The following is a 44,487-nucleotide window of genomic DNA, read 5'->3' as shown; positions in this document are numbered from 1 at the left end:
CTCTCACTTGCTTAAATCAGTTCCATTCGTTTCGATAACTTTTTTATACCAAAAAAACGAATCTTTTCTTGAGCGGTTTAGCGTTCCGTTTCCTTCATCATCTTGATCAACATAGACGTAGCCATATCGCTTAGACATTTCAGAAGTAGATGCACTAACTAAATCAATCGCTCCCCAGCTGGTGTATCCCATTAAATCTACACCATCATTAACAGCTTCTCTCATTTGTTCAATGTGCTTTTGCAGATAATCGATACGATAGTGATCATGAATGCTGCCATCTTCTTCTACTTTGTCGTATGCTCCTAGTCCATTTTCTACGATGAATAGCGGCAACTGGTAACGATCATAAAAGTCATTCAAGGTCCATCTCAATCCAATTGGATCAATCTGCCAGCCCCAATCTGAAGTTTCCAAGTAGTCGTTTTTTACGCCCTCAATAAAATTACCGCCAACTTGCTCTTTCTTAGGATCTGAACTAGCAGAAATGGACATGTAGTAGCTAAACGAGATGAAATCGACAAGATAAGATTTTAAGATTTCATCATCTCCGCGCTCCTTGTGAATAGAAATATTATTTTCTTGGAAATAGCGATTCATAAAGGCGGGGTATTCCCCGCGAGCTTGAACATCTGTAAAGAATAAATTTTGTTGATTTTTTTCTTGTGCTTTGATGATATCGGTCGGATTGTTTGTTTCTGGATAAGTAGTCATACGTGCTAGCATACATCCAATTTTAAATTCGGGATTAATTTCATGTCCTATTTTTATAGCTAATGCACTGGCTACAAATTGATGGTGCCCAGCTTGATAAGACAACTCCACCGGATTTTCTGCATCATCTACTAGAACTCCACCACCAGTATAAGGACTTAATGTGATAATATTGATTTCGTTAAATGTTAACCAGTATTTCACTTTACTCTTATATCGTGTAAAAACGGTCTCCGCATAGTTAACAAAGAAATCGATGACTTGGCGATCTGCCCACCCATTGTATTTTAATGTTAAATTTAATGGTGTTTCATAGTGAGACAATGTCACTAATGGCTCTATACCATATTTCAAACATTCATCAAACACGTCATCATAGAAAGCCAATCCTTCTTCATTTGGTGTTGTATCATCTCCATTCGGGAAAATCCTAGCCCAATTAATGGATAAGCGGAAAACTTTAAATCCCATTTCAGCTAACAACGCAATATCCTCTTTGTAATGATGATAAAAATCAACTCCAAAACGTTTAGGAAAAACAGCTTGTGTTTCGTCAGCTAAAATCGCTTCGATTTCTTTACGTGACACGTCAAGTGAAAAATCTTCTCCACGTTCTTCTTTTGGAACAAACCTTACCATGTCAGCTGTAGAAAGTCCTTTTCCTCCTTCATTATATGCGCCCTCAAATTGGTTGGCTGCCGTTGCGCCTCCCCATAAAAATCCTTTTGGAAAACCATTACTATTTTTCATCTGATTACCTCATTTTCTTATTTTTTAAATTACTACAGTCATTAACTGCTCGTTAGAAGAAACTGTTGCTTTCTCTGTTGTGATGACATCTAAATAATTTTGTGAATTGGTAATAACAATTGGTGTAATAACGCTATAACCTGCATTTATAATTTTTTCAACATCAAATTCAATTAATAATTGACCTTTTATTACTTGATCTCCTTGTTTAACATGTGGAGTAAAACCTTCGCCATCCAATTGAACCGTATCCATACCAATATGAATCAATATTTCTGTACCTTCAGTTGATGTGATACCAATCGCATGAGATGTTGGAAAAAGCATTGTGACAATTCCATTGACTGGCGAAACTAACTTTCCTTCAGTAGGATCAATGGCGAGTCCTTTTCCCATAGCTCCTGAAGAGAAAGCTTCATCTTGAACATCAGAGAGTGGAACAACCGAACCTTTTAATGGACTTACAATACTATCTCTTCCAATATAAACTTCATTTCCAGATTCAATTACTCCATCATTAGTTGTTTCAGCTACAACTATATCATCTTCATATAATTTGCCAAAACCAGCAATATAAGTTAACAAAAACCCTAATACTAGTGACCCAAATAAAATAGCGATAACGCCCAGTACAGTTCCAGTATTTCCACCAGCTGGATTCAAGAAGTTAGTAATACCAAATACTCCTAGCCCACCTACAAGATAAAAGCTTCCTCCAATCAACCCAATTGCTGCTCCACCAATTCCACCAGCAATACAACTCATAATAAATGGTTTTTTTAGAGGCAAAGTGATTCCATAAATAGCTGGTTCAGTAACACCAAATAATCCTGAAATAGCTGCTGGAATACTTAATGATTTGACTTTTTTCTCTTTTGTTTTTATCAAAACTGCAATAATAGCACCGGTTTGTGCAAATGATGCAGCAAAAGACATAGCTAATATCGGATCAAATCCATATAAGGCCAAGTTGTTAAGTGCAATAGGAACAAGTCCCCAATGTAATCCGAAAATAACAAACACTTGCCAAAATCCACCTATCACTAAACCAGCAACAATTGGACTAATATTATAAATCGCTAAGGTACCTGCTCCTACCAAACTTCCAGCCCATGTTGCAATTGGTCCAATGATAATAAAAGTCAAAGGTACAACAACTAGAAGCGTAAAGAAAGGAACTAGGAAAGCTTTTACTACATCTGGAATAAATTTTTTCAAACCTTTTTCTACTTTTGAGGCAAGTAAAATCGATAAAATAATCGGAATAACCGAAGAAGAATAAGTCATCAGAATAACAGGTATTCCCAAAAACTCAATAAATACTGGTGACTCGATAAGTGTTCCAGCAAATAATGTATACAAAGGTTCGCCTATAGTTAGGCCAGTTAATGTTGGATAAACTAGTGATGCCCCAATAGCCATTGCTGTAAATTGGTTTACTTTTAATTTTTTACTAGCTGTAAGAGCTAAAAAAATAGGGAAGAAATAAAACAATGAATCTCCTATAGCATTTAATATTTGATAAGTCCCAGATTCGATTGATAGCAATCCTACAGCTACAAATAAAGCATTAAAACCTTTAATCATACCTGTAGCAGCCAGAGTTCCGAGAGTGGGTGCAAAAATACCTGAAATTAAGTCAACAAATTTATTGAAAACGTTCGTATCATTTGTATCTTCTTCGTTGTCATCTAAATTATTTAAATTTCCAACCGCCATAACATCTTGATACACATCTGGCACATGGTTTCCAATAACGACTTGGTATTGCCCACCGCTTTGGATTACAGTAACGATTCCATCCATTTTCTTTAGTACATCCGTATTTGCTTTATTCTCATCTTTTAATTTAAACCTTAATCTTGTTACACAGTGAGTAAGATTATTTATATTTTCAGTACCACCAATATTTTCAATTATTGATTTAGCTAATGCTTCGTATTTCATTCTAATTCCTTCTCCCATTTAATTTTTTTAAAAAGAAAAACCTAAATCAATAGCATAATGTATCATCATTCGATACATATTAGCTATCAATTTAGGTTTTGCCTGCTTATGCAGTAACAATCCATCATTGATTAGTTTATTTAATTATTTTTCACTCGTTACTCGTTGGATATGAATAGCTAGATAAACTTGTTCATCTTTCGATAATGATGTCTGATGTTTATTTTCAAGATAACTATTGATCTTATTTGTACATCCAAAAGCTTTTGGATACTTTATTTTAACTTGCTCGAATAAAAAATCATCATTAGAATTTTTGCTATCGTGTTCTAGCATTCTACGAGCAAAATATTGTAGGTGAGTAACAAAACGAGAATAGTTAAAAGAATCTTCATCAAAAGTGATTCCAAATTGCAAGCGTACAATTGTTAAAATATCTTGCACAACTTCAGTCATTTTAACTGTAATTCCTATTTCTTGTCCTTCTTGCTTAGCATTCACAATATGCAAAGCAATGGATGCGGCTTCGTCTTCATTCATTATCACACCGAGTTTAGTTTTAATCTTTTCTAAAGCTTTTAATCCAATCTCATATTCTTTTTTATAGAACTTTTTTATTTCCCAAGTTAAAGGATTTTTAATTTCGATTCCTTCACTCGTTCGACTTATCGCGTAGTTCAAATGATCCGTTAAAGTTAAATAAATATTATTGCTTAATTTAGTTTTTAAAATAGACTGCGCGTATTTGATTGTATCAGTGGCTATTTCTATAATTTCTGGATTGATTTCTTTAAACAAAGTAGAAAAAGTTTCAATACCTTCATTTCCTTCTGGCACAAAAGTTTTTTCTATTTTTTCGACTTCAATTGCATCGCCAACTTTACGTTGAAAAGCAATCCCTCTTCCCATTACTACCATTTCTTCATTAGTATCAGTCAAGGTGATTACAACATTATTATTCAATACTTTTTCAATTCTCATTTTATCGCTTTGCTCACCAACTTTCATCTTATAGAAAACAAAAAACCTAAACTCATTCCAAATGCTCTGTCTCCAATAAGATAGAACAATTCGAATCAATTTAGGTTTTGCCTGCCAATGCAGTAACAATCCTTCGTTACAAATAATATAACATGTTTGAATTGGTTGTGCAAGCGTTTTATAAATTGATTTGTCACTCTTTTTATTCTAAACAAAATGACTATTTAAAAAAGAGCAAAAAAAGACACCATCCGGAGATGATGTCTTTTTTGGTTGCGTGGCAACGTCCTACTCTCACAAAGGGAAACCCTTCACTACCATCGGCGCTAAGAAGCTTAACTTCTGTGTTCGGCATGGGAACAGGTGTGACCTTCTTGCCATCATCACCACACAATTTCAATCGAAAGTCCGTTGGACTCTCAAAACTGGATAAAGTTTAAAGTGTATTTCGTTTGCTTACCTTCGTACACCGGGTATTGCTTTGGTTAAGTCCTCGACCGATTAGTATTGGTCCGCTCCGTATATCGCTATACTTCCACTTCCAACCTATCTACCTGATCATCTCTCAGGGGTCTTACTCACTTACGTGATGGGAAATCTCATCTTGAGGGGGGCTTCACGCTTAGATGCTTTCAGCGTTTATCCCGTCCACACATAGCTACCCAGCAATGCCCTTGGCAGAACAACTGGTACACCAGAGGTGTGTCCATCCCGGTCCTCTCGTACTAAGGACAGCTCCTCTCAAATTTCCTACGCCCGCGACGGATAGGGACCGAACTGTCTCACGACGTTCTGAACCCAGCTCGCGTACCGCTTTAATGGGCGAACAGCCCAACCCTTGGGACCGACTACAGCCCCAGGATGCGATGAGCCGACATCGAGGTGCCAAACCTCCCCGTCGATGTGGACTCTTGGGGGAGATAAGCCTGTTATCCCCAGGGTAGCTTTTATCCGTTGAGCGATGGCCCTTCCATGCGGAACCACCGGATCACTAAGCCCGACTTTCGTCCCTGCTCGACTTGTAGGTCTCGCAGTCAAGCTCCCTTATGCCTTTACACTCTGCGAATGATTTCCAACCATTCTGAGGGAACCTTTGGGCGCCTCCGTTACTCTTTAGGAGGCGACCGCCCCAGTCAAACTGCCCGTCAGACACTGTCTCCCAGCCCGATAAGGGCTGTGGGTTAGAGTGGTCATACAGCAAGGGTAGTATCCCACCAACGCCTCCACCAAGACTGGCGTCCTGGCTTCAATGGCTCCTACCTATCCTGTACAAGCTGTACAAACACTCAATATCAAACTGCAGTAAAGCTCCATGGGGTCTTTCCGTCCTGTCGCGGGTAACCTGCATCTTCACAGGTACTATAATTTCACCGAGTCTCTCGTTGAGACAGTGCCCAGATCGTTACGCCTTTCGTGCGGGTCGGAACTTACCCGACAAGGAATTTCGCTACCTTAGGACCGTTATAGTTACGGCCGCCGTTTACTGGGGCTTCAATTCTGAGCTTCGCCCGAGAGCTAACCCATCCTCTTAACCTTCCAGCACCGGGCAGGCGTCAGCCCCTATACGTCATCTTACGATTTTGCAGAGACCTGTGTTTTTGATAAACAGTCGCCTGGGCCTATTCACTGCGGCTGACCAATTGGTCAGCACCCCTTCTCCCGAAGTTACGGGGTCATTTTGCCGAGTTCCTTAACGAGAGTTCTCTCGCACACCTTAGGATTCTCTCCTCGACTACCTGTGTCGGTTTGCGGTACGGGCAGTTTGTTTCTAACTAGAAGCTTTTCTTGACAGTGTGACATCGGGAACTTCGGTACTTAATTTCCCTCCCCATCACAACTTGTTCTTATAGAAGCAAGCATTTGACTCACTTCAAAACTTGTTGCTTGGACGCGCATATCCAACAGCGCGTATTCCTTAGCCTACTGTGTCCCTCCATTGTTCAAACAAAACAAACTGGTACAGGAATCTCAACCTGTTGTCCATCGTCTACGCCATTCGGCCTCGACTTAGGTCCCGACTAACCCTGGGAGGACGAGCCTTCCCCAGGAAACCTTAGTCATTCGGTGGACGGGATTCTCACCCGTCTTTCGCTACTCATACCGGCATTCTCACTTCTAAGCGCTCCACTAGTCCTCACGATCTAGCTTCAACGCCCTTAGAACGCTCTCCTACCATAGAACCAATGGTTCTATCCACAGCTTCGGTGTTATGTTTAGCCCCGGTAAATTTTCGGCGCAGGGTCACTCGACTAGTGAGCTATTACGCACTCTTTAAATGATGGCTGCTTCTGAGCCAACATCCTAGTTGTCTAAGCAACTCCACATCCTTTTCCACTTAACATAAACTTTGGGACCTTAGCTGGTGGTCTGGGCTGTTTCCCTTTCGACTACGGATCTTATCACTCGCAGTCTGACTCCCGGATATAAATCAATGGCATTCGGAGTTTATCTGAATTCGGTAACCCGAGAAGGGCCCCTAGTCCAAACAGTTGCTCTACCTCCATGATTCTAATTCCGAGGCTAGCCCTAAAGCTATTTCGGAGAGAACCAGCTATCTCCAAGTTCGATTGGAATTTCTCCGCTACCCACACCTCATCCCCGCATTTTTCAACATACGTGGGTTCGGTCCTCCAGTGCGTATTACCGCACCTTCAACCTGGACATGGGTAGATCACTTGGTTTCGGGTCTACGACCACATACTCATTCGCCCTATTCAGACTCGCTTTCGCTGCGGCTCCGTCTCATCAACTTAACCTCGCATGGGATCGTAACTCGCCGGTTCATTCTACAAAAGGCACGCTATCACCCATTAACGGGCTTTAACTATTTGTAGGCACACGGTTTCAGGGGCTATTTCACTCCTCTTCCGAGGTTCTTTTCACCTTTCCCTCACGGTACTGGTTCACTATCGGTCACTAGGGAGTATTTAGCCTTGGGAGATGGTCCTCCCGGATTCCGACGGAATTTCTCGTGTTCCGCCGTACTCAGGATACTGATCAGAGTGAAATGGGTTTCGATTACAGGGCTTTTACCTTCTTCGGCGGACCTTTCCAGGTCGCTTCTTCTACCAATCTCATTTATGACTCTATGTGTTCAGTCCTACAACCCCAGAAAGCAAGCTTTCTGGTTTGGGCTATTCCCGTTTCGCTCGCCGCTACTCAGGGAATCGATTTTTCTTTCTCTTCCTGCAGGTACTTAGATGTTTCAGTTCTCTGCGTCTACCTCTACTGACCTATGTATTCAGTCAGTAGTAACATCCTATCAAAGATGCTGGGTTCCCCCATTCGGAAATCTTTGGATCAAAGCTCACTTACAGCTCCCCAAAGCATATCGGCGTTAGTCCCGTCCTTCATCGGCTCCTAGTGCCAAGGCATTCACCGTGCGCCCTTATTAACTTAACCTATGGTTAACAGTTAATTTTTAAACCTCATCTTTCGATGAGAACCTTAAAAAAACTCATTTTTAAAACTTTTCGGTGTGTTTCTGGTTTGTTACTTGAATTACACTTTTTAACTTTATCCAGTTTTCAAAGAACAACGTCTTGCCGCAACCAAAGTTGCGTTTTTTGAGAAGATTAGACCTCTCAAAACTAAACAAAGTAAGTACGAATGTGTGGGTTTCCGTTATATTCCTTAGAAAGGAGGTGATCCAGCCGCACCTTCCGATACGGCTACCTTGTTACGACTTCACCCCAATTATCTGTCCCACCTTAGGCGGCTGGCTCCCAAAAGGGTTACCTCACCGACTTCGGGTGTTACAAACTCTCGTGGTGTGACGGGCGGTGTGTACAAGACCCGGGAACGTATTCACCGCGGCGTGCTGATCCGCGATTACTAGCGATTCCGGCTTCATGTAGGCGAGTTGCAGCCTACAATCCGAACTGAGAATGGCTTTAAGAGATTAGCTTGGCCTCGCGACCTTGCGACTCGTTGTACCATCCATTGTAGCACGTGTGTAGCCCAGGTCATAAGGGGCATGATGATTTGACGTCATCCCCACCTTCCTCCGGTTTATCACCGGCAGTCTCACTAGAGTGCCCAACTGAATGCTGGCAACTAATAATAGGGGTTGCGCTCGTTGCGGGACTTAACCCAACATCTCACGACACGAGCTGACGACAACCATGCACCACCTGTCACTTTGTCCCCGAAGGGAAAGCCCTATCTCTAGGGTGATCAAAGGATGTCAAGACCTGGTAAGGTTCTTCGCGTTGCTTCGAATTAAACCACATGCTCCACCGCTTGTGCGGGTCCCCGTCAATTCCTTTGAGTTTCAACCTTGCGGTCGTACTCCCCAGGCGGAGTGCTTAATGCGTTAGCTGCAGCACTGAAGGGCGGAAACCCTCCAACACTTAGCACTCATCGTTTACGGCGTGGACTACCAGGGTATCTAATCCTGTTTGCTCCCCACGCTTTCGAGCCTCAGCGTCAGTTACAGACCAGAGAGTCGCCTTCGCCACTGGTGTTCCTCCACATATCTACGCATTTCACCGCTACACGTGGAATTCCACTCTCCTCTTCTGCACTCAAGTTCTCCAGTTTCCAATGACCTTCCCCGGTTGAGCCGGGGGCTTTCACATCAGACTTAAAGAACCGCCTGCGCTCGCTTTACGCCCAATAAATCCGGACAACGCTTGCCACCTACGTATTACCGCGGCTGCTGGCACGTAGTTAGCCGTGGCTTTCTGGTTAGATACCGTCAGGGGATGAGCAGTTACTCTCATCCTTGTTCTTCTCTAACAACAGAGTTTTACGATCCGAAAACCTTCTTCACTCACGCGGCATTGCTCCGTCAGACTTTCGTCCATTGCGGAAGATTCCCTACTGCTGCCTCCCGTAGGAGTCTGGGCCGTGTCTCAGTCCCAGTGTGGCCGATCACCCTCTCAGGTCGGCTACGTATCATCGCCTTGGTGAGCCATTACCTCACCAACTAGCTAATACGCCGCGGGTCCATCCATAAGCGGTAGCCGAAGCCACCTTTTTTCCATTCGCCAGGAGGCGATTAGAAGTATGCGGTATTAGCATCCGTTTCCGAATGTTATCCCCCACTTATGGGCAGGTTACCCACGTGTTACTCACCCGTCCGCCACTCTTTGACTTCGGTGGGTGCAAGCACCCGGTGAAATCAAAGCGTTCGACTTGCATGTATTAGGCATGCCGCCAGCGTTCGTCCTGAGCCAGGATCAAACTCTCATATAAAATGATGCTTGAAGCTCATATTGATTGCTAGCGAATAATTATTCACTAATTTTGTTACTGTTGACTTAGCACTGCTAAGTCACCCTCACATTTGGTTCGTCTTACTTTGTTTAGTTTTCAAAGGTCTAAAGTGTGTTGTTTCGTTTGTGACAACTCATTAATAATATCATCTAGCGAATCATCTGTCAACAACTTTTTAAATTTTCTTTTTCGCTGTGTCGGTTTGTTTCAACCTGTCTCAGCGACATGTATTAATATAACAGGGATTCAGAGTATCGTCAACATCTTTCGTCTAAAATTTAAAAAGAATTTTTAGAAGCGAACTTTTAAAATTACCACATTTGTTAGAAAGCGTTATTTTCATTCAAATAACGAATGAATATACTACATTTTTTAATAACGTTCAATTTGAATGAATTTTCATTTTTTTACATATTTATCCTTTTTATTCAAAACGCACTTGCCTTATTATAAAAAATACTCTGAAACACTTGTATAGCTATTAAATTAAGAAAGGATCTTTCAACCATATTACGTAATATGGTTGAAAGATCCTTTCTTACATATAAATTGAGTACTTTTAATCTCATTAGCTCTCTTAAAGTCTCTGTGTTTATTTTTTTTCTTGATATTTATCTGGAGTAAACTCTGTATTTTCGTAATTTCCTGCTTCATCGCCATAATATTTATTGTAGCGTTGTTTAAATTTCCGGAATACAAATGTTACCAATACTCTTGAAATAGCATAAATCGGTACTCCTAAAATCAAGCCAACAAAACCAAGCAGATCTCCTAAAACAAGTAAGACAATAATTATCGTTAATGGATGGACATTTAAATTCTTACCCATAATGTTTGGCTCAATTAAGTTTCCGTCTACGAACTGCACGACTACCCAAACAATGATCAATTTAAGAACCATAAACCATGAAATAGTAAATGCTACGATTACAGCTGGTATCATCGCTAGTGCTGCTCCTATATATGGAACAATACTTGTAAAGGTCGCTACTATTGCCAATATCCCTGAGTACTCTAAACCAATAACTGTAAAACCAATAAACATCATAATCCCTAAGGAAAGCGAGATCAACAATTGTCCTTTAATATAAGATCCTACTTGCTCGTTGATTGTTGCAAAAATATTCTTTGTATCTTTTCTAAATTTTGGCGGAATAATTTTAAGCACGTAATTAAAAAACTTTTCATCATCTTTCAATAAGAAAAAGACAATTATCGGAAATGTCACGATTACTACTACTACATTTGAAACCGTAGAAAAAACACTTGTTAATCCACTTACTGCTGTATCAAAATAACTTACAACGACACTTGGTATATTGCTTACCCACCCATTCAGCCATTCTATAAATTCACTTACCGCACTTTCTAATGGCGTATTCGCTACCCAACTTAGGATAGTTATTCCCATTGAATCTACATAGGAAGGAAAATTATTAACCAAGCTTGTTATTTGTTCTTGTATTGGAGGAAATGCTAATGCCACCAACCCAGCTAAAATACCAATGATAGCAATAAATAAAATGAGTACTCCCCAAATTCGCTTTATTTTATGCCTTTCCATCCAGTCAACAATAGGATTTAGTAGATAATAAAAAATGAACGCTAAGATCAATGGAGCTACTAAAGTTGAAAAGATAACTTTTAACGGTTCAAAAACAAAAGAAATAGCGCTATATATATAAATGATTATTCCTAACATGAAAAGAATCAGTAGGGTGAAAAGAATATTAGTGCCACCCAGGTAATTCATAAATTTTGTTTTCTCTTTCATAAGATACCTCCTTGTTTGAGTTGCTGTATTACACATTTATGTAACGTAATCTGTTATCCCTTTATTTTAAACTACTTTATATCTAAAGTAAAAAAATCAACCTCTTTAAAGAGATTGATTTACTTTTTCATTTTATTGATTACGCATTGTTGGAAACAGCAGTACATCTCGAATAGATTGAGCATCAGTTAATAGCATCACTAAACGGTCGATACCAATTCCTAATCCACCCGTTGGAGGCATACCATACTCTAAAGATTCAATAAAATCTTCATCGATCATATGAGCTTCGTCATTTCCTAGTGCACGTTCTTTCATTTGTGATTCAAAACGTTCTCTTTGATCTATCGGATCATTTAATTCACTAAAGGCATTTCCATATTCATGTCCTACAATAAATGCTTCAAAACGATCTGTAAAGCGAGGATCTTCTGTGTTTTTCTTAGCTAATGGTGAAATTTCTAAAGGATGTCCGTAGATAAATGTTGGTTGAATCAGTTTATCTTCTACAAATTTTTCGAAAAATTCATTTACTACATGGCCAAATTGGCTATGTTCAGTTACAGGAACATCATGTTCTTTAGCTAATGCACGGGCTTCTTCATTTGTCATGTGTTGCCAAAAATCTACCCCTGAATGTTCTTTTATGGCATCAACCATATGTTGTCTCTTCCAAGAAGACTCTAAATCAATCGCTTGTCCATTGTACGTGATTTGCCCTGTACCTAATACACGTTGTGCTACGGTACGGATCAATCCCTCAACTAAGTCCATTACATCTTCAAAATCAGTATAAGCAGTATAAGCTTCCAACATAGTAAATTCTGGGTTATGAGTTGTATCTACTCCTTCATTACGGAATACTCGACCAATTTCATAAACCTTTTCCATTCCACCAACGATTAATCGTTTCAAATGCAATTCAAGAGCTATACGCAAGTAAAGTTCCATATCTAAAGCATTGTGGTGTGTAATGAATGGACGTGCAGCAGCTCCACCGGCTAAATTGTGAAGCGTTGGAGTTTCTACTTCTAAGTAATCTTGTTCATTCAAATAGTTACGAACTTCGCGAATGATTTGGCTGCGTTTTGTAAAACGGTCAAAACTTTCACGATTGCTGATCAAGTCCAAGTAACGTTGACGATAACGTTGCTCGACATTTGTCAATCCATGATATTTATCTGGCAAAGGACGTAACGCTTTTGATAATTGAGTGATAGAAGTTGGCTTGATAGTCACTTCACCCGTATCAGTTTTCATAATTGTTCCAGTAACACCAATAAAGTCCCCTAAATCTGCATTCTTAAAAGTCTCATAGTCTTCTTCACCAACAGTATCTTTACGAACATAGATTTGAATTTGTCCTTTACGATCTTGTAAGTGAGCAAACCCAACTTTACCTTTACCGCGTTTAGTCATAATACGGCCTGCAACAGTTGCTGTTTCTTCTTTTCCAGCTATTTCTTCTTTAGTAAATTCATCATACGCTTCATGTAGTTCATTAGATAGATGCGTTCTTTCGAAACGTCCGCCAAAAGGATCCACATTACGCTCACGTAAGGTATCAAGCTTTTCACGGCGAACAATCAATTGATCATTTAATTCTTCATGGTTTAATTCTTCGTGGCTCATTATTTCCGCTCCATTTCTGTTATAAATTCGTTCGTACTTAAATCATCACTCTTAATAATGCCAACATAACGAAAAAAAAGCAAGGAAATTACAAATGTTCTCATGTATTTCCCAACTTTTTTATTTCACTTTCTTATTTAGCAACTAAACTTAAGTGGTTTTCAGTTCATATTCTTCTAATCTTATGATTTAGATTTCCTATAAGAATTTCATAAGTTGTATATTAACATATTTCATAAACTAGTTAAAGAAGAAACAAAAAAAGGTTGAGACTTTAGCGACTCAACCTTTTACTTGTTTCTTATTAGTCTACGTATGGAAAAACAGCCGTTGACAGGTAACGTTCCCCATTGTCTGGTGCCACAGTAACGACTTTTTTACCTCGACCTAATTTTATTGCCACATCAATCGCCCCTTTAATAGCAGCACCTGAAGAAATACCGACTAACAAACCTTCTTCAGCAGCTAAACGACGTGTCATTTCAAATGCTTCATCACTTGAAACTTGTAAAACTTCGTCATAGATAACCGTATCTAATACGCTAGGCACAAATCCTGTACCGATACCTTGTATTTTATGTGGTCCTTTAGGTCCTCCGCTTAGAACAGGCGATTCTGTCGGCTCTAAAGCATAGATTTTAACAGCAGGATCCGCTTTTTTTAATACTTGGCCAACACCTGTTAATGTTCCCCCAGTACCAACTGCTGAAACAAATGCGTCTGGCGCAACTCCACCAAATGCTTCTAGAATTTCTGGACCAGTAGTAGCAGCATGCACTGCAGGATTAGCAATATTTTCAAATTGCATAGGCATAAAATAACCTTTTGATTCTGCAAGCTCTTTTGCTTTGTTAATTGATCCTGTTATTCCATCCGCTCCTGGCGTTAGTATGAGTTCTGCACCATAAGCTTTCAATAACTTTCTACGTTCTATACTCATTGTATCCGGCATAACAAAAATAGCTTTGTAGCCTTTTGCAGCTGCAATCATCGCTAAACCAACTCCAGTATTTCCACTTGTTGGTTCTATAATTGTAGTGCCCGGTTTTAATTTGCCTTCTTGTTCCGCTACTTCGATCATGTTTAATGCGATACGATCTTTCACACTCCCACCAACGTTAAATGATTCGAGTTTTACGTAAACCTCCGCTGCATCTGCAGGAACGACTTTTGTTAAACGAATAATAGGCGTTTCTCCAATTAAATCCGTTACAGAATGAACTACTTTTACCATATGATGTTACCTCCTAAAATTAAGTTCTTTATCTTTTTAGTTTAAAGTTTATCGCTTACAATATCAAGCACAATGGTTTATTTGTCAAATGTGCATAAAAAAAAGCCTCAGACAGTAGATAGTTCCCTACCGTCTGAGGCCCATTGCATTAACTTCTTGAACTTTCTTTTAATTCTTCTAATTCTTCAACAGTATATTGATAATGTTTGCCACAGAAGTGACAACTAGCTTCTGCACCTTGATCTTCGGTGATCATATCATCAATCTCTTTTCCACCTAGAGCAATGATTGCTCTAGCAAAACGATCTTTTGAACAGTCACACTTAAAGGCTACAGGAGATTTTTCTAAAATCTTAGCATTGCCTTCGCCTACCAAACGTTCCAGAATCTCTTCAGGTTTTTCTCCACTATCCATTAATTGAGATACCATAGGAATAGATGCAATACTTTCTTCTAGTTTAACAATGGTTTCCTCAGTTGCACCTGGCATAACTTGAATCATGAATCCGCCAGCTGTTTTTATCGATTCATCCGTATCTACAAGAACACTTAATCCAAATGCTGAAGGTGTTTGTTCAGAATTCGCCATATAATAAGTGAAATCTTCTCCTAATTCTCCACTAACAAGAGGAACTTGACCTGCAAAAGTATCTTTCATTCCGAGATCCTTCGTTACAGTCAAAGTACCTTGAGTACCCACTGCTCCACGGACATCAATTTTCCCAGCATCATTCAATTCCAAACTTACTTTCGGATTAGCAATGTATCCTTTTACTTCACCTTTTCCGTTACTATCTACTATGATGTGTCCAGCTGGACCATCACCTTCAACTTTAACCGTGATTTTTTCATTTCCTTTTAAAGTAGCACCCAACAATAATGCTCCGATCATTGTACGACCTAAAGCCGCTGATGATGCGCTCCATGTATCATGTCTTTGTTGTGCTTCTCTTACTGTTTCGGTTGCATCGATTGTATACACACGTACTTGTCCATCAAAACATATACTTTTTAATAAATAATCCGACATTCTTTTATCCCCTTTTGTATTTTAGTAAGTGAAAATCCAGTACAAAAGAGGGACGCAACAAGGTCGCATCCCTCTTTTAATTTTCGTTTGTTACATTAAGAACGTTTTGAAGAATCATCTTCTGATTTGTCTTCTGAATCTTTATCAAAATCAAGATCATCATCTGTGCCTAGTTCTTTTTTAACTTCTTCAACAATGTCTTTGTCATCATCTTGAACAGAACGTCTAGCTTCTTCTTCCTCTTCTTCCTCTTTTTTCAAACGAGCGGCTTCTTTAGCTTCACGAGCTTTTTTAACTTCTTCAAAAGAAGCACCTTCTGATTCGTGTGGAAACTCTTCTTTCGAACCCTTAGCAGCTGGAGGCATTTCGCCAGTTTCAAACAAACTCTTAATTGTACGTTCATCTAATGTTTCAATCTCAAGAAGTTTTTCAGCAATTAATTTGTGCTCTGCTTTATATTGTTCCAAGATTCTACGAGCTTCAGTATGAGCTTCAACAATAATACGACGAACTTCTTGATCAATTTCATAAGCAATTTGTTCAGAATAAGCTTTAGTTTGACCATAATCGCGTCCTACAAATACTTGATGATTTCCTTCGTATTGAACAGGACCTAATTTTTCACTCATACCATATTCGGTAACCATACTACGAGCTAACTGAGTCGCTTGTTGGAAGTCATTGCTTGCTCCAGATGATTGAGAATTGAATACCATCTCTTCAGCTACACGCCCACCTAACAAACCAACGATTTGTTCAAACATTTCTTTTTTAGTCATTAAGAAACGATCTTCTTTAGGAAGCATGATTGCGTATCCGCCAGCTTTCCCACGAGGAACAATCGTAACTTTATGAACGATACGAGCATCGTTTAGAACCATTCCGACAATTGTATGTCCAGATTCATGATAAGCAACCATTGCACGTTCTGTTTTACTAATGACACGATCTTTTTTAGCTGGACCAGCAATAACGCGGTCTTGAGCTTCATCTAAATCAAGTGCATCAATTTCTTTTTTGTTCCGACGAGCTGCTACTAGAGCAGCTTCATTTAATACGTTTTCTAAATCTGCTCCAGAGAACCCTGGAGTTTGTCTTGCTACAACTGCTAAGTCAACATCAGAGGCTAAAGGTTTATTTTTAGAATGCACTTTTAAGATGGCTTCACGGCCCTTAACATCAGGGTGTCCTACTAAAATCTGACGGTCAAAACGACCTGGACGTAACAAAGCCGGATCTAAGACGTCGGAACGGTTTGTAGCAGCAATGACGATAACTCCTTCATTTCCTGAAAAACCATCCATTTCAACTAGTAATTGATTTAATGTTTGCTCACGTTCGTCATGTCCGCCACCCATTCCGGCTCCACGTTGACGACCAACTGCATCGATTTCATCAATAAAGATAATTGCTGGCGCTGTTTTTTTAGCATTTTCGAACAAGTCACGTACACGACTGGCCCCTACCCCAACAAACATTTCAACGAATTCCGAACCTGAAATTGAGAAGAATGGCACTCCTGCTTCACCGGCTACAGCTTTCGCAAGTAACGTTTTACCCGTTCCTGGAGGTCCTTCTAACAAGACACCTGCTGGGATACGAGCTCCTAAAGCGGCAAAACGTCTAGGATCTTTCAAGAATTCAACCACTTCAACAAGTTCTTCTTTCTCTTCGTCTGCTCCTGCTACATCAGAGAATCGAACTTTACTGGCTTTGCTGTCTGCTTCTTTAGCTTTTGATTTACCGAAGTTCATCACGCCTCGTCCGCCTTGACCGCCTCCACCTTGACCACTTTGTCCCATCATCATGTAGATGAAGAAAACAAAAATAACTAAAGGTAATACCGAAATCAGTAATGTAACCCATATACCGGTTGTTTCTTCTTGTTGCGGTGTGTATTCAATATTATTTTCATCTGCTAATGCTGTAATCTCTTGTACAGAGGTATCATTTTGCAAAATAGCTGTCGTAAATGTTGTATTTGCTGTTTCTGTTGTTCCAAAAATATCAACACCTTGACTAGAACTTTCCTCTGCAGGTTGTTCTTCTCGGTACTCACCAGTAACTTGGTACACTCCAGCGTTAGGCTGAATCGTAAATGATTTTATTTTATTCTCTTCTAATTGCGTAACGAATTCGCTAGCTGAAAGGGTTGTACTATTCTCTCCTGAGTTTCCACCGGTTGCCCAAGTTACAATTCCTATTATGACTAAGAAAACGATCGCGTAGAAGAACCCATTTTTAAAGAGTCCTTTTTTCATTGTGCCCTCCTTCTACAAACAAACTTTTTAAGTTCAATTCTGTATTTTATTGTAAATGATTCTTAATTATATTAATTGTAACATATTTGACCAACATTGACCATTTATTTCTCTTCGTAAATTTCAGGTTTTAAAACTCCAATATACGGTAAGTTCCGATATCTTTCAGCATAATCCAATCCATAACCGACCACAAACTCATTTGGTACTAAGAACCCAACATAATCCGCCTTAATATCTACAACGCGGCCTTCTGGTTTATCTAATAATGTGACGATTTTTACTGACCGAGCTTTACGATATTTAAACATATCTATCAGATAGTTTAGTGTACGTCCGCTATCAATAATGTCTTCTACTAACAATAGATCGCGACCTTCAACAGTTGTATTTAAGTCTTTCACGATTTTCACTTCACCTGATGAAACTGTTCCGTTTCCGTAACTTGAAACATCCATAAAATCCATTTCTAAATAAATATCCATTTCTTTTACAAGATCAGATAGAAAAGGCATAGCTCCCTTTAGGATGCCGACTACTAATGGGTTCTTATCTTGGTAGTCTCCTGTCAATTGCTTACCTAGTTCTCTTGTCTTTTCAGCTAATTCATCCTGCGAAAAAAGCACGCTTTCAATATCATTTTTCATTGTTTAAGTTCTCCTTTTCATCACATCTACTCTTATTTACTTTCATAAATGAGTATGTAATGTATTTTATCAGTTTCTGGCTCAATAGACAATCTTGATTCCTTATATTCTACTAACCAAATGATTTCTTCTTTGTTATCTGTTACTAAAATGGCTTCTTCTCGTTTATTTCGGGGGATTTTTTGATCAATAAACAGATCCTTAATTTTTTTGCTCCCGGTCTCTAATCCTTTTAATGTTATGCGGTCTCCTGGTTTTCGATTCCTAACCTGTAAGGGCAATTGAATACTTTCAGGATTTAACCAAATAACTTTTTTTGTTTGGTCTGTAAATACGGATTCTTTCGTAGCTTCAAATAGTCCTATTCTTGCCCCATTGGGTAGAGGTAACCATTTCCCTAAATTTAATGAATAAATACTCTGTAATTTTTTGGCAGTAACTTCTTGTTCATTTTCCTTAAAAAAGTAAAACTTATGATACGTTTTTTGACCAATCCAATTTCCAGGTAAATTCAATTGACTATTCGGCTTATCTTTTTCGATTAAATCAATTATCTGCACTTGATGCTTTCTGCCAACTTTACTAACTTCTTTATGAAATATTTTATTAAATAAAATTTGCATCACTTGACGTTTCATTGCAGGCTCAAAGGTTAAAAATAAGGGGACATCAAGTTCCCAACAAAAGGGTCCTTTTTGAAAGCAGACATTTGCTGCTTGTTTTTCAATTTCTTGTTTAGCTACTGTGATCACATCTTGCAAATCAGATGAAAAATCCGCAAAATGAGTCAATACTTGTGTGTTTTCTTTTTTTAACAATGGAATGATTTGGTGTCTGTAACGATTTCTTGTATACTCCAAACTGTTATTTGACTCATCTTCATAAAAAGATAATGAACGTTCTTGACTATACTGGTAGAGTGTTTCTTTACTATAATCTAACAACGGTCGAGTCAGTTGTTTTCCGTAAAAGGTTCGGTGCTTTTTTATTCCTGCAATGCTTTCTAGTTGACCACCACGAACCAACCTCATTAAAATAGTTTCCATTTGATCATCTCCATGATGTCCAGTAAGCAGATGTGTGGCTTGCTGTTCTTTCAATACCTCATGAAAAAAAGCATATCTAAACTCTCTAGCTGCTGCCTCTACTCCTTCAACCTGATGTTCCTCCACAGGCCATCTTTTAAAAAAAAATGGAATTCTATTGCTCGCACAGTACTGAGAAAGAAATTTTTCTTCTTCCATAGAAGCCTGTCTTAATTGGTGGTTTACATGGACCACTCCAAACCAAGGTCTGATGGCATTTGGTAATCGCTGAATCAAATCTACTAACACCATAGAATCCACGCCACCAGATACAGCTAGCAGCAAACGATCCGTTGACTTCCAATAGAGATCGTTTTGACAATGCTCTAAAAAATCAAAATGTATATTCATTTTAACTGCTCCTTTACGTTCAATCTGGTCATTCTCGTTATTACTAGATAGACTCAACTCCCTTGAGTACAACATAAAAAAGGATAAGTTTCCTTATCCTTCAGCATTATTTTTTAGTTACGACGCCCGCCGCGTCCGCCGCGTTTGCCTTCTGTATTACGTTTAAGAGAAGTTAAGCGATCATCACTGTCTTTTAAGAATGAACTCATTAATGAATCAAAATCTTCTTTCTTCGGACCCGCATTTCTTGATCCTCGGTCTGTTTTTTGGTAACCAGTACTACTGCGACTCGGGCTACTGCTTTCGCGGCGACCTTGGTAACTGCTACTGCTAGTTCTTTCGCGAGATGGAGCAACTGTTTCAACCGGTTTATCTACAGCACGTCTAATAGAAAGGCCAATTTTACCGTCATCTCCAATGGACATTACTTTAACAGTAACTTGTTCTCCTACTTTTAACACTTCTTTGATATCCTTAATAAAGCTATCTGAAACTTCACTAATGTGAACTAACCCTGTTTTTCTATCACCTAAATCGATGAACGCACCAAAATTCGTAATCCCTGAAACAGTACCTGTAACTTTTTCTCCAACTTCAATCGACATATAAAATTGCTTCCTCCTTAAAACTTGTACGGTTATTATACCATGTTATCTTGCGACATAAAACGATTATTTAATTTATTAAACTTAAACCCACTCTATTAAACTATTCCAGTTTAATAATTTAATTATTCTTCAGCATTCGGTGTTTTTTCAATTTCATTAGCTGCATTATCTTCTGGCAAACTAAAAATAATTTCATTCTCTTCAGATAAATAATACTGACTACGCGCTACTTTGGCAACATAATCTTCATCTTCTAACTTTTTAATTTGATTATTTAAATTTTCTTGTTCTTTTTCAACTAGCTTTAATTCGTTTTGAGCTTCTTTTTTTTCGTGCTCCATTTGAGAGATTGTTTGAGTATTTGTCCATATATTGATGGCAAATCCTGAAACAAAGAAACAGCTAACAGCAAGAATACCCGCGATTCTTCTGCGCATGTGACGTTTGTGTTTGCGCTCTCGAAGAGCTTGAAGTGTCTTGTTATGTGTATACTCATTAGTTAATTTAGCCACATTTGTTTGATTTTCTTTCTTCATAATAACGATTCACCTTCTATTCTCACTTTATGAAATGATTATAGCAAGAAAGCAGTTACTTTGTCTATCTATCAGCTAGAATACAAGAATTTTTTTTCGCTATACCGCCTAGAAGGGAAACCAATCATTTTTTTGTAAATTTAGTTAGTCGGTTCTTCTCTATACGTTTCGCTAACAATGCTAAACATTTCTTTTGATTCATCCTTTTTAGTTGTCTCAACGATTTTATCAATTTTAACGACTAATGTTTTATTTCCAAATGCGATCGTTAATTCATCGCCTACTTTTACATCTGAAGAAGATTTAGCCGGTATACCATTAATTTGAATACGGCCTTTATCTGCTACTTCTTTTGCAATAGTACGGCGTTTAATAATTCGAGATACTTTCAAAAATTTGTCTAGTCTCATTACATGTTCCTCTTTTCTTCTGCTTTTATTTTTTGCCAAATTGCGTCGACTTCTTCTAGCGTTTCTGCTTTAACGCCATCAAAAACATGTGGGTGACGGCGGCGAAGTTTCTTATTTAAGGTTTCAACCACTTCTTCAAATGAAAAGTACCCTGACTGCTCGCCAAAATTTGTATGGTAGAGCACTTGCATCAAGACGTCACCTAACTCTTCCACCATATTATCAATATCCTCATTTTCAACTGCTGCTTTAAATTCCAGTACTTCTTCTTCCATATAAGCAACTAAAGTCTCATGGTTTTGTTCTTTTATCCATGCATCGCCGTTTTCGCCTGTAATAGCATCCATATAGTACTGGACGGTCTGAAATGATTTTGTTCGATCATCTACTGCTAACGGAGGAACGTATAACGATGTTAAATTATGAACACCTTCCATGCGATCCAGTTCAAACAAAGGCAACCATTCTATTTTTTCATTCTTGCCCCCTGCTTCATGAACTAAAGCCACTACATGTTCATCAGGGTATTTCTCCATTAAGGTTAATTTTACTTCACTTGCAATATATTCATTGAAAACTTGCATAACAATGATATGCTGACTAACTTCCAATTGGTCTTGATCCAAACTTAATGCATCAACCAATTGAAACCCTTCCACTGGATCAATTTTTACTGCTTGAAAAAGATCATCTAAGAAACTTTTTCCGCCTTTGATCTCAATTGAAATACCTGCTTCATTTTCCAGTAACAATTGAACAGACTTTTCAGCTACCATTGGATGTCCTGGAACAGCATAAATAATATCCTCTTTTTGAGCTGCTGTTAACAATTCTTTAACAATGGTCTTATAGACATCCTCAAATTGATCATTTCCTTCATAAATGGCATCAAATGATTGAAAAACCAGCCCTTCTTGCTCTAAATCTTTCACTACTGGATGTAATTTAGTCCGTAAATACAACGGCTTTTCTTTCTTCAACAATTGATACACCCCAAAAGGAAGCTGTTCAATATCTCCCGGGCCAAGTCCAACCACTTTAATTTTCCCCATTCAGTTCTGCCTACTTTCTTAAAATTTTTTTACCAAACGGAAGAGACAACCATTCACGAATCGTTAACACTTTACATTTTATCATTAGCCATAAAAAGACTCCAATACCTGTGACGGCACCTAGTACCGTGTAACCAAAAGCTGCTAACCGATACTCTCCTATTAAGGCACTATTTCCAAACCATTTCATCTCGAACCACACTATAATAGCCATTACACCACAACTGAACAGCAATTTCCATCCAAAACTTTTTTCCGTTAAACTTTCTTTTATCTCTTTAGGTAAATCCCACCACATAATGATTAAGATAACTAATAAACCGATTATAGTTGCTCCACTTGAGCCAAGTGTTCCAAATTGCTCAACAAGCCACTCATTCAACACTATTTTTATGCCTAATCCAATCAGCAAGCCGATTAAGGCTACTCGATGTTTATTTTGACTTTGAAAAATAGCATTGTATGCTCCAATTAATGATGTTAAAAAAATGGATACACTGTATACGCTCAACACCAAACTTCCATCTGTATCGCCAAATAACACCAAATTTAAATATGGCATCAATATAACGATACCTGTAGTAGCAGCCATAGCAAAGGTTGTCGTTATCCGCATTAAAGATTTTGCTGTGCGAATAAAAGTTTTTCTATTGTGTTGGGCAAATGATTGACTCAATAAAGGAATCAAACTTGCAGAAAAAGCGGTAGCGACTACCATCCCTAATTGGACGAGCGGTTGACCCCGGTCGTAGATTCCTTTTAAGTTCTTTGCTTCAAAAGAACTCAAACCATTTTCTACTAATCCATTATAAAGAGTAAAAGAATCGATTAACTGCATAAGAATGAGTAATGCACTCAGTAAACACATCGTGACACCTTCTGTAGCAAATCGTTTTGCAATATTCGCGTAATTAACTGTTTCAGTAATTGAACCTACTTCTGTATTTCGCTCTGACTTAAAAGATTGTTGTTTAAATAATGCTGCACCTAAAATAATGCAAGCGACTAGACCTGCTACCCAAGAACTACTCATAGCAATGGTCCCCATTTGGTACTCATCCCATTGACTGCGCGTATACACATATGCAGCGACCAAGATCACAGCCACCCGTACAAATTGTTCTCCCACTTGAGAGACAGCTGTTGGTAGCATACGAAAGGTTCCTTGGAAATAACCCCGACTGACCGCTAAAAATGGAATTAGTAAGAATAACCACGAAACCGTTTGAATAATCGGTTCTAAATTAGCATCGCCCATCCAATTCGCAATCAGCTCCGCCGAAAAATAAATACCTATAAAGAAGAGTCCGGAAAGAATGCTTAATAAAACAAACGATTTTTTCAAGAGATTTTTCCGTTCATCCACCGTAGACGTTTCAGCGACTAACTTGGATAAGAATATAGGAAATCCACTTAAAGCTACAGTCATTGCAATACCATATATCGGATAGATTTGTTGATAAACATAAAACCCTGAATTCCCAACCATATTTTGAAAAGGAACACGGTAAACAGCACTTAATATTTTTGCAATAAAGGCAGCTACCGATAGAATGATTGCCCCATTCATCATTTTTTTCATTTGTTGATTTCCCAATTTTCTGCCCTCACTTATATGACCTAGGTCAGCAATTTGTGATTCTTTTTTATGACCAAAAATTAGTTGGCCTCTTTTGAACGGTAGTTAACAATATTTTGAGCAAATTTTTCAATGTATCCCAACCATTGATAGGTTGGTTCTTTTTTCAGTTGTAGCGTAACCATTAACCGGTCTTTCTTGACCGCTACATTTGCTCTTAAAGGCACTTCACTTAACGATCTAAACACTTCTTCTGCCGGCAACGTCTGAGTACCTACAACAGAAAATGTTAACGCTACTTCATCGCCTGTTCGTTTGATTGTTTCTATCAGTGCACGTTCACCATACATTTTGATTAATCCAATCGTTAATAAGTCTGCGACTTCATCCGCATACTCACCAAAACGATCAATTAAATCATCTTGTAGTTCTACATATTGTTCATGTGATCTCAATTCTCGGATACGTTTGTAGATTTCAATTTTTTGACGTTCATCTTCTATATACGTACCTGGTAGATAAGCGTTGATTCCTAAATCAATTTCAACTTGCGTTTTTTCTTCTTTCGCGTCTATCCCTCGTTTACGAGCTACTGCTTCACTTAACATCTCAGAATACAGATCAAACCCAACTGAATCAATAAACCCATGTTGCTGTGCCCCCAATAGGTTTCCAGCACCACGAATCGATAAGTCACGCATGGCGATCTTAAATCCTGAGCCTAGTTCAGTAAAATCTTTAATCGCTTGTAGCCTTTTTTCACTGACTTCATTTAAAACTTTATTTGGTTGATACAAGAAATAGGCATACGCAACACGGTTACTTCTACCTACGCGACCGCGCAGTTGATACAATTGCGATAATCCCATATGATCTGCATTCTCTACAAACAACGTATTTACATTGGGCATATCAACACCAGTCTCAATGATCGTAGTGGTCACTAACATGTCGTATTCCCCTTCAATAAATTGCAATAAAGTGTTCTCAAGTTGTCCTTCTGTCATTTGCCCATGGGCATAGCCGATTCTCGCGTCTGGGATCAACTGTTGTAGTTCATCTACTTTTTTCTCAATCGTGGCTACTCGATTATATAAATAAAAGACTTGTCCACCACGTGCCATTTCTCGTTCAACAGCTTCACGTATTGCTCCTAGATTTTGTTCCATTACGTATGTTTGAACAGGATAACGGTTCGCAGGTGGAGTTTCGATAACAGATAAGTCTCTTACACCTAGCATCGACATATGAAGCGTTCGCGGAATAGGTGTTGCAGTCAAGGTTAGGACATCCACTTGCGCTTTTAACTGTTTTAGTTTCTCTTTATGCTTCACACCAAATCGTTGTTCTTCATCTACTATCAGTAAACCGATATCTTGGAATTCAATATCTTTTGATAAAATGCGGTGTGTTCCAACTACAATATCAACTTGTCCTTTTTTTAGACCTGCAATGGTTTCATTTTGCTGTTTTTTTGTTCGGAAACGGCTCAGCAAACCAATCTCAATCGGAAAATCAGCAAAGCGTTGCAGCATCGTTTCATAATGTTGTTGCGCTAAAATAGTTGTTGGCACTAAAAAGGCTGCTTGTTTGCCTTCTTGAACAGCTTTAAAGATTGCCCGCATTGCTACTTCTGTTTTACCATACCCAACATCGCCAACAAGTAATCGGTCCATTGGTTTTTTCTGTTCCATATCATGTTTGATCTCAGCAGTACTACTCAATTGATCTTCTGTTTCTGTATATGGGAAGGCATTCTCAAATTCCTCTTGATAGGCATCATCTGGAGAAAATGCATACCCTACCTCTTGTTCCCTGGCAGCATATAACTCAATGAGTTCATCCGCTATGTCTTCTATTTTAGTAGCAACTTTTTTCTTTGTTTTAGCCCACTCTGTTCCGCCTAATTTATTGACTCTTGGCGTTTTCGCTTCGGAAGAAACATATTTTTGCAATAAATTAAGTTGCGTTACAGGAATAAATAATTTCGCGTCATCTTTATAAATGATTGACATATAATCTTGATGAATGCCATCAATTTCAAGAGTTTCCATTCCCGTATATTTTCCGATTCCGTGATTAACATGGACAACGTAATCCCCTGGATTCAGTTCGCTGTAACTTTTCAACCGTTCTGCATTGGATAATGTTTGGCGCCTAGCTGTTTTCTTAGTAACTTTATTGAATAGCTCTCGTTCGGTGATGACCACCAATTTATCTGTTGGCATCTCAAAACCTGACTGAACATAACCTTCAACTATTTGCACTTTTTCAAGTTCAAGCCTAGCAGGTTTCACTATTTTACTCGTGATTTCAAAATCTTTGAACGTTTGATGTACTTTTTTAGCTCGATCAGCATTTGGTACCATTATGACGATCGTATTTTTTTGTTTTATCCAACGATCCATCTCTGTTTTAAGTAAAGGCATTTGACCAAAAAACTGCTGCATATTCCGATATTGAAAAGCATGGATCTGGTTAAACCGAGTATTTCCCATTCCTTTTTGAAAAACTGCAAAATATAAGATACTCGTGCTTAACGCCTTCAGTTGGTCACGGAAATTATTTGAAAAGACTTGGTTTTGCAAAATGCGTCGCTCACTCAGTTTATTGGTTACCCATTCCGCTTCCTCTTCATTTAAACGACGATCAGTATCCATTATTCTAGGATACTCATCCATCACAACAATGCCTTTTTTACTCATATAATCCAATACACTATTCTTTTCAGGATAAATAAAATCTGTAAACATGGTTAATTCATCAATTGGCTCACCTTTTTGAAAAGCATCTGAAATAGGTGTCATTTGCTTGGTAAACGTTTGTTTTTCGGAAACATCTTGTATTAACCCCAGATTTCTTTCGACAGCTTTACTAAACCTAGGTGCTGCAGCCGTTAATTGTTCTTTTGTATAAACGGTATCTGTTGCGGGAAGAATGGTTACTTTTTCAATTGTCTGAATGGAACGTTGTGTGGCGGCATCAAAATAACGCAACGAATCAACTTCAGTATCAAATAAATCTATTCGAATCGGGAATTCTTCCGTTAAAGAATAAATATCGACAATTCCACCGCGAATACTAAACTCACCAGGACTGTTAACTAATTGTTGGCGAGTATAGCCCATATCTACTAATCGTTGTGATAAATGCGTTAATTCCAATTCGCCCCCTTGCTTAATCGTAAATTGAGCGGCTTTCCATATTTCTTTTGGTGGCATTACTTTACGTACGCCAGCAAGTGGTACAATGACAACACCAAATTTTTCAGATAATAAAAAATCTAACGTTGCTACTCGTTCTGCTCGCGCTTCAGGCGAAGCTACAGACATCTCTGCATAAATCATTTCATCAACTGGAAAAAGGTGCAGTCGATCTTCGGGTACCCAATCCGCAAAATCTTCCATCAATTGATTGGCATGAAATAGATTATGTGTCACAATAATGAATGGTTTTTTCTTTTCTGCTACTAACGTGCTCAGGACTAATGTTCTTGCAGAACCAGATAATCCTGTTATCAATTGCGATTGATGTTGCTCTAGTTGATCTAACAAAGCTTTAACATCAGGCGCATCAGCTAGTATTTTTTTTATATTTCCCACTGTAAGAACTCCTTGCCTTCTGTTTTTTGATTGTAACCAGATAATTATAATGAACAAAAGAAGCTCAGAATTTTCTGGGCTTCACTGCTTTTTTAAATTTTACATTTTACTAATTGTTTTATGCATTCTTTTTTTTATTAAATTGATTCATAACCTCTAAAAATGGGTGTCCCTCTATCCAATAATCTAACGCTGCTACACTATCTTTTATGGTGATCAACAGTTCTTCATGCTGACTTTTATGGAAACCACTTAACACATGCTGTATAACAGTTTGTTTCCCCATTGGACGATCGATTCCAATTCGAATACGGTTGAAGTCCGATGTATCTATGTGTTGAATAATACTCTTGATACCATTATGTCCACCTGCACTACCTTTTTGACGCAAGCGTAATTTTCCAACAGGCAAATCTAAGTCGTCATAAATGACGACTAAGTCCTCTACCTCTACATTAAAATAATCCATTAACTGTCGAACAGCTCTTCCCGAATCATTCATAAATGTTTGCGGCTTTACTAAAAGAACTTTTTCAGTTCCAACAAATGCTTCAGCATACAGTGCTTCAAATTTTGTTTTACTAAACTCCATTTTATGCTGAATCGCAAATTCGTCCACTGTAATAAAACCAATATTGTGTTTTGTATTTTTATATTTTGTGCCAGGATTCCCCAAGCCAACAATCATTTTCATTATTTAGTACACTCCATTTGATTATTTCACGTTGCTCTTTATCTACTCACCGAGTATTAAGCGTTTTTTACGCAAAAAAGTGCCGCACGAAAAAATATTCGTCCAGTAACAATTTTATATAGTATAACACAATTCAATGGGTTTTTCTTTAAACTTACGTCTATCCACTATCAAGACTGCCTCTCAAAAGATCTATAAGCCCTCCTTAAACCTTTTTATCCTACTCTTTATTCTAAACATCTTGCGTACTAATTGATTAGTCTTTTTTATTATACTCTTTCTCTTATTACTAACTTAGTTTAAAAAAGGATATTGTTTTAACTGTTTTTAATCTTTTTATTTTCATTTTATCATCTCTTCATCACTTTTTGTTTTGAAATACTACACTTTAGTTGTATGATGTAAGCGAAAGTATACAAATGACTTTCATCTTTTTACTACTTGTTTCGGCCGAACGCGCTATTTAGTACATTTGGACAATTGAACTTGATTGAAGAAAAAAGATAGAACATTTTTTCACATAATTTTATCTATAAAAAAAGCCTATTAATCAGTTATGTTTAGTTTTATCCATTTTTAAAATTTCAATTTACAAAAAGTTTGTTAAGTGTTACACTATCTTTGTTAAGAATCTTATTCATAAAGGAGTTTGTTGTATCATGACTAAACAAGAAGTAAAAGACCACCAAAAAGTAATTTTAATCGGAGATGGGGCAGTTGGTTCTAGTTACGCTTTTGCTCTAGTGACTCAAAATATTGCTCAAGAATTAGGAATCATCGATATCAATACAGACAAAACAGAAGGAGATGCTATTGATTTATCAGATGCTTTAGCTTTTACTTCTCCTAAAAAAATCTATTCAGCAACTTATAGCGACTGCCATGATGCAGATATCGTCGTAATAACCGCTGGTGCAGCTCAAAAACCAGGTGAAACTCGATTAGACTTAGTACAAAAAAATCTGAGAATTTTCAAAAGCTTAGTTGGTCAAGTAATGGATAGCGGCTTTGATGGTATCTTCTTAGTAGCAACAAATCCTGTTGATATCTTAACTTATGCAACTTGGAAATTTTCTGGACTTCCTAAGAATCGCGTAATTGGATCAGGCACTTCTTTAGATACCGCTCGTTTCCGTCAGGCTATCGCCGAACTAACTGGCGTTGATACACGTAACGTTCATAGTTACATTTTAGGTGAACACGGAGATACAGAGTTCCCTGTATGGTCTCATGCAAACATTGCCGGACTAAGTATCAATGAGTGGATCAAAGATAATCCAAATACTGATGAACAAGCTCTTGTCGATGTTTTCTTTAGCGTAAGAGATTCTGCTTACAATATTATTCAGAAAAAGGGCGCTACATTCTACGGTATTGCTGTATCACTTGCTCGGATTACAAAAGCCATCTTCAATGATGAAAATGCTGTATTGCCTCTTTCAGTTTACTTAGACGGCGAATATGGACAAACGGGTGTATACATTGGTGCTCCAGCGATCATTAACAGACAAGGAATCCAACGTGTTATCGAGATTCCACTAAATGATTCTGAAATGGATAAAATGACTTTATCTGCATCCACATTAAAAAAAGTTACTGCTGATGCATTTGAAGCGTTGGAAAAAGAAAATTAATAAGCATTTCAAATTAAAAAAAGAGGCTGGGGAAAAAATCCCAGCCTCTTTTTTATATACGAATGTTTATTCTAAAACGTGCTCCAAAAAGCAGGTCCGACGTCCACTTCACGAATAAGTGCAGTGATTCGGGTCTAAACGCTTTTTATCCCACTCTCGTTTTTTTATAATAAAGTTTTTTCTATTAACTATCTTTAGAAGTCTTCACAACACAATTGAGCAATCGTTTCTGCATAAATGTCCATCGCCAAATACAACTCTTCTAATTTCATTCCTTCATTCTCTTGATGAGCTAGGCTTTTTGTATACGGGAAGTGAGCACCAAAAGCTACCATATTGGTCATTTTACGAGCATAGGTTGCTCCGCCACTAGTAGTTGGTTCAGTTAAGTCGCCTGTTTTATCACGATAAATAGCCATTAACGTTTGAACGAGCGGGCTTTCTTTCGGGATATACAATGATGGTACAGCATCGTATTCCTCATAAATCAATTTGTATTCATTGGCTGTTTTCTCCAATACTGAAGCAATATCTTCTAGTGTGTATTCAACAGGAATTCGCAAATCTAAAACAATTTCCGAACCTGCTTCATCTATGTGAATACTACCTACATTAAAGGTTAGTTCTCCAGTCAACGTGTCTTTAACTTCTCCAAAGATACTAAAGCCATTTGTTTCATTTGCAACTTTTTCTGCTAGAAAATTTACTACCGGGTGAGTGTAATGAGAAGCTAAACCTTGAGCCAATTTATTTATAGCATTAATCCCAAGTTCTGCAGTACTTGCGTGAACAGCTTTTCCATTTACGGTTACCGTTTGATTAGATAGCACATAATCTGTTCCTAATTCTTTTAATGTTTCAGCAATTTCGTTTGCATCTTGGCCGGTATAGCTCGCTTTTCCCGGAACAACATTTGATGCTTCACCACAATGTAAAACGAGATCCTTACTTCCAGGTCCTATTAAATTCGCCTGTAGCAACCCTTTTTCTGCGTAAGTTAAAGGAAAGACACCATCAGGAACAAATCCCATTGTAGGTGCTTCTTCGTTCAAGTTGTACTGATCCATACAACGCCATAGGGTCTCTTCATCTGTACCAAATATAAAACGAATCCGTTTATTAAAAGTCAAATCTGCATCAACCACTGCTTTAAACGCATACAGCGCAGCAATTGTAGGCCCCTTATCGTCTTGACTTCCACGACCATAGATAATGCCATCTTTCACTACACCTTTAAAAGGATCCGTCTCCCATAAGGATAGATTCCCTTCAGGAACCACATCTAAATGACATAGGATTCCAATCAATTCTTCTCCTTGACCATAATCAGCATAACCATAAAAACCTTTAGGATCGCTATACGTAGACATTCCTAAACCCTTACAAATCGTCAAAACTTCTTTTAAACTATCTGCAATTCCTTGACCAAAAGGCGGGTTTGTTGTACCATCTGATGTATTCACAGACGGTATAGCAATTAATTTCTGCAAAGCTAATAGGCTTTCTTTTTTATGTACTTCTTTAATCATAGAATCCATATCCTAGCTCCTTCTCACTTTTAAGTTTTCTAATTCATTAGATAATGCGTACAGTATACTTCTATACGCATTAAATTGCAAGTTAATCCATTTTTCGCCTGTTTTAAACACTTAATATACATAAAAAGCTATTTAAATGCATAAAAAAATAGTTCAAAACGAATCTTATCCATTCGTTTTGAACTATTTTCGTTAAAGCGGAATAATCACATCATCATCTGTTTCATTTGAAGCATCTTTAGCTTTGATTTCAATGATCAATTTATGCGGCAAGCATATTGCCGTTTCACCAGGTTTACTGATCCAACCAGTTTTTACAGCAATTTGATCTGGACTATTGTCTTCTTTATTACGAATTTTCGTTCCATCAACTTCAACAATATTGTATTGTCCTTCTGATGGATAGAAAGTAAATGATTCTTGAGGGGTATTTTCTGTTAACTCTATTTCTTTAACCGCTTCACCATCAATAGATACTACAGCATAAATAGAACTATTTTCATCTAGATTTTTTGTAGATTGACCAAAAATAATAAGTGGTATAAATGATCCTAGTAATAATATTATAATAATTATACCATCAAAAGGGCGAACCAATTCTAATTGATCTTTAAATTTTTTCATTTTCTACTGACTCCATTTCTCCCATATCTCTACTAGGAAGCTAATGCATTAAGTATAGCAATCTTTTTTTTAGACAGCAAGATGATTACTCGTGAAGTAGACATCGGAGCTGCTTTTCGGATCGCTTTCCAGAATGATTATTCGGATACATAAATGGGGGTGAGACTTTTGTCTCACCCCCATTTTTTAATTTGTTTGATTGTAAAATAAATTAGTCTATTACACCTGTATATTGTTTTTCAAATAAAGGACTAACAGATCTATTTTCATGGATACGCGTAATCGCATTAGCCAGTAAAGTACTGACACTTACTTCAACAATCTTGTCGATTTTTTTCTCTTCAGGAAGATAAATTGAATCTGTAACAATCAACTGTTTGATTACTGAATTTTGAATGCGTTCAATGGCTGGACCTGATAAAACAGGATGTGTACAGCATGCATAAACTTCAGTAGCTCCTGCTTCTGAAAGAGCTTGAGCAGCTAACGTAATTGTACCAGCAGTATCGATCATATCATCGATTAAGATACACTTTTTACCTTGTACGTTGCCAATAATATTCATAACTTCCGCCACATTCGCTTTAGGACGACGTTTGTCAATAATAGCAATTGGAGATTTCAAGAATTCAGCTAGTTTACGCGCACGTGTTACGCCACCATGATCTGGTGAAACAACAACTACGTCTTCTGCCTCAGTAACGATTCCTTGTGTTAAGAAATAATTTGCTAAAAGAGGGGCACCTACCAAGTGGTCAACAGGCATATTGAAAAAGCCTTGAATTTGAGCAGCGTGTAAGTCTAGTGTCAGCATACGATCAGCTCCAGCAGCTGTAATCATATTAGCAACAAGTTTTGCAGTAATGGGTTCCCTAGAACGTGCTTTACGGTCTTGTCTTGCATAACCATAGTAAGGCATAACGATGTTAACTGTTGATGCACTTGCACGTTTTAAAGCATCGATCATAATCAATAATTCCATTAAGTTATCATTTACAGGGCTTGATGTTGATTGAATGATATAAACATGGGCTCCACGAATGCTTTCTTCAATATTGATTCTAATTTCTCCGTCGCTGAATTGATCCACAGATAGTTTTCCTAATTCTACTCCCACCGATTTAGCAATTTTTTCTGCTAATGGTTTATTAGAGTTTAACGCAAAAATCTTTAACTTCGGATCAAAATAATGTTCTGACATAGTTACCTCCACTTTCTTTATTTACAAATTATTTACTTCATATCATATTAATAGTAGATACTTCTCACCTGAAAATCAAGTATTTAAAGAGTTTTTATTCAATTTTTAATGTGGCAAACGGTCAAAATAGTTTGGCTTATTCTCTTGAAGAGCCCTTGCAATCGCAAGTGATTCAGTAGGTACATCTTTAGTTATAGTTGAACCCGCAGCAATGTAAACATTTTCTTCAATTGTTAGGGGTGCAACCAAGTTAGCGTTACAGCCTACAAATACATTATCTCCAACAGTTGTACGGTGTTTATTTTTCCCATCATAATTAACAAAAATAGTACCGCAACCTATGTTAATATTTTTCCCTAAATCAGCATCACCAATATACGTTAAATGTCCTACTTTAGTATTTTCCGCAATTGTTGCGTTTTTGACTTCAACAAAGTTTCCAATATGAACTGAATCTCCAATTTTGCTATTTGGACGCAAGTGACTGTAAGGTCCTATGTTGCTGTTAGCAGACATCTCAGAATCTTTAATAGTGGAACTTGTTATACGAACATTGTTACCGATTTTGCTATTTGAAATTTCAGAATTTGAACCAACAAAACAATCTTCTCCAATAGTGGTAGTCCCTTTAAGACTGACACCTGCTTCAATAAGCGTATCCGAACCAATTTCTACTTCGCTATCAATATACGTTGTTGCTGGATCAATAAAGGTAACGCCATTTTGCATATGTGTTTTATTGATACGATTTCTCATCAATTTTGTTGCTTCAGCTAAAGCAATCCGATCATTTACACCTAACGCTTCTTCTTCATTATCCATTTTATAAGCTGAAACGACGTATCCTTGTTTTTTTAATATTTCAATTACATCTGGTAAGTAGTACTCCCCTTGAACATTATTATTCCCAACTTGTTTAAGAGCTTCAAATAACAATTGATTGTCAAAGCAATAGGTTCCAGTATTGATTTCTTGTACTTGTAATTCTTCTGGACTTGCATCTTTTTGTTCCACTATTTTTTCGACATTTCCTAGTTCATTACGAATAACTCGACCATATCCAGTAGGATTTTCTGCATGTGCCGTTAAAATTGTTGCTTTCGCTCCTTGTTCTTGGTGATTATCAAACAAATGCGTTAAGGTTTCAGCAGTTAGAAGCGGTGTATCCCCACAAATAACCAACGTCGTTCCTTCTTTATCTTTTAACAGTTCTTCAGCTTGTATAACAGCATGTCCTGTTCCCAATTGTTCAGACTGAATAGCATACTCAGAACGTGAACCAAGATAATCTTTTACTTTCTCAGCGCCCACTCCAACAATCGTTACAATTTTATCTGCACCTACAGCTTCAACTTGACTCACTACATGTCCAACCATTGGTTTACCCGCAACTGGGTGTAACACTTTGTATAATTTAGATTTCATTCTTGAACCTTGTCCTGCTGCTAATATCACTGCATAACGTTGTGCCATTATATAAACTCCTATCTCATTTTGTTCTTCTTTTTTTTATTGTTCATTCTAGTTTAATTAAGCTTAGACTTTTTTTACTACAAAGTCTCCTATTTTATGATAGCTTATAAATAATCAGTTTTCAAGAAGCAATCTGGATTGGATAGCTTACCCTTCTATTCCAAATTAAAATAAAAAAGAAAATTCCAACCAAAAATAGCGAGTAAAAAGGTAACAGATTCACCTTTTTACTCGCTGTTTTTTTAGTTAGTAAAATAATTTCCTGGTCGTACATGAATTGTTTTTTCACGAACGTTCACTTCATCTACACATAACAGAGATGTATACTCATCTACCATTCTATTGCCGCTAAAGGTAGACTCAGCAAAAACTGTGATGCCTACCAGCTCTGCTTCAAATTCTTCAATCAAGCTCTTCATACCGTTAACGGTACCGCCGCCTTTCATGAAATCATCTACAATTAATACTCGAGATCCACGTCGCAAGCTACGTTTAGATAATTCCATTTTTTCAACACGATCAGACGATCCAGAAACATAATTCACACTTACAGTAGAACCTTCTGTTATTTTAGAGTCCCTACGAACAATAACAAATGGCACATTCAAGTACGTTGAAACTGCTTGAGCAATTGGAACCCCTTTTGTAGCTACTGTCATTACAGCATCAATAGGTTGTTCTAAATACTTCGTTGCAATAATTTTCCCGACTTGACGTAAAACACTTGGCTGTCCAAGTAAATCAGATAAATAAACATACCCACCTGGTAGTAACCGATCTGATTCAGATAAACGTTCACACATTTCTTTTGCAAATTCTTCAGCTTCATCTTCTGCAATTTCGGGTATGTAACGTACCCCTCCTGCTGCTCCAGGTACTGTTTCCAGAGTTCCTGTGCCTCGTTCTCTAAATGTTTTTTTCACGATACTTAAATCTTCACTAATAGAAGATTTAGCAGAGTCATAACGGTTCGCAAAATAGGTAAGTGGCACTAACGTATGCGGTCGCTCCAACATGTAACGCGTTATGTCGATCAATCGTTCACTTCTTTTTATTTTCATTATTTTCACCTTTTCTATAGTTTCATTTTCTTATGTTTAGCCAGGTCATTATTTCTATCAAACATCATTATACGCGTTTTCCATATAAAAAGGTAGCTTTTTAAGTATTATTATAAAAACGTTCGTTTTTATTAATGGTTTCTCATAAAAAAAAACACGAACCTTCGTATTCACTTTCTTTTACTTTATGAATAAAAAAAGGATTGAGAAAACTCTCAATCCTTTTTTCTATTTGCTATTCCTTAAGAACGGCTTTTTTTGTATTTCATCTGCTGCACGATTTTCATTGTCCCTGTTGTAAGGATAAAAATAACAATAAATACTAAGGTAATCGTCGCACCTGGCGGAGTACCCCATTGATAGGAGACTGTTAACCCTGAAAACATTCCTACGATACCTACAAGAATGCCTACAATAATAACCCAATAAAAACTTTTACTGATGCGCATAGCAATAGCCGCTGGCAGAATCATAATAGCTGATACCAGTAATGCTCCTGCAATAGGCATAACTACTGCAATAGTAACTCCCGTGATCACATTAAAAAGAATCGACATCGTCCGTGCCGGCAGACCAGCTGTAAAAGCAGTATCTTCATCAAACGTTAATACATACATTGGTCTACGAAAGACTAAAAACAATCCAACAACAATTACAAATAAGGCCACTAACAAGTATATCTGTTGTTGACTGATTGTCACAATTGAACCAAATAAGTATTGTTGAATAGTAGTCGTGGATCCACCACTACTCAAACTCATTAAAACAAGTGCTACAGACATTCCAGCCGACATTAAGATAGCGATAGAAATTTCCGAATAAGATTTGTACAGCATGCTTAGATACTCAATAATCACAGCTGCAATCACTACGACGACTAAAGTCATAAAGGTTGGATTTATATTTAAGAATAACCCCAACGCAATTCCGGCTAAAGAAATATGTGATAACGTATCTGCCATCAATGATTGTCTTCTAAGAACTAAAAACAATCCTAGAATAGGGGCAATAATGGCGATCAAGAATGCAGCTTGGAATGCTCGCTGCATAAATCCATAGAAAAACATCTCCATGGTGAATCCTCCTTTCGGATAAGCTGAATATGTCTATCCGCATATTTTTTAATATCTTCATGATCATGTGTTACCATTAAAATGCCTTTTCCATGAAATTCACTATTGTGTTTTAACAATTCATAAAACTCTGTTCTGGAATCTAGATCCATACCTGTAGTGGGTTCATCTAAAACAAACAAATCTGGATCTGTAGCAAAAATACGGGCTAGCGAAATACGCTGCTTTTGCCCCCCAGAAAGTTCCCCAATTTTTTTATGGCGTAAATCCCACATACCTACTGACTTCAATGAACGTTCAACATGTTCGTGATCTTCTGCATCTAAACGTTTGAACCATTTTCCTCTTTGGTAACGACCAGATCGAACCAACTCCAATACTGTACTAGGAAAACCAGCATTAAACGAGGCCACTTGTTGCGGAATATATCCAATTGCTAAAGGTTCATTTCTTCTATTTACAGCAGAAATCTTAGCCGTTCCTTTCGTTGGTTGAAGCAAACCTAAAATGTTACGCAATAACGTAGATTTTGCCGCGCCATTTTCTCCTGTTAGCATAACAAATTCGCCAGGATCAACCGTAAAAGAAATGTTTTCTAAAACCGGTTCTTCATCATAATAAAAAGATAAGTCCTTTACTTCAACGTAATGCATGAATACCCCTTCTTTCTTTTATCTGTAGGAAAGGTCTATTACACCCATTTCCGGTTCATTAATTAATACTTTTTTGAAGAGCAGCTAGATTATTTTTCATTAATTGAATATAGTCTGTTCCTTTTTCTTGATCCTCAGCTGTGATGCCTTCAATTGGATTTAAAATTTCTAACTCTGTACCTGTCTCATTAGCGAGTGTTTCTGCAATTTTGCTAGAAGATGTTTCTGCATAGTAAATGTAATGGATATCATTCGCATTTATATAATCTTGTAACTCAGCCAGCTTAGCGGGGCTTGGTTCTTCTTCGGTTGAGATTCCAGCAATTGAAACTTGTTCCAAATCATAGCGATTCGCTAAGTATGCAAAAGCTGCATGTTGAGTCACAAAAACACGGTTCGTCGCGTCACTAAAGGCATTAGTAAATTCTTGATCCAATGCCTGTAATTTTTCATTGTATTGTGTTGCATTTGTTTCATATATTTCTTCGTTCTTTGGATCTGCAGCAACCAATCCTTCTTTGATATTAGTAATTTCCTCTTGCGCAAGTACAGGATCTAACCAAATATGAGGATCCACTTCATGGTGATGGCCCTCTTCTTCATTTTCGTCATGATGATCTTCTTCTGTTGATTCCAACAAAGAAATGCCTTCACTTGCATTAACGATCACTGTATTTTCTGTATCTATACTCTCTAAAACGCTTGAAACCCAGACTTCCATTTCCTCACTATTGTAAACAAATACATCTGCATCTGAAATGGCTGCAACTTCCTTTGCACTCGGTTCATAGCCATGTGTGTCTGTCCCAGCTTCTAATAATAATGTTACTTCAGCTTCATCTCCAGCAACATTCTTTGTAAAGTCGTACATTGGATAGAAAGTTGTAACCACATTTAGTTTATCTGTTTCCGGTTGTGTGCTTTCTTGATTTCCACACCCTATTACTAGCATCATCACTATAGATGCTAGGGTCACTAACCCGATTCTCTTTTTCTTATTCATCGAACGCATATCTCCTTTGTATTCATCTATATTTAAATTGACTGTTTTTTTAGTTAGCTTTCTTTTTCAAATCGTAATCATTACTATTTAAAATTCCTTATGTAGCTTATCATTATCTACATTGCGCGTCAAGAAAAAAAAAGACGTGAACTTCTCTTATCAAAATAAGAGAGCTATTCACATCTTTGATATTCATTTTTTTGTTTATTTTAGTGTTCGCACTAAGTAGACCTCATTACAGAATCCTTTTAAACCATTATAAACTCGCTGAGCTTTAGAATATTTTTTACATAAAGCATAAATTGTAGGACCACTTCCACTCATCAAAGCAGCATCTGCTCCAAACTCAATCATCTTCTTTTTGATTCGCTTAATATCGGGTTGCTTTACAGCTGATACAGTTTCCAAGGCATTACCAGTACTATCAACCATTTGGCTATAATCATTGTCTTGAATAGCAGTCAACATTTGAGGTATTTCCGGATGAATCAACTGATCAAAAGAAAGATTTTCAAAAACAGTCCAAGTCGAAATACCTTTTTTAGGTTTAACTAGCACTACCCAGCACTGAGGGATATCTTGTATTTGTTGAATTTTTTCTCCACGACCGGTAGCATACGCGGTCCCACCATAAATACAATAGGGAACATCTGAGCCGATTTTTTCTCCCAGAGTAGCTAGCTCATCTTTTGTTAACTTTAAATCCCACAAACGATTCAGTCCTCTTAAGGTAGCAGCCGCATCACTGCTACCACCGGCTAAACCAGCAGCAATCGGAATGTTCTTTTCTATAGTAATATCGACACCTTTTTCGATATTATAGGTATCCTTTAACAGTTTTGCAGCTTTATATGCATGATTTCGCTGGTCTAATGGTAAAAAGCCATTAGTTGAGTGAATAACGATTCGATCTTCTTCAATTGTTTTTAGCACTATGCGATCTGCCAAATCAACTGAAGTCATTACCATCTTCATTTCATGGTAACCATCTTCTCTTTTATGCAAAACATCTAAGCTTAAATTAATTTTAGCAGGAGCCTTTTCTATGATCTCCATTTACCTTCACTCCTTTCCTCAGTATTTGTATTGTCTGTAGAACATACTAGCTTAAATAAAAAGATTTGAAAAGCACGAAAGCCATAATTTAATTTAAATATTAAAAAAAATGGCAAGTTATTGACTTATTAATAGATTAATTACACATAAACCACTTAGTTCAATAAAAAAAGAAAAGATCTGAAACATTTCCGTCTCAGACCTTTTCCTTTTTTTATGTAAGAGGGGCTACAAATTCCACTTTAATTCTATCTGGATCTTCAAAAAACACTGCATAATGCTGCTCTCCGCCAGCAAATGGGTGTTGATCTTTATACAAAATTTCAATACCTTTTTCTTCTAGTTTTTTTGCTAAATTGTCTACTTGTTGTCGGGAATTTGCCTGAAATGCTAAATGATTCAGACCTGTACGTCCTCTATGGTAACCTTCAGCAATAAAATGCTCTTTTGTTTGAACAAACACCAAATACGTTTCGTCTTTTTTCCAGCTTCTTCCTTCATCCCAAACTTGAAATGGCTGGTAGCCTAATTCCTCTAAAAACCAGCCCCAAAAACGAATGGAGCTTTCTAAATCAGAAACATTTAATTCTATATGATGAATATTCCCCATTCTTATTGATCCCCTAACACTAAAAATTATAGACTCTCTTTTGATGGTACAAAAAAAACGAGCAATTTATAGCTCGTCAACTGTTTTCTATTCTTTTTTAATGCTTAAGCTAATTGGCGTTTTTCTTCTTCAATAAATTCAATTTCTACAGATTGAGTTAAAACATCTGTATAACTATATGAGACACGTTCAAATGCATTTTCTTCTTGATCTAGCTCCACTACAAATACTGAATGATATGTGTCTGCTAAAATACCTTTGCGTTCGGTTTTTTTCTTACGACCAGCTTGCGCGGTCAACATAATCTTCTTACCTAAATGATCATCTAAGCTTTCTTTAATGTCTGCTAATGTACTTGGCATCAGATTCACCTCACTCGTCTGATGACATTGTAACATATAAAATGAAATTTTACAAGTATACCACAAGAAAACCTTTGGTACAAATAATAATTCTCTCATATTACCTACTTCAAAAGTCGTTGATACCACTGGCATACCTGTTTAGAATTAAAAAAACTTAATCTTCTTTTAATACAATCTCATCGATCGCATCTGATAAACGGCCGAATTCTTCTAGGCTTAATGTTTCCCCACGACGCTTTGGATCAATGCTTGCGGCTTCTAATGCTTGGGTTAATTTTTCTCTAGTGGAATCTTCTTTGCCATATCTGATTAATAAATTATTCCAAAGTGTTTTACGTCGTTGCACAAAAGCCGAACGAACAAGTGCGAAAAAGGACTTTTCATTCTTAACCGTTACACTTGGTGTCGCTCTTCTTGTTAACTTAATGATGGCAGAATCAACATTTGGTTGAGGTACAAAGACTGTCTTAGGAACAATAAAAGCGACTTCAGCTTCCATGTAGTACTGGATAGCGATGGACAATGATCCATAAGCTTTGCTACCGGGAGCAGCTGTTATTCTTTCGGCTACTTCCTTTTGCATCATGATTGTTAACCCATCGATTCGAACAGGTGTCTCTAAGAAATGCATAATAATAGGCGTTGTAATGTAGTAAGGTAAATTAGCTACCACAACTAAAGGTTCATCTAAATCGATCATTTCTGGTAAGGTCTTTTGTAAATTGATTTTCAATACATCACTATGAACAATCGAAACATTATCATACGGGCTTAAGGTATCCGCTAATACTGGTAATAAACGATTATCAATTTCAAAAGCAATAACTTCCTTACTTGCTCTTGCAAGATGTTCAGTTAAAGCACCTATACCGGGACCAACTTCAATAACATTTGTGTTTTTGTCAATATTAGAAGCTGCTACAATGTTGTTTAAAATGTTAGGATCCACAATAAAATTTTGTCCTAAACTTTTCTTTACTGAGAAGCCATATTTTTCCATTATCTCTTTAGTTCTTGATGGGGTTGCGATATCTTTATGTGTTGTCATTTTCTTCCTCCAAAATTTGTTGCATCACTGTTACAACTTCTTCAGGTGAGATTTGAAACATTTGCAATCTCTTTTGAAGTTGTTTTCCGTTAGTGTAACCAATACTAAGTTTTTCGCCCAATTTGGTTCGTCTCTTTCGAGCAAAAGGCCCCATAATCAAGCCAGCATCCATTAATAATTCTTGTGAGATGAGCGACTCTTTAGCTATGGTTTCGGTGTAGCATTTTGATAGTGCTGCGCGTATAGCTTCAGGTGAAGCATGTTCAATACCCAAGCTGCCTTTGCCCTTTGCTCTAGCCTCATCTTTTGTCAAAAAAGCGTGTTTCACTCCTGGTATGGCTTGTGAAATGATTTTCCGGATTTTTTCACCCGGAAAATCCGGATCTGTAAAGACAATGACGCCTCTTGTTTCGTGAGCTTTTCCTATCAATTTCAACGTTTCTTCGTCAATAGCTGAACCATTTGTTTCAATAGTGTCTGCTTCAACCGATTCCAAAACACGCCTTGTATCATCACGGCCTTCAACAACAATAACTTCTTTTATTTTTTCCATCAAGCTAACCTAAACAAGCGATTAGCATTTTGCATCGTTTGTTGAGCCACTTCTTCATAACTAACGCCTCTTTGCTTAGCCACTTCTTCTGCTACAAACTTCACGTAAGCTGGTTCATTACGTTTTCCTCTGTAAGGCATTGGAGCTAAGTAAGGAGCATCCGTTTCAATCAATAATTTATCAAACGGAGCAGCTTTAGCTACTTCTCTTACTTCAGGCGCATTTTTAAACGTGATGACGCCACTTACAGAAATGTGCATGCCCAAGTCTAAAAAACGTTCCATCCATAATGTGTCGCCACTAAAACTGTGCATAATGCCGCCAATATCTTCAACATGCTCCTTTTTCAGTATCTCATAAGTATCTTCAATTGAATCTCTCATATGAATACTAATAGGCATGTTTAACTCTCTGGCAATTTGCATTTGTCTATGAAAAACATCCTTTTGAACATTTTTTGGAGAAGTATCCCAGTGGTAATCCAAACCCATTTCTCCCATAGCCACGACTTTTGGCAATTGCAATTGATGGTACAATTTCTCTTCAATTTCTTCAGTATACAAATAGCTTTCAGTAGGGTGCCAGCCAATAATACTATAAATTTCTTTATATTCCTTGCTTAAGGCTAACGATTTTTTAATCGTTTCAGTATCAAACCCTACTACAGCCATTTTGCTCACATCGTTTTCGAGTGCGCGCTGTACAGTTTCTGGAACTTCATGATCAAATTCTTCTGCATTAATATGCGTATGCGTATCAAATAACATAGTTACACCCTTTCTTGTTCTTCGTTAACAGAAACACCCTGCTAAATGAGTTTCCAGCAGGGTATTCGTTTTATAAGGTTTTAAGCAACTTCAGATCCATTTGGTGCTTCAATTGGCGCTTCAATAATTTGTAATTTCCCATCTTTTTCAGCAGATAAAATCATTCCTTGACTGACCTCTCCACGCATTTTACGTGGTTTTAAGTTAGCAACAATCACAACTTTTTTGCCGATCAAAGCTTCTGGATTCGGATACCACTCTGCAATACCAGAAAGAATTTGACGATGACCTTCATCCCCTGCATCTAGACGGAATTTCAAGAGCTTATCTGCTCCTTCTACTTTTTGACAATCAATAACTTCAGCGACTTTTAATTCAACTTTATCAAAATCGTCGTACTTAATTTGTTTCTCTTTTGTTGAAGTTAACACAGTTTCTGAAGGATCCCATTTCGTTTCCTCTTCAGCTTCTTGCTCTTGTTGATCAGGAGCACCTGCCATTTGCTCTTTAATGTAAGCAACTTCTACATCTATATCTAAACGTGGGAATATAGGTGTACCTTTTTTGATTACTGTAGTGTTTTCAGGGAATGAGCCAAATTGAACTGTTGACCAGTTTCCAGCAAATTCTCCTTCAACTCCCAATTGAGCAAAGATTTCTTTAGGTGCGTGAGTCAAGAACGGTTGCAATAAAATAGCTGAAATACGAAGTGTTTCTGCTAAATGAACCATAACACTCGCTAACTCGCTTGTCTTCTCTTCTTCTTTTGCTAATTTCCACGGCGCTGTTTCATCAATGTATTTATTGGCACGTGAAATCAATACCCAAACATGACTTAATGCACTACTAAATTGCATATTTTCCATTTCGTTTTGGTAATCCACACAAACTTTTTCTGCTGTTTCTTTTAAAATAGTATCGAATTCTGTAACGTTCCCTGAATATTCAGGAACTTTTCCATCGAAATACTTGTTGATCATCGCAATTGTACGATTGAGTAAGTTCCCTAAGTCATTTGCTAAGTCATAATTCACACGAGAAACAAAGTCTTCTGGAGTGAACACGCCATCACTTCCAAAAGTTACTTCACGCATCAAGTAATAACGTAAAGCATCTAGTCCATATTGCTCTACTAGCATTTCTGGATAGACAACATTCCCTTTAGATTTAGACATTTTACCATCTTTCATTAACAACCAGCCGTGACCAAATATTTTTTTAGGCAATGGCAAATCTAGTGCCATTAACATAATTGGCCAATAAATAGTATGGAAACGAACGATTTCTTTTCCGACCATATGCACATCTGCTGGCCAGAATTTATCAAATAATGACGTATCATCTGTACCGTAACCTAGTGCCGTAATGTAATTTGCCAATGCATCGATCCACACGTAAATAACGTGTTTAGGATTGCTTGGTACCTTAACTCCCCAAGTAAATGTCGTACGTGAAACAGCTAAATCTTCCAAACCTGGTTTGATAAAATTATTGATCATTTCATTTTTACGCGATTCAGGTTGAATGAAATCTGGATGTTCATTGTAGTAAGCCAATAAACGATCCGAATATTTACTCATTCTAAAGAAATAAGACTCTTCTTTAATCAACTCTACTGGATGTCCGCTATCTGGTGATTTCCCGCCAACAATGTTGCCTTGGTCATCACGTTCAATATCCACTAATTGTGTTTCGGTATAGAAAGTTTCATCTGGAACAGA

General features: G+C 37.5%; 33 protein-coding genes and 3 rRNA genes (1 of these 36 only partly in view). 1 reads left to right on the top strand and 35 read right to left on the bottom strand.

From position 1 onward, the window contains the following. Positions 1–3: 3 nt before the first annotated feature. From CAR_RS01080 to pth, 20 genes are all read right to left on the bottom strand, one after another. Positions 4–1,464, bottom strand: a complete 1,461-nt coding sequence (locus CAR_RS01080; protein ID WP_013709899.1) for a glycoside hydrolase family 1 protein — start codon at positions 1,462–1,464, stop codon at positions 4–6. Between the two features lie 24 nt (positions 1,465–1,488). Next, positions 1,489–3,411 carry a beta-glucoside-specific PTS transporter subunit IIABC gene (locus CAR_RS01075; RefSeq protein ID WP_041556055.1) on the bottom strand — a complete coding sequence of 641 codons (1,923 nt, stop codon included), beginning with the start codon at positions 3,409–3,411 and terminating at the stop codon, positions 1,489–1,491. A 144-nt stretch (positions 3,412–3,555) separates the two neighbouring features. Next, on the bottom strand, positions 3,556–4,392 hold the full coding sequence (gene licT / locus CAR_RS01070; RefSeq protein WP_041556755.1) for a BglG family transcription antiterminator LicT: 837 nt from the start codon (positions 4,390–4,392) through the stop codon (positions 3,556–3,558). Between the two features lie 275 nt (positions 4,393–4,667). Beyond that, positions 4,668–4,783, bottom strand: a 5S ribosomal RNA gene (gene rrf / locus CAR_RS01065). A 90-nt stretch (positions 4,784–4,873) separates the two neighbouring features. After that, positions 4,874–7,794, bottom strand: a 23S ribosomal RNA gene (locus CAR_RS01060). Positions 7,795–8,029: 235 nt separating this feature from the next. Next, a 16S ribosomal RNA gene (locus CAR_RS01055) occupies positions 8,030–9,591 on the bottom strand. The 16S, 23S and 5S rRNA genes sit together here, the layout of an rRNA operon. Positions 9,592–10,204: 613 nt before the next feature. Beyond that, the gene (locus CAR_RS01050) at positions 10,205–11,386 is read right to left on the bottom strand and encodes an AI-2E family transporter (RefSeq protein WP_041556054.1); all 1,182 of its coding nucleotides are present in this window, start codon (positions 11,384–11,386) and stop codon (positions 10,205–10,207) included. A gap of 132 nt (positions 11,387–11,518) precedes the next feature. Beyond that, positions 11,519–13,018 carry a lysine--tRNA ligase gene (gene lysS / locus CAR_RS01045; RefSeq protein ID WP_013709895.1) on the bottom strand — a complete coding sequence of 500 codons (1,500 nt, stop codon included), beginning with the start codon at positions 13,016–13,018 and terminating at the stop codon, positions 11,519–11,521. A gap of 304 nt (positions 13,019–13,322) precedes the next feature. Continuing rightward, entirely contained in the window at positions 13,323–14,252 is a 930-nt protein-coding gene (gene cysK, locus CAR_RS01040) for a cysteine synthase A (protein WP_013709894.1), read from the bottom strand. A gap of 148 nt (positions 14,253–14,400) precedes the next feature. Further along, positions 14,401–15,282, bottom strand: a complete 882-nt coding sequence (hslO, locus tag CAR_RS01035) for an Hsp33 family molecular chaperone HslO (RefSeq protein ID WP_013709893.1) — start codon at positions 15,280–15,282, stop codon at positions 14,401–14,403. 95 nt (positions 15,283–15,377) lie between these two features. Then, positions 15,378–17,543: an ATP-dependent zinc metalloprotease FtsH gene (gene ftsH, locus CAR_RS01030; protein ID WP_013709892.1), complete on the bottom strand. Its 2,166-nt coding sequence runs from the start codon at positions 17,541–17,543 to the stop codon at positions 15,378–15,380. A gap of 104 nt (positions 17,544–17,647) precedes the next feature. Then, positions 17,648–18,190, bottom strand: a complete 543-nt coding sequence (hpt, locus tag CAR_RS01025) for a hypoxanthine phosphoribosyltransferase (protein WP_013709891.1) — start codon at positions 18,188–18,190, stop codon at positions 17,648–17,650. A gap of 32 nt (positions 18,191–18,222) precedes the next feature. Next, positions 18,223–19,626 carry a tRNA lysidine(34) synthetase TilS gene (tilS, locus tag CAR_RS01020; protein ID WP_013709890.1) on the bottom strand — a complete coding sequence of 468 codons (1,404 nt, stop codon included), beginning with the start codon at positions 19,624–19,626 and terminating at the stop codon, positions 18,223–18,225. 113 nt (positions 19,627–19,739) lie between these two features. Continuing rightward, the gene (locus tag CAR_RS01015) at positions 19,740–20,231 is read right to left on the bottom strand and encodes a S1 domain-containing RNA-binding protein (protein WP_013709889.1); all 492 of its coding nucleotides are present in this window, start codon (positions 20,229–20,231) and stop codon (positions 19,740–19,742) included. A gap of 125 nt (positions 20,232–20,356) precedes the next feature. Continuing rightward, positions 20,357–20,770 (bottom strand): FtsB family cell division protein, encoded by a 414-nt coding sequence (locus tag CAR_RS01010; protein WP_013709888.1) that lies wholly within the window; start codon positions 20,768–20,770, stop codon positions 20,357–20,359. A 140-nt stretch (positions 20,771–20,910) separates the two neighbouring features. Next, complete coding sequence (locus tag CAR_RS01005; protein ID WP_013709887.1) at positions 20,911–21,180, bottom strand: RNA-binding S4 domain-containing protein; 270 nt, start codon at positions 21,178–21,180, stop codon at positions 20,911–20,913. Then, a complete protein-coding gene (locus CAR_RS01000) occupies positions 21,180–22,232 on the bottom strand; it encodes a MazG nucleotide pyrophosphohydrolase domain-containing protein (protein WP_013709886.1) in 1,053 nt (350 codons plus the stop codon). Before CAR_RS01000 ends, CAR_RS01005 begins: the two co-directional genes overlap by 1 nt. A 10-nt stretch (positions 22,233–22,242) precedes the next feature. Next, complete coding sequence (locus tag CAR_RS00995) at positions 22,243–23,829, bottom strand: putative polysaccharide biosynthesis protein (protein WP_013709885.1); 1,587 nt, start codon at positions 23,827–23,829, stop codon at positions 22,243–22,245. A 62-nt stretch (positions 23,830–23,891) separates the two neighbouring features. Further along, complete coding sequence (mfd, locus tag CAR_RS00990; RefSeq protein WP_013709884.1) at positions 23,892–27,413, bottom strand: transcription-repair coupling factor; 3,522 nt, start codon at positions 27,411–27,413, stop codon at positions 23,892–23,894. A 118-nt stretch (positions 27,414–27,531) separates the two neighbouring features. After that, the gene (gene pth / locus CAR_RS00985; protein WP_013709883.1) at positions 27,532–28,107 is read right to left on the bottom strand and encodes an aminoacyl-tRNA hydrolase; all 576 of its coding nucleotides are present in this window, start codon (positions 28,105–28,107) and stop codon (positions 27,532–27,534) included. Positions 28,108–28,766: 659 nt separating this feature from the next. On the opposite strand from pth, the gene CAR_RS00980 reads away from it, so the two are divergent. Then, complete coding sequence (locus tag CAR_RS00980) at positions 28,767–29,741, top strand: L-lactate dehydrogenase (RefSeq protein WP_013709882.1); 975 nt, start codon at positions 28,767–28,769, stop codon at positions 29,739–29,741. Between the two features lie 194 nt (positions 29,742–29,935). Here CAR_RS00980 and CAR_RS00975 read toward each other — a convergent pair whose 3' ends face one another. The 15 genes from CAR_RS00975 to metG all read right to left on the bottom strand — a co-directional run. After that, positions 29,936–31,279, bottom strand: coding sequence for a M20 family metallopeptidase (locus tag CAR_RS00975; RefSeq protein ID WP_013709881.1), 1,344 nt, complete (start codon positions 31,277–31,279; stop codon positions 29,936–29,938). A gap of 192 nt (positions 31,280–31,471) precedes the next feature. Then, positions 31,472–31,903: a NusG domain II-containing protein gene (locus CAR_RS00970; RefSeq protein WP_013709880.1), complete on the bottom strand. Its 432-nt coding sequence runs from the start codon at positions 31,901–31,903 to the stop codon at positions 31,472–31,474. A 211-nt stretch (positions 31,904–32,114) separates the two neighbouring features. Continuing rightward, positions 32,115–33,104, bottom strand: coding sequence for a ribose-phosphate diphosphokinase (locus CAR_RS00965; RefSeq protein WP_013709879.1), 990 nt, complete (start codon positions 33,102–33,104; stop codon positions 32,115–32,117). Between the two features lie 105 nt (positions 33,105–33,209). After that, on the bottom strand, positions 33,210–34,577 hold the full coding sequence (gene glmU, locus CAR_RS00960; protein ID WP_013709878.1) for a bifunctional UDP-N-acetylglucosamine diphosphorylase/glucosamine-1-phosphate N-acetyltransferase GlmU: 1,368 nt from the start codon (positions 34,575–34,577) through the stop codon (positions 33,210–33,212). 242 nt (positions 34,578–34,819) lie between these two features. Continuing rightward, positions 34,820–35,638, bottom strand: coding sequence for a pur operon repressor (purR, locus tag CAR_RS00955; RefSeq protein ID WP_013709877.1), 819 nt, complete (start codon positions 35,636–35,638; stop codon positions 34,820–34,822). Positions 35,639–35,880: 242 nt separating this feature from the next. After that, on the bottom strand, positions 35,881–36,711 hold the full coding sequence (locus CAR_RS00950; protein ID WP_041556053.1) for a metal ABC transporter permease: 831 nt from the start codon (positions 36,709–36,711) through the stop codon (positions 35,881–35,883). Further along, on the bottom strand, positions 36,657–37,364 hold the full coding sequence (locus tag CAR_RS00945) for a metal ABC transporter ATP-binding protein (protein WP_013709875.1): 708 nt from the start codon (positions 37,362–37,364) through the stop codon (positions 36,657–36,659). Before CAR_RS00945 ends, CAR_RS00950 begins: the two co-directional genes overlap by 55 nt. Positions 37,365–37,422: 58 nt before the next feature. Beyond that, positions 37,423–38,376: a metal ABC transporter substrate-binding protein gene (locus CAR_RS00940; RefSeq protein WP_013709874.1), complete on the bottom strand. Its 954-nt coding sequence runs from the start codon at positions 38,374–38,376 to the stop codon at positions 37,423–37,425. 195 nt (positions 38,377–38,571) lie between these two features. Further along, positions 38,572–39,423, bottom strand: coding sequence for a 4-(cytidine 5'-diphospho)-2-C-methyl-D-erythritol kinase (ispE, locus tag CAR_RS00935; protein ID WP_013709873.1), 852 nt, complete (start codon positions 39,421–39,423; stop codon positions 38,572–38,574). Positions 39,424–39,637: 214 nt separating this feature from the next. Then, a complete protein-coding gene (locus CAR_RS00930; RefSeq protein ID WP_013709872.1) occupies positions 39,638–40,033 on the bottom strand; it encodes a VOC family protein in 396 nt (131 codons plus the stop codon). A gap of 104 nt (positions 40,034–40,137) precedes the next feature. Next, entirely contained in the window at positions 40,138–40,395 is a 258-nt protein-coding gene (locus CAR_RS00925) for a Veg family protein (RefSeq protein ID WP_013709871.1), read from the bottom strand. A 157-nt stretch (positions 40,396–40,552) separates the two neighbouring features. Further along, positions 40,553–41,446 carry a 16S rRNA (adenine(1518)-N(6)/adenine(1519)-N(6))-dimethyltransferase RsmA gene (rsmA, locus tag CAR_RS00920; protein WP_013709870.1) on the bottom strand — a complete coding sequence of 298 codons (894 nt, stop codon included), beginning with the start codon at positions 41,444–41,446 and terminating at the stop codon, positions 40,553–40,555. Further along, positions 41,433–41,999 carry a ribonuclease M5 gene (rnmV, locus tag CAR_RS00915; RefSeq protein ID WP_013709869.1) on the bottom strand — a complete coding sequence of 189 codons (567 nt, stop codon included), beginning with the start codon at positions 41,997–41,999 and terminating at the stop codon, positions 41,433–41,435. The genes rsmA and rnmV overlap by 14 nt, the downstream gene beginning before the upstream one ends. Beyond that, positions 41,999–42,766 (bottom strand): TatD family hydrolase, encoded by a 768-nt coding sequence (locus CAR_RS00910; protein WP_013709868.1) that lies wholly within the window; start codon positions 42,764–42,766, stop codon positions 41,999–42,001. The genes rnmV and CAR_RS00910 overlap by 1 nt, the downstream gene beginning before the upstream one ends. Positions 42,767–42,846: 80 nt before the next feature. Further along, a protein-coding gene (gene metG, locus CAR_RS00905) for a methionine--tRNA ligase (protein ID WP_013709867.1) crosses the window boundary here: on the bottom strand, positions 42,847–44,487 show its 3' portion. It continues 384 nt past the right edge of the window; only the last 1,641 of its 2,025 coding nucleotides appear in the window; its start codon lies beyond the right edge, outside the window; the stop codon is at positions 42,847–42,849.

The sequence above is a fragment of the Carnobacterium sp. 17-4 genome (genome assembly GCF_000195575.1).
Classification (GTDB): Bacteria; Bacillota; Bacilli; order Lactobacillales; family Carnobacteriaceae; genus Carnobacterium_B.
This window is presented reverse-complemented; position numbering and strand designations above follow the sequence as displayed.

What these genes read in the sequence shown, in the direction of transcription:
- hpt (WP_013709891.1), bottom strand. Translation starts at nt 18,190, where the DNA reads ATGAAAAATGATATTGAAAGCGTGCTTTTTTCGCAGGATGAATTAGCT.
- CAR_RS00930 (WP_013709872.1), bottom strand. Translation starts at nt 40,033, where the DNA reads ATGGGGAATATTCATCATATAGAATTAAATGTTTCTGATTTAGAAAGC.
- ftsH (WP_013709892.1), bottom strand. Translation starts at nt 17,543, where the DNA reads ATGAAAAAAGGACTCTTTAAAAATGGGTTCTTCTACGCGATCGTTTTC.
- CAR_RS00910 (WP_013709868.1), bottom strand. Translation starts at nt 42,766, where the DNA reads ATGTTATTTGATACGCATACGCATATTAATGCAGAAGAATTTGATCAT.
- tilS (WP_013709890.1), bottom strand. Translation starts at nt 19,626, where the DNA reads ATGAATATACATTTTGATTTTTTAGAGCATTGTCAAAACGATCTCTAT.
- CAR_RS01000 (WP_013709886.1), bottom strand. Translation starts at nt 22,232, where the DNA reads ATGGGGAAAATTAAAGTGGTTGGACTTGGCCCGGGAGATATTGAACAG.
- glmU (WP_013709878.1), bottom strand. Translation starts at nt 34,577, where the DNA reads ATGGCACAACGTTATGCAGTGATATTAGCAGCAGGACAAGGTTCAAGA.
- CAR_RS01015 (WP_013709889.1), bottom strand. Translation starts at nt 20,231, where the DNA reads ATGTCGATTGAAGTTGGAGAAAAAGTTACAGGTACTGTTTCAGGGATT.
- CAR_RS01050 (WP_041556054.1), bottom strand. Translation starts at nt 11,386, where the DNA reads ATGAAAGAGAAAACAAAATTTATGAATTACCTGGGTGGCACTAATATT.
- CAR_RS00970 (WP_013709880.1), bottom strand. Translation starts at nt 31,903, where the DNA reads ATGAAAAAATTTAAAGATCAATTAGAATTGGTTCGCCCTTTTGATGGT.
- cysK (WP_013709894.1), bottom strand. Translation starts at nt 14,252, where the DNA reads ATGGTAAAAGTAGTTCATTCTGTAACGGATTTAATTGGAGAAACGCCT.
- pth (WP_013709883.1), bottom strand. Translation starts at nt 28,107, where the DNA reads ATGAAAATGATTGTTGGCTTGGGGAATCCTGGCACAAAATATAAAAAT.
- CAR_RS00975 (WP_013709881.1), bottom strand. Translation starts at nt 31,279, where the DNA reads ATGGATTCTATGATTAAAGAAGTACATAAAAAAGAAAGCCTATTAGCT.
- CAR_RS01080 (WP_013709899.1), bottom strand. Translation starts at nt 1,464, where the DNA reads ATGAAAAATAGTAATGGTTTTCCAAAAGGATTTTTATGGGGAGGCGCA.
- CAR_RS01010 (WP_013709888.1), bottom strand. Translation starts at nt 20,770, where the DNA reads ATGAAGAAAGAAAATCAAACAAATGTGGCTAAATTAACTAATGAGTAT.
- purR (WP_013709877.1), bottom strand. Translation starts at nt 35,638, where the DNA reads ATGAAAATAAAAAGAAGTGAACGATTGATCGACATAACGCGTTACATG.
- CAR_RS00980 (WP_013709882.1), top strand. Translation starts at nt 28,767, where the DNA reads ATGACTAAACAAGAAGTAAAAGACCACCAAAAAGTAATTTTAATCGGA.
- hslO (WP_013709893.1), bottom strand. Translation starts at nt 15,282, where the DNA reads ATGTCGGATTATTTATTAAAAAGTATATGTTTTGATGGACAAGTACGT.
- CAR_RS01005 (WP_013709887.1), bottom strand. Translation starts at nt 21,180, where the DNA reads ATGAGACTAGACAAATTTTTGAAAGTATCTCGAATTATTAAACGCCGT.
- CAR_RS00925 (WP_013709871.1), bottom strand. Translation starts at nt 40,395, where the DNA reads ATGCCAAGTACATTAGCAGACATTAAAGAAAGCTTAGATGATCATTTA.
- CAR_RS00945 (WP_013709875.1), bottom strand. Translation starts at nt 37,364, where the DNA reads ATGCATTACGTTGAAGTAAAGGACTTATCTTTTTATTATGATGAAGAA.
- ispE (WP_013709873.1), bottom strand. Translation starts at nt 39,423, where the DNA reads ATGGAGATCATAGAAAAGGCTCCTGCTAAAATTAATTTAAGCTTAGAT.
- CAR_RS00965 (WP_013709879.1), bottom strand. Translation starts at nt 33,104, where the DNA reads ATGTCAGAACATTATTTTGATCCGAAGTTAAAGATTTTTGCGTTAAAC.
- CAR_RS01075 (WP_041556055.1), bottom strand. Translation starts at nt 3,411, where the DNA reads ATGAAATACGAAGCATTAGCTAAATCAATAATTGAAAATATTGGTGGT.
- licT (WP_041556755.1), bottom strand. Translation starts at nt 4,392, where the DNA reads ATGAGAATTGAAAAAGTATTGAATAATAATGTTGTAATCACCTTGACT.
- lysS (WP_013709895.1), bottom strand. Translation starts at nt 13,018, where the DNA reads ATGAGCCACGAAGAATTAAACCATGAAGAATTAAATGATCAATTGATT.
- CAR_RS00940 (WP_013709874.1), bottom strand. Translation starts at nt 38,376, where the DNA reads ATGCGTTCGATGAATAAGAAAAAGAGAATCGGGTTAGTGACCCTAGCA.
- rsmA (WP_013709870.1), bottom strand. Translation starts at nt 41,446, where the DNA reads ATGACAACACATAAAGATATCGCAACCCCATCAAGAACTAAAGAGATA.
- rnmV (WP_013709869.1), bottom strand. Translation starts at nt 41,999, where the DNA reads ATGGAAAAAATAAAAGAAGTTATTGTTGTTGAAGGCCGTGATGATACA.
- CAR_RS00950 (WP_041556053.1), bottom strand. Translation starts at nt 36,711, where the DNA reads ATGGAGATGTTTTTCTATGGATTTATGCAGCGAGCATTCCAAGCTGCA.